Annotated in this window: 39 protein-coding genes and 1 tRNA gene (1 of these 40 cut by a window edge); 31 read left to right on the top strand and 9 right to left on the bottom strand. The window is 67.5% G+C overall.

All coding sequences use genetic code 11. The annotated features are described in order from the left end of the window. Positions 1-1761: 1761 nt before the first annotated feature. Genes D6T63_RS19535 through D6T63_RS11975 form a run of 10 tightly spaced genes read left to right on the top strand, consistent with a single transcriptional unit; the run spans position 1762 to position 11914 of the window. Positions 1762-3228 carry a hypothetical protein gene (locus D6T63_RS19535; RefSeq protein WP_220725929.1) on the top strand — a complete coding sequence of 489 codons (1467 nt, stop codon included), beginning with the start codon at positions 1762-1764 and terminating at the stop codon, positions 3226-3228. Continuing rightward, positions 3221-4273 carry an HAD-IIA family hydrolase gene (locus tag D6T63_RS12015; protein ID WP_182976973.1) on the top strand — a complete coding sequence of 351 codons (1053 nt, stop codon included), beginning with the start codon at positions 3221-3223 and terminating at the stop codon, positions 4271-4273. The genes D6T63_RS19535 and D6T63_RS12015 overlap by 8 nt, the downstream gene beginning before the upstream one ends. Further along, on the top strand, positions 4266-4490 hold the full coding sequence (locus D6T63_RS12010; RefSeq protein ID WP_147394359.1) for a hypothetical protein: 225 nt from the start codon (positions 4266-4268) through the stop codon (positions 4488-4490). The genes D6T63_RS12015 and D6T63_RS12010 overlap by 8 nt, the downstream gene beginning before the upstream one ends. Further along, the gene (locus D6T63_RS12005; RefSeq protein WP_120149255.1) at positions 4477-5328 is read left to right on the top strand and encodes a TlyA family RNA methyltransferase; all 852 of its coding nucleotides are present in this window, start codon (positions 4477-4479) and stop codon (positions 5326-5328) included. The genes D6T63_RS12010 and D6T63_RS12005 overlap by 14 nt, the downstream gene beginning before the upstream one ends. Next, positions 5321-6241 (top strand): NAD kinase, encoded by a 921-nt coding sequence (locus D6T63_RS12000; RefSeq protein WP_120149254.1) that lies wholly within the window; start codon positions 5321-5323, stop codon positions 6239-6241. Before D6T63_RS12005 ends, D6T63_RS12000 begins: the two co-directional genes overlap by 8 nt. Next, positions 6238-7965, top strand: a complete 1728-nt coding sequence (gene recN / locus D6T63_RS11995; RefSeq protein WP_120149253.1) for a DNA repair protein RecN — start codon at positions 6238-6240, stop codon at positions 7963-7965. Before D6T63_RS12000 ends, recN begins: the two co-directional genes overlap by 4 nt. Beyond that, entirely contained in the window at positions 7962-9662 is a 1701-nt protein-coding gene (locus tag D6T63_RS11990) for a CTP synthase (RefSeq protein WP_120149252.1), read from the top strand. The genes recN and D6T63_RS11990 overlap by 4 nt, the downstream gene beginning before the upstream one ends. An 11-nt stretch (positions 9663-9673) precedes the next feature. Beyond that, on the top strand, positions 9674-10354 hold the full coding sequence (locus D6T63_RS11985) for an NUDIX domain-containing protein (protein ID WP_235830703.1): 681 nt from the start codon (positions 9674-9676) through the stop codon (positions 10352-10354). Positions 10355-10359: 5 nt separating this feature from the next. Beyond that, on the top strand, positions 10360-11322 hold the full coding sequence (xerD, locus tag D6T63_RS11980; RefSeq protein ID WP_120149304.1) for a site-specific tyrosine recombinase XerD: 963 nt from the start codon (positions 10360-10362) through the stop codon (positions 11320-11322). After that, positions 11315-11914 carry an 8-oxo-dGTP diphosphatase gene (locus D6T63_RS11975; protein ID WP_235830702.1) on the top strand — a complete coding sequence of 200 codons (600 nt, stop codon included), beginning with the start codon at positions 11315-11317 and terminating at the stop codon, positions 11912-11914. The genes xerD and D6T63_RS11975 overlap by 8 nt, the downstream gene beginning before the upstream one ends. Before the next feature lie 6 nt (positions 11915-11920). Here D6T63_RS11975 and D6T63_RS11970 read toward each other — a convergent pair whose 3' ends face one another. The 4 genes from D6T63_RS11970 to D6T63_RS11955 are packed head-to-tail and all read right to left on the bottom strand — an operon-like array spanning position 11921 to position 16300. After that, positions 11921-13066, bottom strand: coding sequence for a bifunctional 2-methylcitrate synthase/citrate synthase (locus tag D6T63_RS11970; protein WP_120149250.1), 1146 nt, complete (start codon positions 13064-13066; stop codon positions 11921-11923). After that, entirely contained in the window at positions 13063-14019 is a 957-nt protein-coding gene (gene prpB, locus D6T63_RS11965) for a methylisocitrate lyase (protein WP_120149249.1), read from the bottom strand. The genes D6T63_RS11970 and prpB overlap by 4 nt, the downstream gene beginning before the upstream one ends. A 9-nt stretch (positions 14020-14028) precedes the next feature. Beyond that, positions 14029-15549: an MmgE/PrpD family protein gene (locus D6T63_RS11960; protein WP_120149248.1), complete on the bottom strand. Its 1521-nt coding sequence runs from the start codon at positions 15547-15549 to the stop codon at positions 14029-14031. After that, positions 15542-16300, bottom strand: a complete 759-nt coding sequence (locus D6T63_RS11955) for a GntR family transcriptional regulator (protein ID WP_120149247.1) — start codon at positions 16298-16300, stop codon at positions 15542-15544. Before D6T63_RS11955 ends, D6T63_RS11960 begins: the two co-directional genes overlap by 8 nt. Before the next feature lie 199 nt (positions 16301-16499). On the opposite strand from D6T63_RS11955, the gene D6T63_RS11950 reads away from it, so the two are divergent. Further along, positions 16500-18458: an AMP-binding protein gene (locus D6T63_RS11950; RefSeq protein ID WP_120149246.1), complete on the top strand. Its 1959-nt coding sequence runs from the start codon at positions 16500-16502 to the stop codon at positions 18456-18458. An 18-nt stretch (positions 18459-18476) separates the two neighbouring features. Here D6T63_RS11950 and D6T63_RS11945 read toward each other — a convergent pair whose 3' ends face one another. Continuing rightward, positions 18477-19199, bottom strand: coding sequence for a response regulator (locus D6T63_RS11945; RefSeq protein ID WP_120149245.1), 723 nt, complete (start codon positions 19197-19199; stop codon positions 18477-18479). Beyond that, positions 19196-20911, bottom strand: a complete 1716-nt coding sequence (locus tag D6T63_RS11940) for a sensor histidine kinase (protein ID WP_235830701.1) — start codon at positions 20909-20911, stop codon at positions 19196-19198. The genes D6T63_RS11945 and D6T63_RS11940 overlap by 4 nt, the downstream gene beginning before the upstream one ends. A gap of 230 nt (positions 20912-21141) precedes the next feature. On the opposite strand from D6T63_RS11940, the gene D6T63_RS11935 reads away from it, so the two are divergent. The 14 genes from D6T63_RS11935 (at position 21142) to D6T63_RS11870 (ending at position 33736) form a co-directional block, all read left to right on the top strand. After that, on the top strand, positions 21142-22569 hold the full coding sequence (locus tag D6T63_RS11935) for a cation:dicarboxylate symporter family transporter (protein ID WP_120149244.1): 1428 nt from the start codon (positions 21142-21144) through the stop codon (positions 22567-22569). Positions 22570-22875: 306 nt separating this feature from the next. Next, entirely contained in the window at positions 22876-23763 is an 888-nt protein-coding gene (locus D6T63_RS11930) for a ParA family protein (protein WP_120149243.1), read from the top strand. 35 nt (positions 23764-23798) lie between these two features. After that, positions 23799-24701 (top strand): segregation and condensation protein A, encoded by a 903-nt coding sequence (locus D6T63_RS11925; RefSeq protein WP_120149242.1) that lies wholly within the window; start codon positions 23799-23801, stop codon positions 24699-24701. Continuing rightward, entirely contained in the window at positions 24694-25335 is a 642-nt protein-coding gene (gene scpB / locus D6T63_RS11920; RefSeq protein WP_235830700.1) for an SMC-Scp complex subunit ScpB, read from the top strand. The genes D6T63_RS11925 and scpB overlap by 8 nt, the downstream gene beginning before the upstream one ends. A gap of 27 nt (positions 25336-25362) precedes the next feature. Next, positions 25363-26805 carry a pseudouridine synthase gene (locus tag D6T63_RS11915; protein ID WP_120149241.1) on the top strand — a complete coding sequence of 481 codons (1443 nt, stop codon included), beginning with the start codon at positions 25363-25365 and terminating at the stop codon, positions 26803-26805. Between the two features lie 9 nt (positions 26806-26814). After that, positions 26815-27936, top strand: coding sequence for a prephenate dehydrogenase (locus D6T63_RS11910; protein ID WP_120149300.1), 1122 nt, complete (start codon positions 26815-26817; stop codon positions 27934-27936). 95 nt (positions 27937-28031) lie between these two features. After that, positions 28032-28685, top strand: coding sequence for a (d)CMP kinase (gene cmk / locus D6T63_RS11905; protein WP_235830717.1), 654 nt, complete (start codon positions 28032-28034; stop codon positions 28683-28685). Between the two features lie 84 nt (positions 28686-28769). Further along, positions 28770-30326 (top strand): ribosome biogenesis GTPase Der, encoded by a 1557-nt coding sequence (gene der, locus D6T63_RS11900; protein WP_120149240.1) that lies wholly within the window; start codon positions 28770-28772, stop codon positions 30324-30326. A gap of 76 nt (positions 30327-30402) precedes the next feature. Further along, positions 30403-30476 (top strand) — tRNA-Pro (locus D6T63_RS11895). Positions 30477-30675: 199 nt separating this feature from the next. Continuing rightward, positions 30676-31062: a glycine cleavage system protein GcvH gene (gene gcvH, locus D6T63_RS11890; RefSeq protein ID WP_182976972.1), complete on the top strand. Its 387-nt coding sequence runs from the start codon at positions 30676-30678 to the stop codon at positions 31060-31062. Between the two features lie 77 nt (positions 31063-31139). Beyond that, on the top strand, positions 31140-31631 hold the full coding sequence (locus D6T63_RS11885; RefSeq protein WP_120149238.1) for an FHA domain-containing protein: 492 nt from the start codon (positions 31140-31142) through the stop codon (positions 31629-31631). Between the two features lie 8 nt (positions 31632-31639). Continuing rightward, positions 31640-32389 carry a transcriptional regulator FtsR gene (gene ftsR / locus D6T63_RS11880; RefSeq protein WP_120149237.1) on the top strand — a complete coding sequence of 250 codons (750 nt, stop codon included), beginning with the start codon at positions 31640-31642 and terminating at the stop codon, positions 32387-32389. Between the two features lie 11 nt (positions 32390-32400). Then, positions 32401-32904, top strand: a complete 504-nt coding sequence (locus D6T63_RS11875) for a bifunctional nuclease family protein (RefSeq protein ID WP_120149236.1) — start codon at positions 32401-32403, stop codon at positions 32902-32904. Between the two features lie 244 nt (positions 32905-33148). After that, positions 33149-33736, top strand: a complete 588-nt coding sequence (locus D6T63_RS11870) for a MerR family transcriptional regulator (protein ID WP_120149235.1) — start codon at positions 33149-33151, stop codon at positions 33734-33736. Between the two features lie 105 nt (positions 33737-33841). Here D6T63_RS11870 and D6T63_RS11865 read toward each other — a convergent pair whose 3' ends face one another. After that, entirely contained in the window at positions 33842-34666 is an 825-nt protein-coding gene (locus D6T63_RS11865) for a ParA family protein (RefSeq protein WP_120149234.1), read from the bottom strand. A gap of 225 nt (positions 34667-34891) precedes the next feature. Between D6T63_RS11865 and D6T63_RS11860 the strand changes: the two genes are divergently transcribed. From D6T63_RS11860 to D6T63_RS11850, 3 genes are all read left to right on the top strand, one after another. Then, entirely contained in the window at positions 34892-38350 is a 3459-nt protein-coding gene (locus tag D6T63_RS11860) for a pyruvate carboxylase (RefSeq protein ID WP_120149233.1), read from the top strand. 147 nt (positions 38351-38497) lie between these two features. Continuing rightward, positions 38498-39874 (top strand): MinD/ParA family ATP-binding protein, encoded by a 1377-nt coding sequence (locus tag D6T63_RS11855; protein ID WP_120149232.1) that lies wholly within the window; start codon positions 38498-38500, stop codon positions 39872-39874. 20 nt (positions 39875-39894) lie between these two features. After that, the gene (locus D6T63_RS11850; protein WP_120149231.1) at positions 39895-41298 is read left to right on the top strand and encodes a mycothione reductase; all 1404 of its coding nucleotides are present in this window, start codon (positions 39895-39897) and stop codon (positions 41296-41298) included. A 44-nt stretch (positions 41299-41342) separates the two neighbouring features. Here D6T63_RS11850 and D6T63_RS11845 read toward each other — a convergent pair whose 3' ends face one another. Then, positions 41343-43151 carry an AMP-dependent synthetase/ligase gene (locus tag D6T63_RS11845; RefSeq protein WP_120149230.1) on the bottom strand — a complete coding sequence of 603 codons (1809 nt, stop codon included), beginning with the start codon at positions 43149-43151 and terminating at the stop codon, positions 41343-41345. Between the two features lie 135 nt (positions 43152-43286). Here D6T63_RS11845 and D6T63_RS11840 point away from each other — a divergent pair, with 135 nt between their 5' ends. After that, positions 43287-44375 (top strand): ROK family glucokinase, encoded by a 1089-nt coding sequence (locus D6T63_RS11840; protein WP_120149229.1) that lies wholly within the window; start codon positions 43287-43289, stop codon positions 44373-44375. Between the two features lie 74 nt (positions 44376-44449). On the opposite strand, the gene D6T63_RS11835 is transcribed toward D6T63_RS11840, so the two are convergent. Continuing rightward, positions 44450-45010 carry a hypothetical protein gene (locus tag D6T63_RS11835; protein WP_120149228.1) on the bottom strand — a complete coding sequence of 187 codons (561 nt, stop codon included), beginning with the start codon at positions 45008-45010 and terminating at the stop codon, positions 44450-44452. A gap of 255 nt (positions 45011-45265) precedes the next feature. Between D6T63_RS11835 and D6T63_RS11830 the strand changes: the two genes are divergently transcribed. Together D6T63_RS11830 and D6T63_RS11825 are read left to right on the top strand one after the other, a co-directional pair. Further along, on the top strand, positions 45266-46144 hold the full coding sequence (locus D6T63_RS11830; RefSeq protein WP_120149227.1) for a lysophospholipid acyltransferase family protein: 879 nt from the start codon (positions 45266-45268) through the stop codon (positions 46142-46144). A gap of 95 nt (positions 46145-46239) precedes the next feature. Further along, a protein-coding gene (locus D6T63_RS11825; protein WP_120149226.1) for a class II 3-deoxy-7-phosphoheptulonate synthase crosses the window boundary here: on the top strand, positions 46240-47064 show its 5' portion. It continues 558 nt past the right edge of the window; 825 of the gene's 1383 nt are visible here — the first part of the coding sequence; its start codon is at positions 46240-46242; its stop codon lies beyond the right edge, outside the window.

The following is a 47064-nucleotide window of genomic DNA, read 5'->3' as shown; positions in this document are numbered from 1 at the left end:
ACTGCACCCGAGAGAGTGTGGGAGAGTAGGACACCGCCGGACAACCATTACACACGGAAGGCCCCACACCACCAGGTGCGGGGCCTTCCGTACGTTAACCCCACACCACTACCACCGGGCCACACCCCACCGGACCACACCGGGCCGCATCGGCCAACCAGCCACACCGGAACACCAGCCAACCTGCACACCCGGCAGCTAGGCCCAATGCTCCGAGCGATTCCAGGCGCACACGGCCGGCCCGCCACGGCATCACCGGCCGGCCCACACGGCTGCCGGCCAGCCGCCACACGCTCACTCCAGCGCAGCTAACGCCACCTCGGGCTACCGGATGCCGGCTCCAGCCGACTTCGCATCAACGACCCTCGAACCCGCCCACCTTGTGCCGGTCTGCCGAGCACTAGCGTCACGACCGCGTTAGGGCAATGGCTACCGGGGACGAGTAATGCCGTCAGCGGTGGTAGCAGCAAGTAAGTCAGACGATTTCTTGAGGTACGCCTAGAGGGAGTCACAGTAGGGAGAGCGTTCGTCCAGAATCCGGGTAAGCCCGAGCCCTGCATCACATCGCCCTCTTTCCAACGACGTCGATGAAGTGGTCGCCGGGGCTTCGTGGTTCCATAGAAGAGTAAGACCCACAGCAAAATAGAGATCCGCCGGCAGGACGACGCCGGCACCTGATGAGAGGACCGCGCTGCCATGACCGAGCAGGAGCACACCGCTGGACAAGACGGGGATTCCCGCCAGCCGGGAAGCCGAAGCGGCAGTAGTCAGGATGGATCCGGGCAGCGCGGTCGGCACTCCTGGGGGTCGAAGGCTGCAAAGGCTCCCCGCAAGGACGACGGTGCTGCGCCAGACCGAAGCACTGACGCTTCAGAGCGGGCCGAGCGCGATCGTTCCAGCAGCGGTTCACCCAGTGAACGCCCGGCCTCTACTTCGTGCGCGGACCGTCGCAGCGATTCGCCGGAGGCTGGCATTCGAGGAGCGGGCAACGAGGGACGCCCCGCCGGTGGCTTCAGCGGCAGGAATAGCGAGGGACGCCCCGCCGGCGGGCGTTCGCCGTGGAAGGGCCAGTCAGATACCCGCGGTGCTGATCGCCGCGAAGGAAAGCCCGCGTGGAAGGGCAGGTCTGATGATCGGCCGACCGAAGGTCAGGGGGGACGGACTGAGCGGCCTGCCCAGGGCGGATTCCAGCGTGACCGTCCGGCGTCAGGACGTGATGCGCGTTCGACCCCGGGTCGCGATGGCGGTCAGGGTGGACGGCGCAACGATACCGGGGGACGTGATACCGGCCAGTCAGCCCCGCGCTCGTACGGTCGTCCGGACCGCGGTACGGATGAGGGGCGCGGCGCGCAACTTCGCGGCGCGGCTTCGCGCGGTGGTTCGGCCTCCGGGTCTGCAGCAGACAAGCAGTCCCGCTTCGGCGGTCGGGGCGGAGCGACGTCGGACAGGACCAGCGGCTCCGAGCGTCCCTGGCAATCCCGGTCCTCTTCACCAGAGGGGCGCACCAGCGGGCCGCGCACGTCGAGCGACCGCAGCGACTCCTTCCGCCGGCCCTCGGATCGCAACGAGCGTGGTGCAGGCGGTTTCCGTTCTGGCGACGACCGCCGTGGCGGAGGTCGACCGGACGAAGCATCCGCGGCTGGTCCGCGTACCCATAATGCTCGTGATCTCCGTAGCGCGAATCGGCCTGACCGTGAACGGTCTCCCGAGATAGACGAGGACGTCAAGGGTGACGAACTCGATCGGGTCACCCGTGCTCAGGTGCGCAACCTGGAGGAACGCAGCGCGCTCTGGGTATCGAAGCACCTCGTCATGGCGGGACGGCTACTCGAAATCGACCCGGAACTGGCCTTCCAGCATGCCTTGGCGGCGAGTCGCCGAGGTGGACGCCTGGCAGCTGTTCGTGAAGCCGTGGGGCTGACGGCGTACGCAGCCGGCCACTACGGGGAAGCCCTCAGGGAGTTCAGGACGTTCCGACGCATCAGTGGTTCGAATGTGCATCTCCCGGTGATGGCGGACTGTGAGCGCGGCCTCGGCCGTCCCGACAGGGCGCTCGACCTCGCACGCAGTGAAGAGGCTGAATCGCTGGACGCAGCAGGCAAGGCGGAGCTCGCCATGGTGATCTCCGGTGCTCGAGCGGACCTCGGTCAGCTCGACGCGGCCGTCTCGGCCCTCGAGATCCCGCAACTGGACCTGCACCGCGCCTTCGCCTTCAGCCCGCGACTGTTCCGTGCCTACGCGGACGCCCTCGACGCCGTCGGCCGATCTGATCAGTCCGACAAGTGGCGCCGCCAGGCGAGGGTAGCGGAGAAGGCTCTTGGGCTCGACGACGATCTGGAGCCGGACATCATCGACCTGGGTGAGGACGACGAGCCTGTGTCGAGCCCGGTCCCGAGGGTCGCGGACCTACTAGGAACGCCCGCCCCATCGGAGGACGGTGCTGTCGCAGGCAGCGCCGGTACCGGTGTCGAGCAGCCGATTGAGCCTGCCGCAGCGGAACAGCGCCGAGGTGAGCCCCTGCAGCAGGCGTCCATAGGTGGTCATGGCGGAGAGCGGCCGTCGGAGGAATCAGGCGACGAAGGCACAGCACCGGACGCAGGCGATGCAGAGGTCAGCGTAGAACCGGCCGTGCTCGGCGATGCTGATCGTCCGGAGGCGTCCGAACCGAACCTCGTGGGCGGGATGTCCCTGGACCTCGAGGCCGATCTCGAGCAGCTCGGGGAGGGTCGGGTGGCCGATGACATGCCGGAATCCAGCTCTTCCGAGGACGGGCACGACGACGCGCCGAAGGTGGAGCCCGAGGAGGAGCCTAAGGAAAAGCCGGAGGCCACATCCGAAGATGAGCCTGCGATAGCCCTTCCTGTCGACGCCTCACCTGAGGGAGGTTCCCCCACGCCGGTCGAGCTTTTGCAGACGGAGATGCTGTTCAGCATGGACGGATCGGGCAGCGCGGACATCGGCTCGTCCGACGACGCCCCGACCAAGGCCGCCGCAGACACGACTCGACGGGCATCCTTCACTCCTGCGGTCGAGTTCTCGGAGGGCGAGGTGCGGGCTGACCCGGCAACGGATAGCCGAGCAACGGTCATGCCGGCAGAGGGAAGGACTCCCGCGCCCGACGCGACTCAAACCTCGGGCGAGGTAGCTGATGCTCCTGCGGAGAAGGCGCCCAAGCGCAAGCGGAGCCCGAAGGCAGAGCCTGTGCAGGAGGATGTCGTCGATGAGTGAGCGGTTGATCGACGGTTTCGACGGGCTGCTCGCGGACCTCGACGGCGTCGTCTATGCCGGTCCGAACGCGATCGACGGGGCGACGGAAGCCCTCGACAGGCTCGCCCTCGAGGGCAAGAGCCTGGCCTACGTGACGAACAACGCGTCGCGGTCCTCCGAGGATGTCGCCGCGCATCTGCGTGAACTCGGGGCACCCGCCACAGCGGAGCAGGTCTTCGGCTCGGCGCTGGCCGGCGCGGAACTGCTGGCGGCGCAGGTAGCCGGCGGATCGACTGTCCTCGTGGTGGGTAGTGACACACTCGCACAGGCTGTCACCGCGCAGGGCCTCGTCGTCGTCGACTCGGCAGCCGATCGACCGGACGCGGTGATCCAGGGTTTCTCGCCGCTCCTCGGGTGGAAGGACCTGGCCGAGGCGGCCTACGCGGTCGCCGCCGGCGCAACGTGGATCGCCACCAATACGGACATGTCGATCCCGCAGGAGCGCGGGATCGCACCGGGGAACGGGACGCTGGTCGCCGCCGTCGCCGCTGCCACCGGCAAGCAACCGCTCATCGCAGGCAAGCCGGGCGCCGCTCTCTTCGAGACGGCTGCGCGGCATTCCGGTGTGGAGCGTGCCCTCGTCGTGGGGGACCGACTCGACACGGACATCCTGGGTGGTAATCGCGCGGGCATGGCAACGGCTCTGGTCCTCACGGGCGTCGACACGGTCCGGACGGCTCTGGCTGCGACCGTGGAAGAGCGGCCCGTGTACCTGATCGCGTCCCTCGCCGACCTGTACGAGGAGTATCCCGAGGTCAGCTTCGACGGCGATTCCTATTCCTGCCGCAACGCCAGGGCCAGGGTCGCGGACTCGACGGTCAGCGTCAGCGGCCGGGAGGACGACGTCGACAGCTGGCGTGCGGCGTGCGCCGCCTGGTGGGCCGCCCACCCGCACAAGGTCCCGGACACTGCGCCGTCGGTCGCGTTCACGCCGGTCCGCCAGGTAGTGCTGCATGGAGAGACACCGGCGGGTGATGGAGGCGGAAGGCATGGCAGGGATGGATGACGAAAGCGTCGAGAGGACGGGCGACAGCACGGCCGGCTCTGTGCCGTCATCAACGGGGGACCGCCATATCGATCAGATCCTGGCCGCGCTCGGCCGGCTCGATGACCTTCCCGTGTCGAATCACGCTGACGTCTACCTCGACGTCCACGACCGCCTCAGCGGCGAACTGAATCCGCAGCAGAAGCTTCGCGAGGCGGGAGCCCATGGCTCGCCTTGACCAGGAACTGGTGTTCCGCGGCCTTGCCCGATCACGGTCGCATGCAGCCCAGCTGATCGCGGCGGGGCGAGTCTTCCGGGACGGACACGTGGTGAGCAAGCCATCAGCCCCCATCCTGCCGGCGGACATCCTTCTCGTCGAGGAACGCGGTGAGGACTACGTGAGCCGGGCGGGGAAGAAGCTCGACGGCGCCCTGCGTGCCTTTCCTGCGGTTGATCCCGCGGACAAGCGGTGCCTCGACGCCGGTGCGTCGACAGGCGGTTTCACCGATGTCCTCCTCCGGCGGGGTGCTCGTGAGGTCGCGGCAGTCGACGTCGGACACGGCCAGCTCGTACAGAAGTTGCGCGACGACCCGCGTGTGCAGGTCTTCGAGGGCATGAACGTCCGTCACCTCGTTCCGGCAGATATCGGCGGTCCGGCGCAGCTCACGGTCGCGGACCTCTCCTTCATCTCGCTGCGCCTGGTCATGGCCGCCCTCGCCGGCGCCACAGAGGCAGGCGGTGACCTGCTGCTGATGGCGAAGCCCCAGTTCGAAGTCGGCCGCGGTGGCCTCAACCGCCTGGGCGTCGTGACGTCGGACAACGCCCGACGTCGCGCAGTAGGAGGCGTCCTGCGGTCTGCGCTTGCGTGCGGGCTGAATCTCGCCGGAATTGCGCAGAGCGAATTGCCGGGACAGGACGGCAACCTGGAGTACTTCGTGTGGATAAAGGTGCCCCGCGGAGGATTGATGCCTAGGATCGAAGAGGAGCTGGACCGGTTGACGGAGCGGGCACTCGCTGAGAGCAGCCTCTTCCCGCCACCGCGCCGCTCCACCGATCAGACGGAGCTTGATGAGTAGACGAATTATGGTGCTCGCGCACACCGGCCGCAGGAACGCGATGATCGCGGCGCAGGAAGCGTGTACGCGCCTGCATGAGCTCGGTCTCCAGCCGGTCATGCGTCCCGAGGAGCTCGCCGACATCCAGCGCGAGTACGGTGCGCTGGCCGCTCCCGCCGAGGTGTTGGGTGACGACTTCGGCGACGTCGAACTCGTCATGGTGCTCGGTGGTGACGGCACCATCCTCCGCGCGGCCGAACTCGTTCGCGAAGCAGGCATCCCCCTGCTCGGCGTCAATCTCGGACACGTGGGATTCCTGGCGGAGAGTGAGCGTGCTGATCTCGAGGAGACGGTGCGCTGGGTCGCCGACCGCAGCTACACCGTGGAGGAGCGGACCACCATCGAGGTCCTCGTGTGGCAGGGGGATACCCTGTTGGGCACCAGCTGGGCCCTCAATGAGGCCGCCGTGGAGAAGGCGAACCGTGAGCGCATGATCGAGGTCGTGATGGAAGTCGACGGCCGTCCTGTCAGCTCCTTCGGCTGCGATGGAGTGGTCCTCGCCACGCCGACCGGTTCTACGGCGTACGCGTTCTCCGCCAGCGGGCCGATCGTCTGGCCCGAGGTGGAGGCACTCCTCATGGTGCCGATCAGCGCCCACGCGCTCTTCGCCAAACCGCTCGTGGTCGCACCCACGTCGGTGCTCGCCGTCGAACTGCTCACCCGCACGGACGCGGCCGGTGTGCTGTGGTGCGATGGTCGGCGGAGCATCGAACTACCGCCGGGTGCCCGCGTCGAAGTGCGGCGATCCGACTACCCTGTTCGGCTTGCCCGTACCCGGCAGACGCCCTTCTCGGAGCGGCTCGTGCGCAAGTTCGAGCTCCCTATCCAGGGGTGGCGCGGCCCGATCAAGCACCAGGACGGAGCGGCGCAATGATCGAGGAGATGCGGATCCGCGACCTCGGCGTCATCAGGGACGCCACGCTGAATCTCGGACCGGGACTGACGGTCGTGACCGGTGAGACCGGTGCAGGCAAGACGATGGTGATCACAGCCCTCGGGCTGCTACGGGGGGCCCGATCGGATGCCGGCGCCGTTCGGCTCGGGGCGAAGTCCGCCTCCGCCGAGGCTGTCCTGCGGCTGGACCCCAGCAGTGCCGCCGCACTGAGGGCCGTGGAAGCCGGCGCCTCGATGGAGGAGTACGACGGCGTCGCGGAACTGATCCTCGCGAGGACGGTGACGAGCGAGGGGCGCAGCCGTGCCTACGTCGGTGGCCGCGCGGCCCCCGTCGGTGTGCTGGCAGAACTGGGGGACGAGCTCGTTGTCGTGCATGGGCAATCCGACCAGTTGCGCCTGAAGGGTGCCCCCGCCCAGCGGCAGGCCCTCGACAAGTTCGGTGGGAAACCCGTCGAGGAGGCCCTGCGCGCCTACGAGGATGCTTTTCGCCGCTGGCGCGACGCCCTCGCCGAACGCGACAGGCTGAGGAGCGAGGCCCGTGAGCGGCTCCGCGAGGCCGAAGGCCTGGAAGCTGCCCTGGCCGAGATCGGAGAGCTCGACCCTCAGCCCGGGGAGGACGCCGCCCTGAAGGCTGAGTCGATGCGTCTCGGCAACCTCGAGGAGCTTCGAACAGCAGCCCTCGTGGCCCATCAGGCGCTGATCTCCGAGGAGATCGGGGCCAGTGCCGACGCCGTGTCGCTGGTCGACGAGGCGAAGCGGCAGCTCGAGGCCGTCGAGGAGCACGACGCCGATCTGGGCAGGCTCGCCGAGCGCCTCGCGGAGGTCGGCTACCTTCTGGCGGACATCTCCGCAGAGCTGGCCGGCTACGGAACCTCCCTCGACGGTGAGGGCGCGGGCAGGCTCGAGGAGGTCGAGTCGCGCCGTGCCGCACTCTCCGTCCTGGTGCGCAAGTACGCCCCGACCATCGATGAGGTGCTTGCATGGCAGGAGGACGCCGTCAAGCGGCTCCTGGAACTCAGCGGAGACTCCTCCCGCGTCGAGGCGCTCGACGACGAGATCGACGACCTGGACCGGCAGGTCCATGAGCTCGCCGACGCACTGTCCGCCCTGCGGCGTACGGCCGCCGGCAGCCTGGCAGGGAAAGTCAGCGACGAGCTGACCGCCCTCGCCATGCCGGACGCACAGCTGCTCATCGACCTCACGGCTGCGGAATCACTCACAATCCACGGTGCCGACGACATCTCGTTCAACCTGCAACCGCATCCGGGCTCGGCGCCGAGGGCCCTCGGCAAGGGGGCTTCGGGTGGTGAGCTCTCGCGCGTGATGCTGGCGATCGAGGTGGTCCTGGCCGCCGTCGATCCGGTGCCTACGTTCGTGTTCGACGAAGTTGATGCAGGCGTCGGCGGCAAGGCTGCAGTGGAGATTGGGCGGAGGCTTGCGATGCTGGCAGAACACGTCCAGGTCATCGTGGTGACGCACCTGCCCCAGGTCGCCGCATTCGCCGCCCGTCACATCCGCGTCACGAAGAACGTCTCCCGGGACGGCGACGGGGGAGGAGTGACTGCCAGCGACGTCGAGGTCCTGCCCGAGGACGAGCGGGTTCGCGAGCTCGCGAGGATGCTCGCCGGCCAGGAGGACTCCGCTTCGGCACGGGCGCACGCCGAGGAGCTTCTCGCCGATGCTGCCCGTACCGTCGCTCGGTGATAGCCTTGAACTCCGTGGCGCAGCAAATAAACTCCCGGTTCCTCAAGTCCGCAACGACCAAGCACATCTTCGTGACTGGCGGCGTGGCCTCCTCACTCGGCAAGGGACTGACGGCATCAAGCCTGGGTCATCTCCTCCGGGCGCGCGGCCTCTCCGTGACGATGCAGAAGCTTGATCCCTATCTGAACGTCGATCCCGGCACCATGAACCCCTTCCAGCACGGCGAGGTGTTCGTGACGGACGACGGAGCCGAGACCGACCTCGATATCGGCCACTACGAGCGGTTCCTCGACGAGAACCTCGACGGCTCCGCCAACGTGACGACCGGCCAGGTGTACTCCACGGTCATCGCCAGGGAGCGCCGTGGTGAATACCTCGGCGACACCGTGCAGGTCATTCCGCACATCACGGACGAGATCAAACGCCGCATGCGCCTGCCCGCCGAGGCGGCGCCCGGCAAGAAGGCCCCCGACGTGATCATCACCGAGATCGGCGGCACGGTAGGAGACATCGAGTCCCAGCCTTTCCTCGAGTCGGCACGCCAGGTCCGCCAGGACGTCGGCAGGAACAATGTCTTCTTCCTGCACGTCTCCCTGGTGCCCTACATCGGTCCGTCCCAGGAACTGAAGACCAAGCCGACGCAGCACTCGGTCGCGATGCTTCGCTCGATCGGTATCCAGCCGGACGCGATCGTCATCCGCTCCGACCGCGAGGTGCCCATGGCCATGCGCGAGAAGATCGGGCGCATGTGCGACGTCGACATCGACGCCGTCGTGAACGCCGCTGACGCGCCGAGCATCTACGACATCCCGAAGACCCTTCACGCGCAGGGCCTCGATGCATACATCGTGCAGGCCCTGAACCTGAAGTTCAAGGATGTCAACTGGACCAAGTGGAACAAGCTGCTCGAGGTGGTCCACAACCCGAAGCACCACGTCGAGGTGGCGCTCGTCGGCAAATACATCGACCTGCCCGACGCCTACCTCTCCGTCACCGAGGCGCTGCGAGCCGGAGGCTTCGCGAACAAGACGAAGGTCACCATCAAGTGGGTGCCCTCCGATGACTGCCAGACACCCGAGGGCGCAAGGAAGGCCCTCGAGGGCGTCGACGCGGTCTGCATCCCCGGGGGATTCGGGATCCGCGGACTCGAGGGCAAACTCGGGGCGCTGACCTATGCGCGCGAGAACAAGATCCCGACGCTCGGTCTTTGCCTGGGCCTGCAGTGCATGGTCATCGAATACGCCCGGAACGTCGTCGGACTCGAGGGCGCCTCCTCGAGCGAGTTCGAGCCGGACACCACGTACCCCGTCATCGCGACCATGGCCGAGCAGCTCGAGATCGTGGCCGGTGAAGGTGACATGGGTGGCACCATGCGCCTCGGTCGCTGGGAGGCCAAGCTCCAGGAGGGCTCGGTCATCGCCGCGACCTACGGCAAGACGACCGTGTTCGAGCGCCACCGCCACCGCTACGAGGTGAACAACGAGTACCGCGACCAGATCGCCGAGGCGGGTCTGGTGTTCTCGGGCACGACGACGGACGGCAAGCTCGTGGAGTTCGCCGAGCTTCCGAAGGACGTCCACCCCTACTACGTCTCCACCCAGGCCCACCCCGAGCTGAGTTCCCGGCCGACGCGCCCTCACCCGCTGTTCGCGGGCCTCGTCAAGGCGGCGCTCGAGCGCCGCGGCGCGAAGGTCTGACGGTGCTGCTGGTGGCAGGGCACGACAGCGACACCTTCGGCGACGAGCAGAGCCCGCGCCGGCTGCTCGGGACCACGACGGTCTACGAGGGGCGGGTGTGGGATGTCGTCAGTGAGGAGTTCACCCTGACGGATGACGGCGAGTCCATCACGCGTGACTTCATCCGGCATCCCGGTGCGGTCGCCGTCCTGGTGCTCAATGATGACGATCAGGTGCTGCTCATACGCCAGTACCGCCACCCGGTTCGCATGGCGCTCTGGGAGATCCCGGCCGGATTGCTCGACGAGGAGGGTGAGGACTTCGTCGACGCCGCCGCCCGGGAGCTGGCGGAGGAAGCCGACCTCACGGCGGGTCGGTGGCATGTACTGGTGGACCTGTTCCTGTCGCCGGGGTCCTCCTCCGAGGCCCTGCGGGTGTACCTGGCGCGCGGGATCGGCGACGTTCCCGAGTCCGACCGGCACACTCGCACCCACGAGGAAGCCGAGATCGAGCTGAAGTGGGTGGATCTCGATACCGCGATCAGCGCAGCGCTCGAGGGCCGCATCCACAGCCCGTCCGCCGTGGCCGCTATCCTCGCGGCCGGTGTGGCACGTGGAAACGGCTTCGCCGACCTCCGTCCCGCGACGACGCCCTGGCCCGAACACCCCAGCCAGCATTCGACGTGGCCGCGCGGCGCCGTGCTCGAGAGCTGACCAGCATGCCGGAACCGGCGCCGGCCGAAGGGGACGGGCCTCTGTCCGCCCTCGTCAGGGACTACCTGCAGCACATGTCCGTGGAGCGGGGCCTGTCCCTGAACACACTGGCGGCCTACCGGCGCGATCTGAGGCGCTACGAGGCATTCCTAGGTGGCCGTCACGTCGTCGACGCGGCCGGTATCACCCGGCACGATGTCTCCGCGTTCGCGCAGGCGGTCGTCTCCGGCGAGGATGGACTGTCGCCGCTGAGCCCGAGATCCGCAGCGCGCACGATCGTCGCAGTGCGCGGACTTCACCGGTTCTGGGCGCTGGAGGGCATGACCGAGGGCGATCCGGCCCGGGACGTCCACCCACCGATGACGGGGCAACGCCTGCCCAAGGCCATCCCGGTGGCCGACGTCGTGAAGATCCTCGAATCCGTCGATACCAGCACCCCGGCGGGCCAGCGGGATAGGGCGCTGCTCGAGTTCCTCTACTCCACCGGAGCGCGCATCAGTGAGGCCATCGGCCTCGACGTCGACGACGTCTCCGTCAGCGACGCGCTCGACGGTCCCGCCGTCGTCCGCCTCACCGGCAAGGGCTCCAAGGAGCGGCTTGTTCCTGTGGGCTCCTACGCGGCCCGGGCCGTCGACGCCTATCTCGTACGGGGGAGGCCCGCGCTCGCGTCCAAGGGCAAGGGTAGCCCTGCGCTCTTCCTCAACGTCCGGGGAGGCCGCCTCAGCCGGCAGAGCGCCTGGAGCATCCTGAAGACGGCGACCGAGCGTGCAGAGGTGAAGCAGGACGTCTCGCCCCACACGCTCCGGCACTCCTTCGCCACCCATCTGCTCGAAGGTGGCGCGGACGTCCGCGTGGTGCAGGAACTCCTCGGGCACGCGTCCGTCACCACCACTCAGGTCTACACCCTGGTCACCGCAGATACGCTGCGCGAGGTCTACGCGGCAGCGCACCCGCGAGCCCGTGCCTGAGATCCCCGGGGAAGCGGCCGGACCGGGCGAGTGGACGACCATCGACGGCGTCTGCTACCGCTCCGTGGTCCTGTGTTTCCTCTTCCGTCCGTCCCGACGCGCCGGATCCGAACGCGGAGCAGCCCTCCCCGACGTTCAGGGAAGTTCCGGACCCCGTCCGCCCGGAACGAGGGAGGTACTCCTCGGCCTGAAGCTCACCGGCTTCGGTACCGGCCGTGTCGTGGCACTCGGCGGCAAGATCGACGGCACGGAGACGGCGCTCGCAGCGGCCGTCCGCGAGGTGCACGAGGAGAGCGGTGTCCACCTCGAGCCCGAGGCGCTGCACGACGCCGGCCGCATCGCCTGGTCCTTCCCGGCGCGCCCGGACTGGAACATGGTGGCATTCCTGTTCTCCGCAGACGCGGGCAACGCTGATCCGCATACCAGCGAGGAGATCGAACCCCGGTGGTATGCGGTCGACGGCATCCCCTGGCCGGAGATGTGGAAGGACGCGCCCCACTGGTTACCGGCGCTCCTGGCGGGACGCCGGGTCGACGCGCACATCGTGATGTCGGGCGACAACGAGAACGTGGCCAGCGCCGTCGTCGGATAACGCCTGTCAGCTATCGCCGACGTGCCGTTCGTCCGGTCCGTTGTACAGGCTCAGCGGTCGGATCAGGGAGTTGGAGGCCGACTGCTCCATGATGTGAGCCGTCCAGCCCGTGATCCGGGCCGCGATGAACAGCGGTGTGAACATCTCCGTGTCGAATCCCATGAGGTGATAGGTGGGCCCGGCCGGGTAGTCGAGGTTGGGCTTGATGCCTTTTGCCTCGTCCATCGCGGTCTCCAGGCCGGAGTACAGCCCGAGGATCTCGCCGCGTCCGTAGAACCCGATCATGGCGTCGAGCGCCGACTTCATGGTGGGGACGCGGGAGTCGCCGTTCTTGTAGACGCGATGGCCGAACCCCATGACCTTCTTCTTCGACGCGAGGGCATCCTCCATCCAGGCCTTCGCGCGGGCGGCCGCCTGCTCCGAGGTCTCGTCCTCGCGGATACCGATCTCCTCGAAGGTGTGCATGACGGCCTCGTTCGCACCACCGTGCAGGGCTCCCTTGAGGGCGCCGATCGCACCGGTGACGGCCGAGTGCAGGTCGGCGAGCGTCGACGTGATGACCCTCGCCGTGAAGGTCGACGCATTGAACGAGTGTTCCGCGTAGAGGACCATCGAGACGTCGAACGCGTGCACCACCTCTGCCGGTGCCTCCTCGCCGAACGTCATCCACAGGAAGTTCGCGGAGTAGCCGAGGTCGTCGCGGGGTTCGACGAGAGCCTGTCCGCGCCGGCGTCGCTGGTCATAGGCCACGACGGCGGGAAAGGCGGCGAACAGCGTGGCCGCCTTCTCCATGTTCGCCTCGACGGAGTTGTCACCGGCGAGCGGATGGCTGGCACCCATGACGGACACGGCGGTCCGCGCGACGTCCATGGGGTGCGCCGTCAGCGGAAGGAGGTCGATGGCCGCGACGACCTGATCCGGCAGGGCGCGATGCGCCCGCTCGAACGCGTCGAAACCCTGACGCTCCCCGGAATCCGGCAGTTCGCCGTTCCACAGCAGGTAGGCGACGTCCTCGACGTCGCGATGTCCCGCCAGCTCCTGCACGGGGTAGCCCCGGTACAGGAGCGAATTCGTCTCGGGGTTCACTTTCGAGATCGCGGTGTAGTCCACCACGACCCCGGCCAGGCCCTTATGGATCTCAGGTTCTGTCAAGGCTGCTCCTTCTGTGCATCGGGTCCTGCTGCTTCGGATGGGGCCGCCCGCTTGCCGTCCGGTACCTCGAAATTGAAGACCGAGGAGTCGAAACGGTTGTATCCCTCGTAGTCCACGAGCTCATACAGGCGGCTGCGTGTCTGCATCTCACCCAGTGCCGATTCCTGCGTCCCGTTGAGCCGGATCGAGTCCAGCGTACGCTCGGCGGCGCCCATCGCACTGCGCAGCAGCGTGACGGGATAGATGACGATGCTGACGCCGACGTCCTGCAGCTGGTCGACGGTGAAGAGATCGCTCTTGCCGAACTCGGTCATGTTCGCCAGGATCGGCACGTCGACGGCATCGCGGATGGCCTGGAACTCGGTGAGGCTGCGCATCGCTTCGGGGAAGATGGCATCCGCCCCGGCGTCGACGAGCGCCCGGGACCGTTCCTGGGCGGCCTGGAGGCTGTCCGTACCGCGGATGTCCGTGCGGGCCATGATGAGGAAGTTGGGATCCCGGCGGGCATCGGCTGCGGCGCGGATGCGCTTCACCGCCGTGTCGAGGTCGACGACGTTCTTGCCGTCGAGATGGCCGCACCGCTTGGGGTTGAACTGGTCCTCGACGTGGCACCCCGCAAGGCCTGCGTTCTCCAGCTCCTGGACGCTGCGCGCTACGTTCATCGGTTCGCCGAAGCCGGTGTCGGCGTCGACGATGCAGGGCAGGTCGGTCATGCGGGCGATCTGCCCGGCGCGATGCGCCACTTCCGTGAGGGTGGTCAGGCCGATGTCCGGCAGCCCGAGGTCGGCGGCGATCACGGCGCCCGAGATGTAGACGCCGTCGAACCCCTTGTCGCCGATCAGTCGCGCGGACAGGGGGTTGAAGGCGCCCGGGAACTGCTGGAGCCGCCCGGAGGACAGTCCCTCCCTCAGGGTTCGGCGCTTCTGCTCCGGGGTGACGCTCGAGTACAGCACGCCGGCCCCCTACAGGAGTCCCTGCGGCGCCGGCGCCGCATCGATGAGGCCGGGACGGGCGACGACGTTGAGTTGGCCGAGCGATCCGGCCGGCAGGTCCGGAAGCTGTTCGACGGCGGCCAGGAAGCGGTCGATCTCCGCGTCCTCGACGATGCCGGTAGCGAGCATGCGCAGCTTGGCGATGTAGTCTGCGCGGGCGAAGGGCCGTGCACCGAGGGGGTGTGCGTCGGCGACGGCGATCTCCTCGGTGATGACGGTTCCGTTGGTCAGGGTGATCTCGACCCGCCCGCCGAATGCCTTCTCTGCGATGTCCAGGGAATGGTAGCGGCGTGTCCACTCCGGATCCTCGAGGGTGGTGACCTTGTGCCAGAGCGCCACGGTGTCGGGACGTGCAGCCCGGGCCGGTGCGTACGAGTCCTCGTGGTGCCATCGGCCGTCCTGCAGGGCGACGGTGAAGATGTACGGGATGGAGTGGTCGAGCGTTTCGCGGGAAGCCGTCGGGTCGTACTTCTGCGGGTCATTGGCGCCGGAGCCGATGACGAAGTGGGTGTGGTGCGAGGTATGGATGACGATGGATGCCACGTTCCCGGGATCCGTCGCCTCCGGGTGCGAGCCGTGGAGCCGACGCGCGAGGTCGATCCAGGCCTGCGCCTGGTACTCGGCGGAGTGCTCCTTGGTATACGTGTCGAGGATCGCGCGCTTGGGTTCGCCCTCGGCCGGCAGGGGGACCTCGTAGGCGGCATCGAGGCCGTCGAGGAGCCAGGCGATCACGCCGTCCTCGCCTTCGTAGATCGGGGTGGGCGAGGTCTGGCCGAGCATCGCCCGGTCCACGGCCTCGACAGCCATCTTGCCGGCGAAGGCCGGTGCATGGGCCTTCCACGTCGAGATCTCGCCCTTCCGTGACTGCCGGGTCGCCGTCGTCGTGTGCAGGGCCTGTCCGACGGCGTGAAAGATGACGTCCGGGTCCAGTCCGAGGAGTGTGCCGATGCCGGCGGCGGCGGACGGGCCGAGGTGGGCGACGTGGTCGATCTTGTGCTCGTGCAGGCAGATGGCCTTCACGAGGTCCACCTGGATCTCATAGCCGGTGGCGATCGCGCGGACGAGGTCGTGGCCGGAGGCTCCGGTGTGCTGGGCGGCCGCGAGGATCGGCGGGATGTTGTCGCCGGGGTGGGAGTAGTCGGCCGCCAGGAAGGTGTCGTGGTAATCGAGCTCCCGCACCGCGACCCCATTGGCCCAGGCCGCCCACTCCGCCGAGACGGGAGCATCGACGCCGAAGACGGCGGCCCCCGCGCCATGCGCGGAGATCGGGTGGCTGAGCGCCTGGGCGCGGGCCGCGACGACGGGCGCCCGGGTGAGCGACGCGATCGCAACGGAGGCGTTGTCGATCACGCGGTTGATCACCATGTCGGTGACCTCGGCGGTGACCGCGACGGGATCGGTGGCGACCCCGGCGATCTTCCAGGCCAGCTGCCCGGTCCTCGGGAGGTTCTCCTCGCTGCGATGGACGCGAACGGGATGCAGTTCAACCATGGTGTTCCTTCCGGTGGTCGGGCGTTTCGGTGCAGGTGCAGGTGCAGGTGCAGGTGCAGGTGCAGGTGTGGGTCCCGGTGGAGGGTACGGTCCCGGCCGGCCCGGTGGGCGTGGCGAGCAGGTGCTGCAGGCTGTTGTGGAGGTGTACCCGCATGGAAGCCTCGGCGAGGTCCGCGTTGCCCGCGCTGAGGGCGAGGGCGATCTGCTCGTGCTCCCGGGCCGAGGCGAGGAGACGCGCGGGGTTGTCCCGTGCCAGCCGCCGAACCCGTGCCAGATGGGTACGGATGGGTTTCTGTGCCTGCAGGAGATAGGGGTTCGCTGCTGCTTCGTCGATCTGCTGGTCGAGGCGCGCGACAAGCGCGTAGTAGTCCTCGTGGCCGTCGTCGACCTGGCCGTCCTCATCACAGCCCAGGCCGGCTCCGGCGATGCGGAACTCCTCGGCGAGCGATGCGAAGACGCCGGACGAATGGCGCAGGGCGGCCCGACGCACCGCCGCGCACTCCAGCGGCAACCGGACATCGAAGAGATCGGCGACGGCCTCGAGGGAGATGGCGGAGACGACGACGCCTCGTCCGGCGTGGGGTGTGGCGAGCCCTTCGGCGATCAGCCGGGAGAGCGCTTCGCGGAGGGGTGTGCGGGAGACGCCGAGCCTCGCCGATTGCTCGACCTCAGCCAGCAGGTCGCCCGGTGCAAGCCGCCACTCGACGATGTCGGACCGAAGGAGGGAGTAGGCGCGGTCACTGGCTCGCATGCTTCCCTCCCGGTCTCCTTCGACGTAGCGCCTGTGTCAGCACTGCACCGCCTAGCTCTCAATGTATACACGAGAACGCAGAGGAGTAGGAAAATCACCCAAAGTCCTTTCCAGGGGCTCTTCCTGTATACAGGAGCGGAAACCGTCGCTGCAGGTCGTGGTACTGTTCCTCACCAACCACGCGCAACGAGGGGCGATTATGGCTGCAGCAGCGACCGATGCCGGACACGGCACGTCAGCATCCGACGACTATCGGCAGCTTCATGCTGCCAGCCTCAACGACCCGGATGCATTCTGGCTGGGCGCCGCTCGAGCAGTCGACTGGTTCCGCCCGCCCACCACAGCGCTCGACGGCACCTCGGCACCGTTGTACCGCTGGTTCCCGTCCGCCACCCTCAACACGAGCTACAACGCACTCGACCGGCACGTCGATGCGGGGCGCGGCGACCAGCCGGCGCTGGTCTACGACTCCGCGATGCTGGGCATCAGCCGCAGCTACACCTATGCCGAGTTGCGCGATGAGGTCGCAGTTTTCGCAGGGGTGCTCGCCGGTCTCGGCGTCGGCAAGGGGGACCGGGTCCTCGTGTACCTGCCGATGATCCCCGAGGCCGTCATCGCCATGCTCGCCACCGCCCGGCTCGGCGCCATCCACTCCGTGGTGTTCGGGGGATTCGCGCCCGCGGAACTGGCGTCCCGAATCCGTGACGCGCGGCCTGCTGCCGTCGTCACCGCGTCGGGCGGCCTCGAACCCGGGCGGCGCGTCGAATACCTGCCCGCGGTCCGGGAGGCCCTCGCGCTCGCGGACCGCGCCGATATGCCCGTCGTGGTGAAGCATCGCGATGGTTTCGAGCACGGCGTCCCCGTTGCTGCGAACGACCACACAAGCGCTGGGACGCACTGGGTGGACTGGGACGACGCGATGTTCGTTGCCGTCGCCGTCGCCCCGGTCGAAGTGGCTGCGACGGATCCGCTCTACATCCTGTACACGTCGGGCACCACCGGCTCACCCAAGGGCGTGGTGCGTGACAACGGCGGCCACGCCGTCGCACTCACCTGGTCGATGCAGGGTATCTACGGAATCGGTCCGGGTGACGTCATGCTGACGGCGTCCGACGTCGGCTGGGTGGTCGGGCACTCCTACATCGTCTACGGCCCGCTCCTGGCGGGTGCGACAACGGTCCTGTACGAGGGGAAGCCGGTGGGCACTCCCGACGCCGGAGCCTTCGGGAGGTTGATCGAGCAGCACCGCGTGAAGGTGCTCTTCACGGCGCCAACGGCCCTGCGCGCCATCCGGCGGGCCGACCCCGAGGGTTCTGCCGTACGCGAATACGATCTATCGTCGCTGGTGACACTCTTCTCTGCCGGCGAGCGGCTCGACACGGGCACCTCCGCCTGGATCGGCGACGTCCTCGGCGTTCCCGTCGTCGACAACTGGTGGCAGACCGAGACAGGGTGGCCCATCTGCGCCAACCCGCGCGGACTCGGCGGGATCGAGCTGAAGCCCGGATCGCCCTCGCTGCCCTCGCCGGGATTCGACGTCGTCATCCTCGGTCAGGATGGGCACCCGGTTCCGGCGGGTGAAGAGGGAAGCATCGCACTCCGGCTCCCGCTGCCGCCCGGCACCCTCACGACGCTGTGGGGGAGCGATGAACGGTATCGGGATTCCTATCTCAGCGCGTTCGAGGGCTACTACACCAGCGGCGACTCGGGCTACCTGGACGCCGACGGCTATGTCTTCGTGATGGGACGGACCGACGACGTCATCAACGTGGCCGGGCACCGGCTGTCCACGGGGGCGATCGAACAGGTCATAGCCCAGCATGCCGCCGTTGCGGAGTGCGCAGTCCTCGGATTGCACGATCCCGTGAAGGGCCAGAGGGCCAGCGGCTATGTGGTGCTCAAGTCAGGAGTCACCATCGACCCGGCGTCGCTCGAGGCGGAGCTGGTGCACATGGTGCGCACGACCATAGGTCCCGTCGCGGACTTCAAGTCGGCCGTCGTGGTCGACGCACTACCGAAGACCCGCTCGGGCAAGATCCTCAGGAAGACGATGCGCCAGATGGCCGCGGGCGAGGAGTACACCGTGCCGTCCACCATCGAGGACCCGTCCGTGCTCGAGGCGCTGGCTCCGCTGCTACGACCGGTGTCGCACGGCTGAGTCCGAGTGGCACCGGCCCTAGCGGTCGGTCGGGCTCCGCGCCCAGCTGTATTCGAACTCCGGTCGCCCCCGCGTGCCGTACCTGGACGTTCGCAGGACCGACTGCTGATCCGCGAGATGTTCGAGGTAGCGCCTCGCGGTGACCCGCGACATGGACAGCGCCTCCGAGACCTCGATGGCCGAGGTGGGGGCGTGGAGCTCCTTGAGGAGTCCGGAGACCGCGCGCAGAGTCTCGGCCGACAGGCCCTTCGGCAGGGCGGCGGCCGTCGCGGGCCGGAGAGAGGCGAAGGCCTGGTCCACCTCCGCCTGCGTGGTCGCTGATGCCTGCTCCACCAGGCTCTGACGGAAGTCCTGGTAGGCACCGAGCTTCTCGCTGAAGGCCGAATAGGTGAAGGGCTTGATGAGGTACTGCACGATCCCGGAGGAGATGGCCGCTCGGACCACCTGCAGGTCCCGCACGGCCGTGATGGCGATGATGTCGAGCGGAAGGCCGAGCCCGCGGACGCGACGGATGATGTCCAGACCGTGCGCGTCGGGAAGGTTCATGTCGAGCAGCATGAGGTCGACAGGGGTCTCGGTCCGGCTCGTCAGTTCGCCGGCGAGCTGGAGGAAGGCCGCGAGTTCGGCGCCGCTCCGGGCCACACCAGCCAGTTCGAAGCCCGCCAGACGGCGGATGTACTCGGCGTGTGCGTCCGCGGCGACGGGATCGTCCTCAACGACCAGGACGCGGATGGCGCTCATGTGCCGGCCCCGCCGTCCGCCGCCTGCAGTTCGGTGGGGCCTGCCGCTCCGGTCCTCGCCGCGGCGACATCCGCCTGGGCAGGAGCACTCGGACGTTCCAGAGCCGGGTAGGGCAGGCGGACCGAGAACCGTGCGCCGCCGTCGTCGGTGTCCGTGACGTCCAGGGCGCCGCCGAAACGCTGGACCGCCTGACGGACGAGGGCCAGGCCGACGCCGCGACCGCCGCCCTTCGCGTCCTTGGTGGTGTAGCCGAACTCGAAGACCTTCGCCTTCTCGGAGTCGGGCAGACCGTTGCCGCTGTCCTCCACGACGATCTCCAGGCGGGGTGCGCCGGTCTCCGGCGCCACGCGCCGCACGGTCAGGAGGACCCGTGGCTCCTCTGACACCGCAGCTTCGTCGAAGGCGTTGTCGAGGAGGTTACCGATGATCGTGACGAGGTCCACGGGATTCAACGACCCGGCCTGCGCATCGGGGGAGACGGTCGACGTCAGTTCGATGCCGCGCTCGTGCGCCTGCGCGGCCTTGCCCAGGAGGAGGGCGGCGATGAAGGGCTCGTCGACGGCGCGGACCACCTCGTCGGTGAGTCGTTGTGACTGCTGCAGATCCCTCGTCGCGAAATCGAGGGCGTCCGCACTCCTGCCGAGCTCCACCAGGGACACGATGGTGTGCAGGCGATTGGCATGCTCGTGGGTCTGCGAGCGCAGCGCATCGGTCAGCGTGCGCATCGTCTCCACCTGTCCGGTCAGCGCCTTGATCTCGGTATGGTCGCGCAGGGTGGTCACGGTACCGAGTGCGGCCTGGGGGTGGACACCGCGGCCCGCGGCAGTCGACGGGACGGCGGGCTCCTGGTTCACCACGAGGACGCGGCTGTCGGTGAGGTGTACCTCGTCGTGCGCGGTACGGCCCGAGGCAAGCAGTTCACGCAGCGACGGCGGAACCCCGAGGTGCGACGCCGGTACGGGCTTCTGCGTGTCGTCGAGCCCGAGGAGGCGTGCGGCCTGGTCGTTGTAGAGGACGAGTCGCCCGTCGGCATCCGTCAGGAGTAACCCTTCACGGACGGAGTGGAGGACGGCATCGTAGAAGACGAAGGTGCGCGACAGTTCCGCCGGGCCCATGCCGAGCGTGGCATTCCGGAGCCGACGGCTCAGCAGGAAGGAGGCGAGCGCACCCAGCACCAGGGCGCCGAGGGCGATGGAAGCGACGAGGGGCAGCTGCGCGTTGCGCGCGATGGCCGCCCGATCCACCGTGATGCCCGCCGCCACCATCGCGCGCACGGTGCCGCCGTCGTCGACCACCGGGACGATCGAGCGGATCGAGGGACCGAGGGTCCCCGCGTAGGTCTCGATCTGCGTCCGCCCGGCGAGGGCTTCGGAGACCGACCCGATATAGGGTTTCCCGATCTCCTCCGGGTTCCGGTGTGTGAAACGCGTGCGGTCGGGCGCCATGATCGTGATGAAATCGACTCCGAGCCGGTCCATCACCGTGACCGCGTACGGCTGGAGGGTGGACGTCGGGTCAGGTCCCTCGACCGCCTCGAGTACCGCCGGCTCGAGCGCGATGGCAGTGGAGACCGCGACCATGCGCTCGGCTGTCGCGTCATTGACTCCCTGGGCGGCATCCATGTACAGGATCACGGACAGCGACGCCGAGAGCACCAGGATGAACACGAGCTGAGCCAGGAAGAACTGCCGGGCGAGGCTCCATCGACTCACGCCGTGATCCTGCTCCTTCCGGGCTTGCCGGCTTTCACCGGGGATGGGCGGCCGGGGCCACACCGAGCCACGACCAGTATGAACTCAATCGTGATCGGGATCACTCCCGGTGCAATGATGAAGGGGAAACACCCAACACTACGCTTTCCTGGTGAGACCCGCAGTCGGAGAACGACCTCCGGCCGACGGCGCTGCCGGGCGGCCGACCACCTAGGGAGAACCTCATGGCTATGGCGCCATCGCGGTCCGACAGCGGATCTGCACAACCACGCAAGAGGGTCGACAAAACCCACTTCCTCTACATCGCGGTGATCGCGGCGGTGATCCTCGGGGCCATCCTCGGCCTCGCGGCGCCCGAATTCGCCAAGGCCCTCAAGCCGCTCGGGACCGGGTTCATCAACCTCATCAAGATGATGATCGCCCCGATCATCTTCTGCACCATCGTGCTGGGCGTCGGGTCCATCGCGAAAGCTGCGACGGTGGGCAAGGTCGGCGGCCTCGCCCTCGCCTACTTCATGATCATGTCGACCTTCGCGCTCGCCATCGGCCTCGTGGTCGGCAACCTCATCAACCCGGGCGAAGGCCTGGACATCTCGTCGTCGACGTACGAACTCCCCGCTACCGCCGAGGGCGCACCCGAGGGCACGGTCGGCTTCCTGCTGAGCATCATCCCGACCACGCTGCTGTCCGCCCTGACGGGCCCCAGCATCCTGCAGACACTGTTCGTCGCACTGCTCGTCGGCTTCGCGCTCCAGAAGATGGGCTCCGCCGGCAAGCCGGTGCTCCGCGGTATCGGCCACATCCAGGCGCTCGTGTTCCGCATCCTCATCATGATCATGTGGCTGGCACCCATCGGAGCGTTCGGTGCCATCGCAGCCGTCGTCGGTGAGACCGGCGTGCAGGCCATCATCAGCATGGCGACCCTCATGATCGCGTTCTACATCACCTGCGCCCTCTTCATCGTGGTCATCCTCGGCGGGCTCCTGAAGATCGTGACCGGCGTCAACATCTTCAAGCTGATGAAGTACCTGGGCCGGGAGTACCTGCTGATCTTCAGCACCTCCTCCTCCGAGGCGGCACTGCCCCGCCTGATCGCGAAGATGGAGCACGTCGGTGTCTCCAAGCCCGTCGTCGGTGTGACCGTCCCCACGGGCTACTCCTTCAACCTCGACGGCACCGCGATCTACCTCACCATGGCGGCCCTCTTCGTCGCGGAGGCGCTCGGCAAGCCGCTGGCCCTCGGTGAGCAGATCTCCCTGCTGGTCTTCATGATCATCGCCTCGAAGGGTGCTGCAGGCGTCACGGGTGCTGGTCTGGCGACCCTCGCCGGCGGCCTGCAGTCGCACCGCCCCGACCTCGTCGACGGTGTCGGCCTGATCGTCGGCATCGACCGCTTCATGTCCGAGGCCCGTGCACTGACGAACTTCACCGGGAACGCCGTGGCCACGGTGCTCATCGGTACCTGGACCAAGGAGATCGACCGGGCCCGCGTGGACGAGGTCCTCGAGGGACGACTTCCCTTCGACGAGGCCACGATGACCACGGATCACCGCTTCGAGAACGACGACGTCGAGGTCGACAGCGCCGACGGGATCGACGTCGAGGAGGGCGCTGCTGTCCGGACGGACGCTGCAGTGCGCGGAACAACGTCCCGCTGATCAGCACCTGACACCGGGCCACCAGCCCGGGTCGTGAACGACGGCGATGGCCCGGATCGATTCCGGACCATCGCCGTCGTCGTTCTGGAGCACGTCCGATGCAGGACCGGGAGCGTCGAACGGTCCGCGGAGAGGTGCATCCAGGCGAAGGTTAGACCTCAGCTTGAGGATCAAGGCTCGCGGCCGATCGGTGCCGGCCTTTCCGGCCGTTGCCGCTGGCGTTGTACGGTTGACCAAGAGAAATGCCGCCTGGATCCCGATTCCCGGCCGGCCCGCACCGATTCTGATGGAAGCGTGGATACAAACGTGAGTAGTGAACAGGGTTCCGCAACTCTGCCCGGCGCAGCGGACGCGGGACTCGGCCCGACCGGCCGCCCGGTAACGGAGTTCCCTGAACCCCGGGTCCTCGAATCGCACGGCCCGGCCAGGGTCATCGCGATGGTCAACCAGAAGGGCGGGGTCGGCAAGACGACGTCGACCATCAACCTGGGCGCCGCGCTCGCCGAAGCGGGACGTAAGGTCCTGCTGGTGGATTTCGATCCGCAGGGAGCGCTGTCCGCAGGGCTCGGAACGAACCCACATGAGCTCGACGTCACGGTGTACAACGTCCTGATGGATCGCAAGGTCACCATCCACGACGCGATCCAGCACACCGCGATCGACAATATCGACCTCCTGCCGGCGAACATCGACCTCTCCGCCGCCGAGGTCCAGCTGGTGAACGAGGTGGCGCGTGAGCAGGTGCTTGACCGGGCACTGCGGAAGGTGTCGGACGACTACGACGTCATCCTCATCGACTGCCAGCCCTCCCTCGGACTCCTGACGGTCAACGCCCTCACGGCGGCGCACGGCGTCATCATCCCGCTCATCTGCGAGTTCTTCGCCCTGCGGGCCGTGGCCCTGCTGGTCGAGACGATCGAGAAGGTCCAGGACCGCCTCAACCCGCGGCTCCAGATCGACGGCGTGCTCGCCACCATGTACGACGCGCGGACGCTGCACAGCCGGGAGGTCATAGCGCGCCTCGTGGAGGCCTTCGGAGACAAGGTGTTCGAGACGGTCATCAAGCGCACCATCAAGTTCGCGGATGCAACGGTGGCCGCCGAGCCCATCACGACCTATGCGGCCAACCACTCGGGCGCCGACGCCTATCGCAGGCTCGCCAAGGAGCTCATAGCCAGGGGCGGAGCACCCTAGTGCCGGCCCATGTCGGGTCCGCCCAGGCCCGGTAGGTGGCAACCATCGCGCCCACAGCGGAGAAAACTGTCTTCGAGGTGCGGCTGACCAATTTCAGCGGACCGTTCGACCTGCTCCTGAACCTCATTTCGCGGCGCGAACTCGATATCACCGAGATCGCCCTGGCGGAGGTGACGGATGAGTTCATCGCACACATCCGGCGCATCCAGGCAGCCGAAGGAGAATGGAAGCTCGACGAGGCCAGCGAGTTCCTCGTGGTCGCAGCTACGCTCCTGGATCTGAAAGCCGCTCGCCTCCTGCCGGCCGGAGCAGTCGAGGACGAGGAGGACATCGCGCTCCTCGAGGCCCGCGACCTCCTGTTCGCGCGGCTCCTGCAATACAGGGCGTTCAAGGAGATGGCGCGGCACCTCGCGGAACGATTCGAGATGGAGGACGCACGTCATCCTCGGAACGCACCCCTCGAGCCGCAGTTCTCACGCCTGCTTCCGGAGCTTCTCTGGAAGCATTCACCCGAGGAGTTCGCAGCGCTCGCAGCGAAGATACTGTCACCCCGCCAGGAGAAGCCGGCCAAGGTCAGCATCGAGCACCTGCACGCGCCGCCTGTGAGCGTGCGGGACCAGGCGGTGGTCCTCCAGAACCTGTTGCTCGCCCGGGGGCCGTTGTCCTTCCGGCAACTCACCGAAGATGCCGACAGCCGACTGCTGCTGGTCGTCCGGTTCCTCGCGCTGCTCGACTTGTTCCGGGACGGTGCCATCTCCTTCGAACAGGCGGCGCCGCTGTCCGAGTTGGTGGTCCGCTGGAGTGCGGGAGAGCTAAGCCGGCCTGCCGACAGGCTGACGGGCGATGTCGAGGGTGGTGGGATCCCTGAGGACGGCGCGAGGCGCTCGGTTCCCGGGAGGATCCAGCGGAACGGTCTGGAGGTAGCGCGGTATGGATGAGGCGATGCCACCCTCCGGGGTTGAGCGCAGCTCCCGCATCGAGGACCTGCCCGGTGGGATCCGGGCCGCCATCGAGGCGATCCTCGTGGTGGCAGACCGCCCGGTCACGGACGAACAGGTAGCTGCGGTCCTCGATCGGCCGACGGCCCTGGTGCACTCGGTCCTCGTGGACCTGCAGCGTGAGTACGACGGCTATACTGGGTTAGGCCTCCAGAGCACCGAGCCACCTGCGCCGCGCGGTTTCGAACTCAGGAACATCGCCGGCGGGTGGCGCATCTTCTCCCGGACGCAGTTCGCATCCGTTGTCGCCGACTTCGTGCTCGATGGCCAATCTGCCCGGCTTTCACAGGCAGCACTCGAGACTCTGGCGGTCATCGCATACCGCCAACCTGTCTCCCGTGCCCGGGTTTCTGCAATTCGGGGCGTCAACGTCGATTCCGTGGTCCGCACGCTGCTTCAGCGTGGACTGGTTGTCGAGATGGAGACCGATCCCGAGACCGGCGCGGTTCTTTATGGGACCACCACCCTCTTTCTGGAAAGATTGGGGCTGGGCAGCGTCACCGAATTGCCCCGGATCGCTCCCCACCTACCGGGCCTCGAGAGCCTTGGGGAGTATGACGAAACGACGTATTGAGCATGACCGACACGAAGGACTTTCCACATGACACAGCAGCCAGGATCCGGTTCCGGACGCAATACGCCGCGCCGCGGCGGGTCTGCCGGACGCCCATCCGACGCTGACCGTGCCCGGAAGTCCTCGCCGCGCGGCGCTCCGTCGCAGGGCGCCGGCCGTTCCGGCGAGGGCCGTCCCAGTACCGGCCGCTCCGGTGAGGGCCGTCCGTTCCAGGCGCGCGATGAGCGTGGCGCCGGCCGTTCCGGCGAGGGTCGTCCGAGTGCCGGCCGCTCCGGTGAGGGCCGTCCGTTCCAGGGCCGCGATGAGCGTGGCGCCGGCCGTTCCGGCGAGGGTCGTCCCAGTGCCGGCCGCTCCGGTGAGGGCCGTCCGTTCCAGGGCCGCGATGAGCGTGGCGCCGGCCGTTCCGGCGAGGGTCGTCCCAGTGCCGGCCGTTCCGGCGAGGGCCGTCCGCAGGGCAGTGGCGAGCGTCGTGAGTCAGCCGATGGCCGCGCCCGTTCTGCTGCGGGCCGCCCGTCGGCAGGAACGCCGTCGAGCCGCTTCGGAGCGAAGGCCGGAGGGCGTGCGGCAAGCAAGCCCGGCCGTCCGGGTGCCCGCTCCGGGCAGGACGGTGCAGCACGCCAGAAGCCCGCAGGCGCCAAGGCCTTCGGGCGGGAGCGCTTCGGACAGAACCTCGGTCCTGTGCGTACGGCGAAGCCCAAGCGTGCCAGCCGTCCCGCGGACGAGATCGATGTGCACAACCCCGAGGGCGTGCGCCTGCAGAAGGTGATGGCCCTCGCCGGCGTTGCGTCCCGCCGTATCTGCGAGGAGATGATCCTCGACGGTCGCGTGGAGGTCGATGGCACCATCGTCACGGAACTCGGCGTACGCGTCGACCCCGAGCAGGCAGCCATCCATGTGGACGGAATCCGGCTCCAGCTGAACGAGCACCTCAAGTACTACGTCTTCAACAAGCCCCGCGGCGTCGTCTCCACCATGGAGGATCCCGAGGGTCGTCGCTGCATCAGCGATTTCCTCAAGAACAAGGACAAGAGCGAGCGGCTCTTCCACGTCGGGCGGCTCGACGCCGAGACCGAGGGCCTGCTCCTGCTGACCAACGACGGTGAGCTGACCAACAGGTTGACGCACCCGTCCTACGAGGTTCCGAAGACCTACCTCGTCCAGGTCCGCGGGCCCATGGCCCAGGGTATCGGCGCCCAGATGAAGGAGGGCATCGAGCTCGAGGACGGCATCGCGCAGGTGGACTCCTTCAAGCTCGTCGACTCGACTCCAGGCCACGTCCTCGTCGAAGTCGTCCTTCACTCCGGCCGCAACCGTGTCGTCCGGCGCCTGTTCGACGCCGTCGGGCACCCCGTCGAGCGACTCGTCCGCATCCAGGTGGGCCCCATCCGCGTCGGGGACCAACGCCAGGGCAGCATCCGCGTGCTCGGACGCCAGGAGGTCGGGCACCTGCTGGCATCGGTGGGCCTCTAGCAGATGGTCATGCGCGCGGAACAGGGAACGCATCTCGCCGGTCCCGTCCTCATCGTGGGGGCGGGCCTGCTGGGCGCGAGCATCGGGCTGGGCCTGCGGGCCCGCGGGCTCGATGTCGTCCTGTCCGACAGCTCGCCGTCCACGGAGGCTGTGGCCCGTGACATCGGCGCGGGTCGACTGTACTCGGACGTCAAGGTCGCGGGGGAGGGCCTGTCGCCGGAACTGGTCGTCGTAGCCACTCCGCCCGACGTCACCGCCCGGGTCATCGCCGAGGCACTGCTGACACACCCGGACGCCGTCGTCGTCGACATCTGCAGTGTGAAGGAAGCGATCCTCCGCGAACTCGCAGGAATGCCCGACGTGGCCGGGCACCTGTCCCGCTACGTCGGCACGCATCCGATGGCCGGCCGTGAGAAATCCGGTCCCGTCGCGGCACGTGCCGAACTGTTCATCGGAGCACCCTGGGTGCTGTGCGCCCATGCGGGAAGCGCGCCGGACGCCGTCCTTCGCGCCGAATCGCTCGCCGTCGACCTCGGTGCGGTGCCTGCGCGCATGACCGCCGAGGAGCACGACGGCGCCGTCGCCCTGATCTCGCACCTCCCGCAGGTCGTCTCCTCACTGGTGGCGAGCCGCCTGCAGGACTCGCCCGTGCAGGCGCTCGCCCTCGCAGGCAACGGACTGCGGGATGTCACCCGCATCGCCGCAAGTGATCCGCGCCTGTGGGTGCAGATCCTCTCGGCGAACGCGGGCCGCCTCGTCGACATCCTGTATGGGGTGCGCGAGGACCTCAACCGCCTGATCACCACGCTGGAGGATCCAATGGCAGGCGGAGCGCGACTCGACATGGCGCAGCTGATGACGGAGGGAAATGCGGGCCAGGCACGCGTACCGGGCAAGCACGGGACCCCGCCGGACTCCTTCGCGCGGCTCACCGTCCTCGTCGACGACGTACCAGGACAGATAGCGAAACTCCTCACGGAGATCGGGCACACCGACATCAACGTCGAGGATTTCCGGCTGGAACACTCGCCCGGACGTCAGGTCGGCCTTGCGGAGCTATCGGTCCTGCCGGGCAGGCGACAGGAATTGACGGAGTCCCTCACGCAGCGGGGCTGGAAGGTAGTGCAGTGACCCGGATATCAGCAGACAGCACACCGACGACCGACGCCACCCGGACAGCAGGGGCGGCGAGTCCGTACGCCGGGTTCCGCCTCGGGAAGTCCCTCGTGGTGGCCATCGACGGGCCCTCCGGGTCGGGGAAGTCGAGCGTCAGCCGCGAGGTCGCCCGCCGACTCCGCGCCGCGTACCTGGACACCGGTGCAATGTACCGGGCCGTCACCCTGCACTGCATCGCCTCCGGCATCGACCTGCAGGAGGGCTCCGCAGTAGAGGCCGCGGCGCGGGACATCGAGCTGTTCATTAGCACCAGCCCGGACCGCGAGTCCGTGACCATCTCGGGTGATGACGTCACGGCCGCCATCCGCGAGCCGGAGGTCTCCTCGGCCGTCAGCGCAGTCGCGACGACCATGGGCGCGCGGGCAGAACTGATCCGCCGCCAGCGAGCACTGATCGCCGGAGCGGGGCACCGCATCGTGGCAGAGGGACGCGACATCACCACCGTCGTCGCCCCGGACGCCGAAGTGCGCATCCTCCTCACGGCCAGCGAGGAGGCCAGGCTGCGTCGCCGGGGTGATCAGCTCGGGGGGACGCAATCGGAGGTCCAGTTGAAGCAGCAGGTCATCGATCGTGACGCTAAGGATTCCACCGTGGTGAATTTCCGTCAGGCAGCCGATGGCGTGGTCACGCTCGACTCCTCCGACCTCGATTTCGAACAAACCGTTTCGGCCGTCCTCGACGTCGTGCGGACTGTGGCGCACTAACCGGCGCCCGCACCAAACTCTCCGGGCTCGCGCCCACCAGGATTACCGTCGGGAGACGGTGAACACCAACCGAAGGAACTAACGATGAGCGAGAACCTTTCGCCGAACGCGACGGACCAGGGCACCGGGCCCGACGAGGACTTCGAGCCGAGCGGCGAGGACCAGGTCAGCGAACTGCTCGAGACCCTCGACGACGCCGAGGCGGAGCAGCGCGCCGCGTCGCTGCGGGCCGGCCTCGAGGACTACGAGCTCGACGACGAGGACGCCGCGCTCCTTGCCCGTCAGGACGAGGATTACGACGACGAGGCGGAGGGCCGGCTGAACCCTGTCCTCGCCATCGTCGGGCGTCCCAACGTCGGCAAGTCGACCCTGGTCAACCGTATCCTCGGGCGCCGCGAGGCAGTCGTCGAGGACACACCCGGTGTCACGCGCGACCGCGTGTCGTATCCCGCCCAGTGGACCGGCCGCAACTTCACCCTCGTGGACACCGGCGGCTGGGAGCAGGACGCGAAGGGAATCAACGCCCGCGTCGCCGACCAGGCCGAGATCGCCGTCGACATGGCGGACGCCGTGTTGCTCGTCGTCGATGCGACCGTCGGAGCCACGGCCACCGACGAGGCCGTGGTGCGCATGCTGCGCCGCAAGAAGAAGCCCGTCATCCTGGTCGCCAACAAGGTCGACGACATCCAGAACGAGGCCGACGCCTCCGTCCTGTGGGGTCTCGGGTTCGGTCAGCCCTGGCCGGTCTCGGCACTGCACGGGCGCGGTACCGGCGACATGCTGGACAAGGTCATCGAGATCCTTCCCGAGTTCTCTGAGCACGGCGGCATCGAGCGTTCCGGCGGACCACGCCGGGTGGCCCTCATCGGCCGCCCCAACGTGGGCAAGTCATCCCTGCTGAACAAGCTGGCCGGCACCGATCGCGTCGTCGTCGACCCGCTGGCCGGTACCACGCGCGATCCTGTCGACGAGATGATCGAGCTCGGTGGGCGTACGTGGCGGTTCGTCGATACCGCCGGCATCCGCCGCCGCGTGCATATGCAGCAGGGCGCGGACTTCTACGCATCACTGCGCACGCAGTCGGCGCTCGAGAAGGCGGAGGTGGCCGTCGTGCTCCTGGCCGTCGACGAGGTGATGAGCGAGCAGGACGTGCGCATCCTCAACATGGCCATCGAATCGGGCCGTTCGATCGTGCTGGCCTTCAACAAGTGGGACCTGCTCGACGACGAGCGCCGCCGTTACCTCGAGCGCGAGATCGAACAGGACCTCGCACACGTCGACTGGGCTCCCCGCGTCAACATCTCGGCCCTGACCGGCTGGCACAAGGACCGCCTGGTACCCGCGCTGGACATCGCGCTCGAATCCTGGGATCGCCGTATCCCCACGGGACGCCTCAACGCGTTCCTGGGTGAGCTCGTCGCAGCGCACCCGCACCCCGTGCGCGGTGGCAAGCAGCCTCGCATCCTCTTCGGGACACAGGCCTCAAGTCGCCCGCCCAAGTTCGTCCTGTTCACCACGGGGTTCCTCGACCCGGGTTACCGCCGCTTCATCACTCGTAGGCTCCGCGAGACCTTCGGCTTCGAGGGCACTCCCATCGAGGTCAGCATGCGGGTCCGCGAGAAGCGCAGCCGCAAGCGCTGACGCCGTCCGATGTGCTGATCCGCCCCGGTCATGATGTATCGTTATCCGAGTGGTTTGGCCTGCTGGACAGGCCGATCGGGATGTGGCGCAGCTTGGTAGCGCACTTGACTGGGGGTCAAGGGGTCGCAGGTTCAAATCCTGTCATCCCGACACTGCAGGGCCCGTTTCCGCCGGCTTTCGAGCCGGAGGAGACGGGCTTTTTGCATGGTCTGCCGAGCTTTCGCGGATGCAGCGGAACGCTGGGTGGAAGGCTCGTCACCCGTGGCCGGGATATGCCTATACTCGACCAGTACCCGTCCCGGGCGGCCGTTCCAGCCGCCGATTCACCCCGCGCGTTCGAAAGGCGACCATGAGCAACATTCCCGATGGCCTGTACTACACCGCGGAGCACGAGTGGGTCAGTGAGCTCGCCGTCAACGGTACGGTGCGGGTCGGCATCACCGACTTCGCCCAGGACGCCCTCGGCGACGTCGTCTACGTGCAGATGCCCGAGGCCGGCACCGCGGTCACCGGTTCCGACGTCATCGGTGAGGTCGAGTCGACCAAGAGCGTCAGCGACATCTACGCCCCCGTCACGGGTCAGGTCGTCGCGCGCAACGAGTCGCTCGACGACGATCCCTCCCTGATCAACACCGACCCCTACGGCGAGGGCTGGTTGCTGGAGATCAAGGTCTCGGACCCTTCCGTAGTACAGGGCCTGCTGAGTTCAGCCGATTACTCCCAGCAGGTAGGCTAGAACCACCCGGCGAAGGCAGCAGGGGCGGAGCGGCTCAGCGCGACCAGCCGTTCCACGCAGTAGGGGAGGAAAGTTCGATGGTACCCAACGTGAACCCAGCCGTGAATGGAGAAGAGCCGCACATGACGTCTCCTGAGACAACGACGATCGGTCTGCCGCCATACGTCGCCACGACTGAGCTGGAACGAAATCTGACGCGCGAGGAGCAGGCTTCTGTAGCGGCCCTTCCCGACGGCTCCGCCCTCCTGATCGCCCACTCCGGCCCGAACGCCGGGGCGCGGTTCCTGCTGGATGAAGACATCACGAAGGCAGGGCGCCACCCCAACGCGGACATCTTCCTCGACGATGTGACGGTATCCCGCCAGCACGCCGAGTTCCGCCGCAGCGACAGTGGTTTCGTGGTCGTCGATACCCGAAGCCTCAACGGCACGTACGTCAACAACGATCGTGTGGACAGCGTGGCACTGCGCAACGGCAACGAAGTGCAGATCGGCAAGTTCCGCCTGACGTTCTATGCGGCACGGACCGTCCCTGGCCAGACCGCGCAGCGCACGACAGCGCAGGCCTAGTCCGCTTCATGCCTGTCTCCCAACCCGCTCCCCGGCCGGCCGGTCTCCTCTCCGGTCATTCCGGTGCCGGTGTCCTGACCATCGGTGAGTTGCTGCGCGAATTGTCCGGGGAGTTCCCTCAGGTCACAGCGTCGAAGATCCGCTTCCTGGAAGAAAAGGGCCTCATCACCCCGCAAAGGACGCGAGCCGGATACCGCAAGTACACAGCGCACGACGTCGAGCGCCTGCGCTTCGTGCTCGCTCTCCAGCGCGACCAGTACCTTCCCCTCAAGGTCATCAAGGATTACGTCGACGCCATCGATCGCGGTGAGCGACCGGACTCGCTCCCCGGCGGCATGACGCTCTCGCCGCGGGTCGTCTCCGACCAGTTGTCGAGGGAACTGAGCGCGCATACCCGTCGACTCACCGCCGAGACGCTGGCCGCCGAGGCCGGCGCACCGCGCCGCTTCGTCGACGACCTCGTGAGCTTCGGACTCATCGCTGCCGTCGACAACCGGTTCGACGAGCACGCCCTCAAGATCACCAGAGCCTGCGTCCAGCTCGAGAGCCACGGTATCGAACCCCGCCACCTGAGGCCGTTCCGCGCAGCCGCCGACCGCGAACTGGGACTCGTCGAGCGCGTCGTGGCACCCCTGGCTTCCCGGAAGGACGTCGCGTCCAAGGCTCGGGCCGCTGAGACTGCGCGAGAGATCAGTGAACTCTGCCTGGGCCTGCACAGCGCCCTCGTACATAGCCATATAGCCCGCATGGACAGTTAGGCGGCGTCCCCGTGATCGAAGTAGAAGTGGTGGGCGTACGGATCGAACTGCCCTCGAACCAGCCGTTGGTCCTCCTGCGCGAATCATCGGGGGAGCGGCACCTACCGATCTGGATCGGCGCCCCGGAGGCCAGTGCCATCGCCTTCGTGCAGCAGGGAATCGTACCGCCACGACCCATGACGCATGACCTGCTGGTCGACGTCGTCGCTGCTGTGGGCAAGGTCATCAGTGAGGTACGGATCACCTCGGTCGAGGACACCGTGTACCACGCGCAACTCGTGTTCAGTGATGGTGTGACCGTCAGTTCCCGCGCCTCGGACGCTCTGGCCGTTGCGCTGCGCGTCCCGTGTCCCATCTACTGCGCCGACGACGTGATGACAGTGGCCGGCGTCGAGATCGCCGACGCTGATGCCGATGACGCAGAGGACGGCGACACGGAGGCAACGGCCGAGAAGGAGGTCCTCCAGTTCAGGGAGTTCCTCGCCGATGTGGAGCCCGAGGACTTCGAGCGCTAGGCGGAGTTGCGGGCACGCATGGGTTCTTCTTCCGGAGTCCCCGGGTGCCGGCTTCGTGTTGGCGGCGAGCCTTCGCCGACACGCCGATTCTTGGGATGCAGCCTCTTTGACCTCGGCCCTTCCGCGATCTAACGTCGAACCATACAGTTCCCATCATGTGTGGGGGACTCGGGGCGCACGTGAGTGCACGTCCTGAGGTTCCTCCCAGAGCATCTTTCCCGGGGACGCTACGAGGAGGCAACACGTGAGTCCGAAGGGTGACGCCGGCAAGGCAAGCAGCCCGGCAGGCGCTGGTGTGCCGGCGAGCGCCCAGGGCTTACTGTTCACGGAAGATCTCCCCGTCCTCGATGAGGATGCCGGCTACCGCGGCCCCACAGCCTGCAAGGCCGCGGGCATCACCTACCGTCAGCTCGACTACTGGGCCCGCACCGGGCTCGTGGAGCCGGCTGTGCGCAGTGCTTCCGGGTCCGGTACGCAGCGGCTCTACGGATTTCGCGACATCCTCGTCCTCAAGGTCGTCAAGCGACTGCTCGACACCGGCGTCTCCCTCCAGCAGATCCGCACTGCTGTTGAGCACCTGCGTGAGCGCGGCGTGGAGGACCTTGCGCAGATCACGATCATGAGCGACGGCGCCAGTGTGTACGAGTGCACGTCCGCCGACGAGGTCATAGACCTCGTGCAGGGCGGCCAGGGAGTGTTCGGTATCGCAGTGGGGCGCGTCTGGCGTGAAGTGGAAGGCAGCCTCGCGGCCCTCCCGAGCGAGCATGCGCTGGAACAGGATTTCCCGGGCGACGAGCTCAGCAAGCGCCGGGCCACCCGCAAGATCAGCTAGCGCTACCCGCGGCCGGGCGATTCTTCACCGGGCAGGAGCGATCCCGACAACGTGTGCCGTTACCTCATTGAAGCACTTGATGAGGGAGGCATGGTCGTGTGCGGGTCAGCGTCGAGCGCTGCGGCTCCGCATCCTTCCGGAATCCATGACACCTCTCAGCAGCTCATCGAAGTAGCCCGCTGCCTGCCGGGCGGATTCTCCTGGCCAGTGATGCACCGAGTGGGCTGCGCCCTGGATCTGCTGCCAGTTCGCCTGCTCCGGAATGGTCGGACTGAGGAGGAGGTCTCCGAACATCTGCTTCATCTCTCCGAGCCGGAATGCGTGCTCGTGGGAGGACGCGCGAACGCGGTTCGCCACGATGCCCGCAGTGTGCAGGTCAGGGGCGAACTCACGGCGGAAGAGTTCGAGGGCACGCATGGTTCGTTCCGTGCCTGCCACCGAGAAGAGGGCGGGCTCGGCCACGAGGACCACCTTGTTGCTCGCGGTCCACGCGATGCGGGTGAGTCCGTTGAGTGAGGGCGGGCAATCGATGAGGACGAGGCTATAGCCCTTGACCCGCGACAGGAGCGTGGTCAGTCGACGTTGATCACGTCGACCGAGATCTGGCCGGTCGTAGATGCCGGAGTACGCCGACCCCATTGCCACATCGAGCGTCGATGTCGAGGGACCCGACAGCTTCGCTGCGGTCGCAACCCAGCCGGCAGGGACGGTGTTGGCTCCCAGATCGCCGCGCCGCGCGTCCTTGAGGAGGCGCCCGACGTCGATCTGGCCCGACGGCCTGACGCCGAGCCCGGTGGTCACATCAGCGTGAGGATCGAGGTCGACGACGAGGGTGGGGATGCCCGCTGCCAACGCGGCCGAAGCCAGCCCCAGAGTGACCGACGTCTTGCCCACGCCGCCTTTGAGACTGCTGATGCTCACTACCTGCACGTGTTGAACCCATACCTGTCTGTGACCGCCGCCGGAGCAGGCGGATGTCCGATTGATCCCCGACCAATCATAGGGGAGAAGCGCCCGGACTCCCGGGACGGCGCTGCCGTGCTCGTCGTCACGGAGGGCGGAGAAGCACGGCGACCTGCGCAGAGGACTCCGGCCGGCCGCCGGGTAGGATCATGCCAGCGTGAAGGACCCAACCGGCAAGGATGCAGGAGTGCGATGTTCTCGAAGATTCTGGTAGCTAACCGCGGCGAGATCGCGATTCGGGCTTTTCGGGCTTGTCATGAGGTGGGAGCGAAGACTGTTGCGGTGTTCCCTCATGAGGACCGGAACTCGATCCACCGGCAAAAAGCCGACGAGGCGTATCTGATCGGTGAGGAGGGACACCCGGTGAGGGCGTATCTGGATATCGAGGAGATCATCCGGGTCGCGGTGGAGTCGGGGTGTGACGCCATTTATCCGGGGTATGGGTTCCTGTCGGAGAATCCGGGGTTGGCGAGGGCCGCGGCGGAGGCGGGCATCACGTTCGTGGGCCCGCCGGCGGACGTGCTGGAGCTGGCGGGTAACAAGGTGATGGCCCTCGACGCCGCTCGCGCGGCGGGTATCCCGGTGTTGGGCTCGTCGCGGCCCAGCGCCGACGTCGAGGAACTGATAGCTGCGGCGGACGAGATCGGTTTCCCGGTGTTCGCGAAGGCTGTTGCCGGTGGTGGTGGCCGTGGGATGCGTCGGGTCGAGACCCGCGAGGCGCTCCCGGAGGCGCTGGAGGCGGCGATGCGGGAGGCGGAGTCCGCGTTCGGTGACCCGACGATGTTCCTGGAGCAGGCGGTGTTGCGGCCTCGGCATATCGAGGTGCAGATCCTCGCGGACGCCGAAGGCAACGTGATGCATCTGTTCGAGCGGGATTGTTCGCTGCAGCGCCGCCACCAGAAAGTCATCGAGATCGCTCCCGCGCCGAACCTGGATGAAGGGATTCGACAGGCGTTGCATCGGGACGCGGTGAAGTTCGCGACGGCCCTGGGCTATGTGAATGCCGGGACGGTGGAGTTCCTGGTGGACACGGTGGGGGAACGCGCCGGTCAGCACGTGTTCATCGAGATGAACCCACGCATCCAGGTCGAGCACACCGTCACCGAGGAAGTCACGGACGTCGACCTCGTCCAGTCGCAGCTGCGGATCGCCGCCGGGGAGACCCTGGCGGATCTGGGACTGAGCCAGGACACGGTGTACCTGCGGGGTGCTGCCCTGCAGTCGAGGATCACCACGGAGGACCCGGCGAACGGGTTCCGTCCTGACGTCGGACGGATCTCCGCCTACCGGTCCGCAGGCGGCGCCGGGGTGCGCCTGGATGGCGGGACCGTGTACGCGGGGGCGGAGATCAGTCCGCACTTCGATTCGATGCTGGTCAAGCTCACCTGCCGGGGCCGCGACTACCCGACCGCGGTGACCCGAGCCCGGAGGGCGCTTGCCGAATTCCGGGTCCGCGGGGTCTCGACGAACATTTCCTTTTTGCAGGCGGTCCTGGACGATCCGGACTTCGTCGCCGGGAACGTGGCCACCTCCTTCATCGACGAACGCCCCGAACTCCTCACCGCCCGGGTACCGGCGGACCGGGGCACGAAACTGCTCACCTGGCTCGCCGACGTCACCGTCAACCAGCCCAACGGTGCCCGGCCGGCCCACCTGGACCCACGGGAGAAATTGCCCGCCCTGCCCGAGGACCAGGCGGACCGGGACGCCGGGCGGGATGCTTGGCGCGATGCCGGGCGGGAGGCCCCGCCGCTTCAGGCAGGTAGCCGGCAGCGGTTGCTGGAGTTGGGTCCGGAAGGTTTCGCGCGGGCCTTGCGGGAACAGACCGCGGTCGCGGTGACGGATACGACATTCCGGGACGCGCACCAGTCTCTGTTGGCGACACGGGTGCGGACCCGTGATCTTGCCGCAGCCGGTGCGAGTGTCTCGGCCCTGACTCCCGGCCTGCTGTCGGTGGAGGCCTGGGGTGGTGCGACGTACGACGTCGCGCTCCGGTTCCTGGGTGAGGACCCGTGGGAGCGCCTCGACGTGCTGCGGCGGGAGATACCGAACATCTGCCTGCAGATGCTGCTACGCGGCCGGAACACCGTCGGCTACACCCCCTACCCCGAGGCCGTCACGACGGCGTTCGTGGCCGAGGCCGCAGCGTCCGGGATCGACATCTTCCGGATCTTCGACGCCCTGAACGACGTGTCGCAGATGGAACCGGCGATCCGCGCGGTCCGGGCCACAGGGACCGTGGTCGCCGAGGTAGCGCTGTGTTACACCTCGGACATGCTCGATCCCGCCGAGAAGCTCTACACCCTGGACTACTACCTGGATCTTGCCCAACGGATCGTCGATGCCGGCGCGCACATCCTGGCCATCAAGGACATGGCGGGCCTGCTCCGCCCGGCCGCCGCCGCGCGCCTGGTCACCGCCCTGCGGGAACGCTTCGATCTGCCGGTGCACCTGCACACCCATGACACCGCCGGCGGGCAGCTCGCCACCCTGCTGGCGGCCGCCGACGCCGGCGTCGACGCCGTCGACGTCGCCAGCGCAGCCCTGGCCGGAACGACCAGCCAGCCCTCGGCGTCGGCTTTGGTCGCCGCCCTGGCCCACACACCCCGGGACACAGGCCTGGACCTGGGGAACGTGTGCGCGCTGGAACCCTACTGGGAGGCTGTGCGGCGCATGTATGCCCCGTTCGAGTCCGGGCTCCCCGGCCCCACGGGCCGGGTCTACCGGCACGAGATCCCGGGAGGCCAGCTCTCCAACCTCAAGCAGCAGGCCATCGCCCTGGGACTGGGCGAACGCTTCGAGGCCATCGAGGACATGTACACCGCGGCCGACAGGATCCTGGGGCGCCTGGTGAAAGTCACACCGTCCTCGAAGGTCGTCGGGGATCTTGCCCTGGCCCTCGTGGGCGCCAACGCGGACCCGAAAGAGTTCGAGGACAACCCGCAGGACTACGACATCCCCGACTCGGTCATCGGGTTCCTCAACGGAGACCTCGGGAACCCGCCCGGTGGCTGGCCCGAACCCTTCCGCACCAAGGCCCTCCAGGGCAGGGAACTCAAACCCCGCAATGCCGAACTGTCCGCCGATGATGAGAAGAAGCTCGCAGGAACCCCGAAGGAGCGCAGGACCGCACTGAATACCCTGCTGTTCGCCGGACCCACCAAGGATTTCCAGGGTATCCGCGACACCTACGGCGACGTGTCCGTCCTGGGGACCGCGGACTACCTCTACGGACTGCAGCCGGGCACCGAGCACGTCATGGAACTCGAAAAAGGCGTCCGCCTCATCGCCACCCTCGAAGCCGTCGGCGAGCCCGACGAGAAGGGCATGCGGACCGTGATGTGCACCCTCAACGGGCAAATGAGACCCGTGAGCGTGCGCGACCGCAGCGTCGACAGCGACGTCAAGGCCGCCGAGAAAGCAGACCCGGGAACCCCCGGGCACATCGCTGCGCCCTTCGCCGGATCCGTGACCATCAACCGCACAGAGGGAGACACCGTCGCCGCCGGAGACACCATCGCCACCATCGAAGCCATGAAAATGGAAGCGAACATCACCACACCCATCAACGGAACCATCCAACGCGTCGCCTTCACCGGCACCGCACCAGCCCAAGGCGGAGACCTCCTCCTCGTCATCGCACCGTCCTGATAGCTCCTTGCGCCACAGCCTGCCCGCGCTCCCTCAGCACGTGATCCTGTGTAACTGCGGGCAGGCTACAGTGAAGCGCTGGAAAGATCAGTACGGCGGATTCGCGCACGACGGCGGAGTCGCCAACCCGACGATCTGTGAGGAACCATGGCAAGCGACACGACCGACCCCTCGACAGCCGGAACCGGCGGCACCGCGCCGGGTGCTGACGCGACGACCCCGGATCGAACGCAAGGCGTCCCGATCGTGCCCGGTGTCCCGCTTCTCCCCGGGCAGGGCCGAATCAAAGACGCCGACGCCGACGCCGATACCGACGCCGACAGCGACAGCGACCGGAGCGGTGGTGCTGCCACCTCGGACAGTGCTGCCACCTCGGATAGCGCTGCCACGGAAGGCGCCGCACCTCGTCCCAGCGTGATGCCCGCTACTGCGGGCATCACTGAAGCGGCCGAACCTATCGGTTGGACCCCGTCGGGTTCAGGGAGCGGGAGAACGTCGCCCACCGAAGCAGATTCGAACGGCGGAGGCCTACCGGGCACCGCCGGTTCGACAGCTGGAGCCGCCGCCGAGCGCACGAGTCGACGCGACAGGGAACTCGGCCCCGAGCCGGCGTCGGCACTCACCGCCGGCCGACTGCTGGTCGGCGTAGACCGGCCGCCCGTCTCGGGCTGGCGGCGCTGGTTGTACACGGCCACCTTCGGACGCGTGAACGTCGGTGACTCGGACGCCGTCCGCGTCCAGCGGGCCCTTGAGCACCGCATCTCCGCCCGGCTCGGCGGACGGACGCGGTACGTTCCGGTGCTCTCCCGCAAGGGTGGTGTCGGCAAGACGACCGTCACCACTCTCCTCGGTATGGTCCTCGCCGACGTCCGCGAGGACCGCATCATCGCCATGGACGCCAACCCGGACCGGGGCACGCTGTCAGACAGATCCCCGGGTCGCGCAGACCACACTGCGCGGCAGCTGGTGCGGAACCGCTACACGATCGACTCGTTCGCCCAGCTCGCCGGGTACGTCACGCGCGACGGTTCCCGGCTTCATGTGCTCGCCTCCGACACGGACCCGGCAGTGGCCCAGGCCTTCGACGATTCCGACTACCGCGCGGTGACGGACCTGCTCAGTCGCTACTACTCGATTGTGCTGACCGACTCCGGGACAGGTATGGTCCATTCCGTCATGAAGGGAACGCTCGAGAAGGCGGACTCGGTGGTGCTGGTATCGGGTGGAAGCATCGACGAAGCGAGACTGGCCTCCGAAACACTCAGCTGGCTCGAGGCCCACGGTCGGCAGGACCTCGTGGCCAAGGCCATCGTGGTGATCAACCTGTCCTCGGGCAACGGCACTCAGGTGAACATCTCGCAGATCGAGCAGCACTTCCGATCGCGGGTGAAGACGGTTGTCCGCATCCCCTACGACCGCCACCTGGCGGAAGGTTCGTGCGTGGACCTGAGCAGGCTCAATCCGGCGACACGGCGGGCAGTGACCGAATTGGCGGCGCTCGTCGTCGACCAGTTGAGTGCCTGACCCGCGGCTAGACTTCGGAGGTGACCCACTACGATCTCGCAATCATCGGTTCCGGCTCCGGAAACACGCTCATCTCGCCGGAGTGGGATGACCGGACAGTCGTCCTCGTCGAGGGTGGGACTTTTGGGGGTACGTGCCTGAACGTCGGCTGCATCCCCACGAAGATGTATGTCTATCCAGCGGAACTCGCGTCCGCCCCTACCGCCTCAGCGCGCCTCGGCGTCGACCTGTCCTTCGAGGGGGTGCGCTGGGCCGACATCAGGGACCGCATCTTTACCCGGATCGACGCCATCTCGGGAGGTGGCAGGACCTATCGGGCCGACGAGCTGCAGAACGTGACGCTCATCGAGGAGTACGTCCGGCTGACCGGGGAGAAATCCTTCGAGACAGCCTCGGGCGAGACCGTGACAGCGGATCAACTGGTGATCGCGACGGGATCCCGTGCCATCCTGCCGGATATCCCCGGAATTTCCCTGCCCCAGGTGCATACCTCGGATACCGTCATGCGCCTCGACGAGCTGCCCAAGCGGCTGCTCATCATCGGCGGCGGTTATGTCGCCGCGGAGTTCGCGCACGTCTTCTCCTCCTTCGGTACCGAGGTGACCGTAGCCGTGCGTTCCGGCGGCATGCTGCGTCACCTCGACGACACCGTATCGGAGGCCTTCACGCAGCAGGCCCAGCAGCAGTGGGATCTTCGCCTCCTCACCGATGTGACGAGCCTGGCAGCCACGGCCGACGGCAGCGTCACCGCGCGCCTCAACGGACCGGACGGCGTCGTGGAGCTCGAGGCCGACGTCGTGCTCGTCGCCGTCGGCCGCACGCCCAACACCGATACCCTCGGCGCCGCAGAGGTGGGCCTCGACCTGCACGACGACGGCCGCCTCGTCGTCGACGACTATCAGCGCGTCCTGCGGAACGGCGAGCCCGTCGATGGCCTGTGGTCGCTCGGTGATGTGAGCAGCGACTACCAGCTGAAGCACGTGGCGAATCATGAGGCGAAGATCGTCGCCCACAATCTGCTGCATCCCGGATCCCTGCGGGCGAGCGACCACCGTTTCGTGCCCGCAGCGGTGTTCTCCCATCCCCAGGTCGCCTCCGTCGGTATGACGGAAGAGGAGGCACTGACGCATGCGGATGCCACGGGTACCACGATCGTCACGGCCGTTCAGCACTACGGCTCGACGGCGTACGGCTGGGCCATGGAGGACACCACGGGCTTCGCGAAGATCATCGCGGACCAGTCCACCGGACGCATCCTCGGCGCTCACGTCCTGGGCCACGAGGCGTCGATGATCATCCAGCCGGTCATTCAGGCCATGTCGTTCGGACTCGACGCCAAGACCATGGCTCGTGGGCAGTACTGGATCCACCCGGCTCTCACCGAGGTCATCGAGAATGCGCTGCTCAGCCTGAAGACGGAATGACGCAGCCCTCCTCGCCGACGTTGCGGGGAGGAAGGCTGCGTTTGCTAGACCTTGGTGGCGGAGTAGATGGATTCGACGACGTCCGAGTAGTCCTTGAGGACCTGCGCGCGCTTGATCTTGAGGGACGGGGTCAGGTGACCCGACGTCTCGGTGAAGTCGGTCGGGACGATCCGGAAGACCTTGATGGCTTCGGCCCGGGACACGGTGGTGTTGGCAGTATCCACGAGCTCCTGGATCTCCGCGAGGACCAACGGATGTTCCGCCGCTTCCGACATGGTGGTGCCGGCGGGAAGCTGGTGCCGCTCGAGCCAGCCCGGGAGCGCTTCCTCGTCAAGGGTGACGAGCGCCGAGATGAAGGGACGCTGGTCACCGACGACGACGCACTGGGAAACCAGGGCGTTGGCGCGGATAGCGTCCTCGAGCAGCGCGGGGATGACGTTCTTCCCGCTGGCCGTCACGATGATCTCCTTCTTGCGTCCCGTGATGCGCAGGAAGCCGTCCTCGTCGAGCTCACCGATATCGCCTGTCCGGAACCAGCCGTCCACGAAGGCCTCCTCGGTGAGTTCGGGACGGTTGAAGTAGCCCTTCATCACGCAGACGCCCTTCGCGAGGATCTCGCCGTCGTCGGCGATCTTGACCGCGTTGCCCGGGAGTGGAGCGCCTACCGTGCCGATCTTGATCTTCTTCGGGGTGTTCACGGTGATGGGCGCAGTCGTCTCGGTCAGGCCGTAGCCCTCCAGGACCATCAGGCCGATGCCGTGGAAGAAGTGGCCGAGCCGGTCCCCGAGCGGCGCGCCTCCCGAGACCGCGTGCTGGACGCGTCCACCCATGGCGGTGCGGATCTTGCCGTAGAGCAGCCTGTCGAAGATGGCGTGCTTGACCTTCAGGCCCAGCGGAATCTTGCCGGCCTGCTCGGCCTTGGACCAGGCGATGGCGACGTCGGCGCCGGCGTGGAAGATCTTGCCCTTGCCGCCGTCCTCAGCCTTGAGCATGGAGTTGTTGTACACCTTCTCGAACACGCGGGGAACGGCGAGGATGAAGGTGGGCTTGTAGCTCTGCAGATCCGGCAGGAGGTTCTTGACGTCGGGGGTGTGGGCCACGGTGGCGCCGGCCGCGACGCAGAGCACGGAGATGAACCGCGCGAAGACGTGGGCCAGGGGTAGGAACATGATGGTCTGGCCTCCCTCGCGGGCTACCTCCGGCAGCGCGGCTGCCCCGTTCTCGGACAGTTCGACGAAGTTCCCGTGCGTCAGCTCGCAGCCCTTGGGCTTGCCCGTGGTGCCTGAGGTGTAGATGATCGTCGCGACGTCGTCGAGCCCGGCGTAGGCGCGGCGGTCGGCAACCGTCCGGTCCTCGGTACCCGCACCGGCGGTGCGCAGGGTGTCGAGGCCGTTGCCGTCGAACTGCCAGACGTGCTGCAGGGACTCGATGCCCTCGAGTGCCACGGCTTCGCGGACAACGTTCTCGTGGCGGGCGGACTCGACGAAAGCACCGACGGCTCCGGAGTCACTGAGGATCCAGGCGACCTGCGCGGGCGAGGACGTTTCGTAGACGGGGACGGACACGGCGCCGGCGAACCAGATGGCGAAATCGGCCAGGGACCACTCGTACCGCGTGCGCGCCATGATGGCCACACGGTCGCCGGGCTGGACGCCCGAACTGATCAGGCCCTTCGCGATGTCCTCGACCTGGCGGCGGAACTCGGTGGCCGGGATGTCCTCCCACTCACCGGACTCTCGCTTGACGGCGAACAGCGCGGGATTGGATGGCTTGGCCGCCTGCCGAATCACCAGATCCGTGATGTTGGTCTGGCGGGGAACGTCCACGAGGACGGGAACGCTGATGTCGCGCACGATAGCTCCTTTGGGATCGACCTCGACCGTGAGGTCGCTTCAGCCTATAGGTTCAGCTGCCCGAATCTCCGTCCAGTAATGTACAGATCGGTAACGCGGCGCCGAGCGCGGTCCGCGAGGACGAGGAAGGACCGCATGGCGATCACCACCGAACCGGGTGGAACGAGGCCCCGCCGGTTACGCAGCGAGGCAGGTATCGCGTGGCGCGCCAACGGGCCGTTGTCACAGCGGGCGGCCCGGACCTCCTTTCCCAATCCCGCCCGGCGAGGACTCTCGGTCGGTGTCGACATCGGCGGCACCAAAGTGGCTGCAGGCGTGGTCGATGTGCACGGAAGGATCCTCGCCGAAGCTCGGAGGGCGACGCCGGGACAGGATCCCAGGGCCGTCGAAGAGGTCATCACCGAGCTCGTCCGGGAGCTCTCGGCCGAGTACCGCATCCGCTCGGTCGGTATCGGTGCGGCCGGGTGGATGGACCTGTCGAACAGTACGGTTCTCTTCTCGCCCCACCTCGCCTGGCGTAACGAGCCGCTGAGGCGGAATCTCGAAAAACTGCTGCGCCGACGCGTGACGGTGGTCAATGACGCCGACGCCGCAGCCTGGGCCGAGTGGCGTTTCGGCGCGGGGCGCGGGGAGTCACGCCTGGTCTGCGTCACCCTCGGTACGGGCATCGGCGGCGCCATGATCATGGGTGGCCGCGTGGAGCGCGGGCGGCACGGCGTCGCAGGCGAGTTCGGGCACCAGATCATCGTGCCGCAGGGTCACCGGTGCGAGTGCGGCAACCGCGGCTGCTGGGAACAGTACGCGTCGGGTAACGCTCTCGGGCGTGAGGCGCGCGAGCTCGCCGCAGCGAATTCGCCCGTTGCCAAGGCCATCATCGACGCCGCTCCCAAGGACGGCACCGCTATCACAGGCGCGCTCGTCACAAGGCTGGCCATGGAGGGGGATGCGGCGTCGCGCGAGCTGGTCGACGACGTCGGTCAGTGGCTCGGGCTCGGACTGGCCAATCTGGCCGCGGCACTCGACCCGGGGACCTTCATCATCGGCGGTGGGCTCAGTGCCGCCGGCGAACTCCTGCTGGATCCGGCTCGAAGGGCTTTCGGCAGGAACCTGACGGGTCGGGGCTTCAGGCCGGCTGCGCGGATCGAGCGCGCCGCTCTTGGCCCCGAGGCCGGGCTCATCGGCGCTGCCGACCTGTCGCGACTACTCTCCCGCAGCGGAACCTGAGGCCCCAGACGGTCGTCCGTCCTGCCGCTGCGTCAGGATCGCCCGCCCTGTGAGTCGTCCGGGACAGGGAGGCGTCACACTTCGGCGCCGTCGTCCCCGATATCCCGGTGCTTCGGCAGTTTCGTCACGAGGAAGCCGGCGCCCGCCAGGAACAGGGCGACTACTCCGAGCGTGGCTGCCAGGGGAGCGTCGCGCCAGAACATGGCGAACAGGAGGAGCAGGATCGGCCCGCCGGCCGCCCCGATCCAGGCAAGGACCGTCAGGGGATCGCCCGAACCGAGCGGCGGCGGCTCGTCAGGCGTGAAGCCGCTGTCCTCCTCCTCGGGCTCCACCGGTGCGTCGTAATCCCGCGGACCGGCCGAGCTGAAGGGTTGGTTGCGGAAAATGGCCTCTGCCCGCTCCCGATCGGTCAGGCCGTCGCCGTCCGTGCTGCTACGGGTTCCGGAGGCGTCCGTCCTGTGTGCGCCGCGACCGTCCGGGTGAGTTCCTGCGGCACCGGCGGGGGGAAAGTCGTGCTCCCGTCGGGGGGCGTCGGGGGACCCAGGATCGACACCGGTACCCTCCAGCCGGGCCACAAGGTCCTGCCATACGGCGTCATCGGTCGATTCGTTCGGTTCCTGACCTCGGGGGCCCATACTTTGCTACCTGCTGTCGCGTGCTGCGCCTGGGCTCGAGGACATCGGGCCGGCATCCTGGTGATCGGAGGGCGTGCTGGTTCAATCGTGGACACCGACCGGCGCTACGTCAACCGGTCTGTTCTACCCGCTCGCCGGTTCCCTTACCATCGGGCGCCGAGCGTCCGTCGGCGCCAAACCCTTAGAGTAGGCTTCCACAGGAAAAAGCGGGTGGCATGCAACGTGCCGCACCGTCCATGCAGGGAGGCTGGCAGCGTGTTCTATTGGGTCATGAAACGGATCATCGTCGGTCCGATCCTGAACCTCCTCTTCCGGCCCTGGGTCAAGGGACTCGACAACATCCCCTCCTCCGGTCCTGCGGTAATCGTCAGTAACCACCTGTCCTTCTCCGACTCGATCTTCCTGCCGATCGTCGTGCCTCGGCCCGTCGTCTTCCTCGCGAAGTCCGAGTACTTCACAGGGAAGGGCTTCAAGGGCAGGCTTACCGCGATGTTCTTCCGCCTCTCGAACCAACTGCCCATGGACCGTTCGGGCGGGGCGGCGTCGTCGTCCTCGTTGACGGCCGGCATGGACATCCTCAATGAGGGCGGCGTCCTGGGAATCTATCCCGAAGGTACCCGCAGCCCGGACGGGCGCCTGTACCGGGGAAAGACAGGTGTTGCCAAGCTCGTCCTTGCCACCGGCGTCCCGGTGATTCCCGTGGCGATGATCGGAACCGACAAGGTCCAGCCCATCGGCCGGCGCATCCCCAACATCAGGCGGGTGGGCATCATCATCGGTGAGCCGCTCGACTTCAGCCGTTACGAGGGACTGGAGGACGACCGATTCGTCCAGCGGTCCGTCACGGACGAGATCATGTACGAACTGATGCGCCTGTCGGGGCAGGAATACGTGGACGCGTACGCCAGCACGGTCAAGGAGCGCCTCGCTGCCGAGAAGCTAGCAGGGCGGAAGACCCCGAAGCCGGGAGCCGACACGCGCCGTGCCGCGGTGCGCATCTCGACGGACAGCAACGCTCCGGCGCCCGGAGCCGTCACCGAGATCGGCAGGGCGAGCTCCTCCGACGAGCAGCCCCCGGTGACGGATGACGCCGCCGTGGACAAGGGCAAGAACGCCGGACCCCAAGCGGGCTAGGCGGACAGGCGGAGGCGCCGGCCTCTGTGACACATCGCTACGCGGCGATGACGGGGCGAATCGGGGCATGTCCCCCCAGCACGTAGAATTCGGGTGTGACTGATTTCCTGACTCCTGTCCTTCCGCGTTCGACGGAATCCGCCTCATCGACCACCGCCGGCCTCGATGCCTGGCGCTCGATGACCGCGGTGCAGCAGCCCACATGGCAGGATCCGGGTGTGTATTCGGCGTCGGTCAAGGAACTCTCGAGTCTTCCGCCACTCGTTTTCGCCGGTGAGGTGGACGTGCTCCGCGAGCGCCTCGCGGCCGCGGCTCAGGGCAAGGCCTTCCTCCTGCAGGGCGGTGACTGCGCGGAGACCTTCGACGGCGCCACCGCCGACAGGATCAGCGCCAGGGTCCGCACGATCCTGCAGATGGCCGTCGTCCTGACCTATGGCGCATCACTGCCCGTCATCAAGATGGGCCGTATGGCGGGCCAGTTCGCCAAGCCGAGGTCCTCCAACGACGAGACGCGCGACGGCGTGACGCTCCCGGCGTACCGCGGTGACATGGTCAACGGGTACGACTTCACCCCGGAGAGCCGCGGGCACGATGCTTCACGCATGGTGAAGGCCTACCACACCTCGGCTTCGACCCTGAATCTCATCCGCGCCTTCACCCAGGGTGGGTTCGCGGACCTCCGACTGGTCCACCACTGGAACAAGGGTTTCATGGCCAACCCGGCGCACTCGCGCTACGAGTCCTTGGCCCGGGAGATCGACCGCGCCGTGCGTTTCATGGACGCATGCGGCGCCGACTTCGAGGCCCTGAAGCGCGTCGAGTTCTTCGCGAGCCATGAGGCTCTGCTGCTGGACTACGAGCGTGCGCTGACCCGGATCGATTCACGTACCTCGCTGCCCTATGACACCTCCGCCCACTTC

Source organism: Arthrobacter cheniae, assembly GCF_003602275.1.
GTDB classification, from domain to species: domain Bacteria; phylum Actinomycetota; class Actinomycetes; order Actinomycetales; family Micrococcaceae; genus Arthrobacter_D; species Arthrobacter_D cheniae.
Note: the sequence above shows the minus strand (reverse complement) of the source record. Positions and strands in the feature narration are given on the sequence as shown.

What these genes read in the sequence shown, in the direction of transcription:
- D6T63_RS12015 (WP_182976973.1), top strand. Translation starts at nt 3,221, where the DNA reads ATGAGTGAGCGGTTGATCGACGGTTTCGACGGGCTGCTCGCGGACCTC.
- D6T63_RS12010 (WP_147394359.1), top strand. Translation starts at nt 4,266, where the DNA reads ATGGATGACGAAAGCGTCGAGAGGACGGGCGACAGCACGGCCGGCTCT.
- D6T63_RS12005 (WP_120149255.1), top strand. Translation starts at nt 4,477, where the DNA reads ATGGCTCGCCTTGACCAGGAACTGGTGTTCCGCGGCCTTGCCCGATCA.
- D6T63_RS12000 (WP_120149254.1), top strand. Translation starts at nt 5,321, where the DNA reads ATGAGTAGACGAATTATGGTGCTCGCGCACACCGGCCGCAGGAACGCG.
- recN (WP_120149253.1), top strand. Translation starts at nt 6,238, where the DNA reads ATGATCGAGGAGATGCGGATCCGCGACCTCGGCGTCATCAGGGACGCC.
- xerD (WP_120149304.1), top strand. Translation starts at nt 10,360, where the DNA reads ATGCCGGAACCGGCGCCGGCCGAAGGGGACGGGCCTCTGTCCGCCCTC.
- D6T63_RS11960 (WP_120149248.1), bottom strand. Translation starts at nt 15,549, where the DNA reads ATGGTTGAACTGCATCCCGTTCGCGTCCATCGCAGCGAGGAGAACCTC.
- D6T63_RS11955 (WP_120149247.1), bottom strand. Translation starts at nt 16,300, where the DNA reads ATGCGAGCCAGTGACCGCGCCTACTCCCTCCTTCGGTCCGACATCGTC.
- D6T63_RS11950 (WP_120149246.1), top strand. Translation starts at nt 16,500, where the DNA reads ATGGCTGCAGCAGCGACCGATGCCGGACACGGCACGTCAGCATCCGAC.
- D6T63_RS11945 (WP_120149245.1), bottom strand. Translation starts at nt 19,199, where the DNA reads ATGAGCGCCATCCGCGTCCTGGTCGTTGAGGACGATCCCGTCGCCGCG.
- D6T63_RS11935 (WP_120149244.1), top strand. Translation starts at nt 21,142, where the DNA reads ATGGCGCCATCGCGGTCCGACAGCGGATCTGCACAACCACGCAAGAGG.
- scpB (WP_235830700.1), top strand. Translation starts at nt 24,694, where the DNA reads ATGGATGAGGCGATGCCACCCTCCGGGGTTGAGCGCAGCTCCCGCATC.
- D6T63_RS11915 (WP_120149241.1), top strand. Translation starts at nt 25,363, where the DNA reads ATGACACAGCAGCCAGGATCCGGTTCCGGACGCAATACGCCGCGCCGC.
- D6T63_RS11910 (WP_120149300.1), top strand. Translation starts at nt 26,815, where the DNA reads ATGCGCGCGGAACAGGGAACGCATCTCGCCGGTCCCGTCCTCATCGTG.
- der (WP_120149240.1), top strand. Translation starts at nt 28,770, where the DNA reads ATGAGCGAGAACCTTTCGCCGAACGCGACGGACCAGGGCACCGGGCCC.
- gcvH (WP_182976972.1), top strand. Translation starts at nt 30,676, where the DNA reads ATGAGCAACATTCCCGATGGCCTGTACTACACCGCGGAGCACGAGTGG.
- D6T63_RS11885 (WP_120149238.1), top strand. Translation starts at nt 31,140, where the DNA reads ATGGTACCCAACGTGAACCCAGCCGTGAATGGAGAAGAGCCGCACATG.
- ftsR (WP_120149237.1), top strand. Translation starts at nt 31,640, where the DNA reads ATGCCTGTCTCCCAACCCGCTCCCCGGCCGGCCGGTCTCCTCTCCGGT.
- D6T63_RS11860 (WP_120149233.1), top strand. Translation starts at nt 34,892, where the DNA reads ATGTTCTCGAAGATTCTGGTAGCTAACCGCGGCGAGATCGCGATTCGG.
- D6T63_RS11855 (WP_120149232.1), top strand. Translation starts at nt 38,498, where the DNA reads ATGGCAAGCGACACGACCGACCCCTCGACAGCCGGAACCGGCGGCACC.
- D6T63_RS11840 (WP_120149229.1), top strand. Translation starts at nt 43,287, where the DNA reads ATGGCGATCACCACCGAACCGGGTGGAACGAGGCCCCGCCGGTTACGC.
- D6T63_RS11835 (WP_120149228.1), bottom strand. Translation starts at nt 45,010, where the DNA reads ATGGGCCCCCGAGGTCAGGAACCGAACGAATCGACCGATGACGCCGTA.